This window comes from Vibrio sp. 1CM2L, assembly GCF_023161695.1.
Taxonomy (GTDB): domain Bacteria; phylum Pseudomonadota; class Gammaproteobacteria; order Enterobacterales; family Vibrionaceae; genus Vibrio; species Vibrio coralliirubri.
In genome coordinates this window covers 864,091-921,761 of record NZ_JALNTT010000002.1, presented here as the reverse complement: position 1 = coordinate 921,761, position 57,671 = coordinate 864,091, and the positions used below count along the sequence as shown (strand labels likewise).

The 57,671-nt window shown below is 44.9% G+C and carries 55 protein-coding genes and 1 pseudogene (2 of these 56 only partly in view); 33 read left to right on the top strand and 23 right to left on the bottom strand.

Going from position 1 to position 57,671, the window contains the following annotated elements:
- Positions 1–776 carry the 5' portion of an aminoacyl-histidine dipeptidase gene (locus MSG34_RS09230; RefSeq protein WP_248337116.1) on the bottom strand. Its footprint begins 697 nt before the window's first position, so the window shows 776 of its 1,473 coding nt (coding positions 1–776); the start codon lies at positions 774–776; its stop codon lies beyond the left edge, outside the window.
- Positions 777–1,840: 1,064 nt separating this feature from the next.
- Between MSG34_RS09230 and MSG34_RS09225 the strand changes: the two genes are divergently transcribed.
- The 14 genes and pseudogenes from MSG34_RS09225 to pgpA all read left to right on the top strand — a co-directional run bounded on the left by MSG34_RS09225 (position 1,841) and on the right by pgpA (position 14,632).
- Positions 1,841–3,130, top strand: coding sequence for an NCS2 family permease (locus MSG34_RS09225; protein ID WP_048605536.1), 1,290 nt, complete (start codon positions 1,841–1,843; stop codon positions 3,128–3,130).
- Positions 3,131–3,214: 84 nt separating this feature from the next.
- Positions 3,215–3,679 (top strand): oxytetracycline resistance phosphoribosyltransferase domain-containing protein Tet(34), encoded by a 465-nt coding sequence (gene tet(34), locus MSG34_RS09220; protein WP_009847475.1) that lies wholly within the window; start codon positions 3,215–3,217, stop codon positions 3,677–3,679.
- 89 nt (positions 3,680–3,768) lie between these two features.
- Positions 3,769–5,022: an esterase FrsA gene (frsA, locus tag MSG34_RS09215; protein WP_248337114.1), complete on the top strand. Its 1,254-nt coding sequence runs from the start codon at positions 3,769–3,771 to the stop codon at positions 5,020–5,022.
- Between the two features lie 144 nt (positions 5,023–5,166).
- Complete coding sequence (gene crl / locus MSG34_RS09210) at positions 5,167–5,556, top strand: sigma factor-binding protein Crl (RefSeq protein WP_017060787.1); 390 nt, start codon at positions 5,167–5,169, stop codon at positions 5,554–5,556.
- Between the two features lie 76 nt (positions 5,557–5,632).
- A complete protein-coding gene (gene proB / locus MSG34_RS09205) occupies positions 5,633–6,817 on the top strand; it encodes a glutamate 5-kinase (protein WP_248337113.1) in 1,185 nt (394 codons plus the stop codon).
- Positions 6,818–6,883: 66 nt separating this feature from the next.
- Positions 6,884–8,134, top strand: coding sequence for a glutamate-5-semialdehyde dehydrogenase (locus MSG34_RS09200; RefSeq protein ID WP_248337111.1), 1,251 nt, complete (start codon positions 6,884–6,886; stop codon positions 8,132–8,134).
- A 156-nt stretch (positions 8,135–8,290) separates the two neighbouring features.
- A complete protein-coding gene (gene nrdR / locus MSG34_RS09195) occupies positions 8,291–8,740 on the top strand; it encodes a transcriptional regulator NrdR (protein WP_004734394.1) in 450 nt (149 codons plus the stop codon).
- 40 nt (positions 8,741–8,780) lie between these two features.
- Positions 8,781–9,877, top strand: a pseudogene (gene ribD, locus MSG34_RS09190) (bifunctional diaminohydroxyphosphoribosylaminopyrimidine deaminase/5-amino-6-(5-phosphoribosylamino)uracil reductase RibD).
- Between the two features lie 52 nt (positions 9,878–9,929).
- Positions 9,930–10,586, top strand: a complete 657-nt coding sequence (locus MSG34_RS09185; RefSeq protein ID WP_248337107.1) for a riboflavin synthase — start codon at positions 9,930–9,932, stop codon at positions 10,584–10,586.
- Between the two features lie 108 nt (positions 10,587–10,694).
- Complete coding sequence (gene ribBA / locus MSG34_RS09180) at positions 10,695–11,804, top strand: bifunctional 3,4-dihydroxy-2-butanone-4-phosphate synthase/GTP cyclohydrolase II (RefSeq protein WP_019824919.1); 1,110 nt, start codon at positions 10,695–10,697, stop codon at positions 11,802–11,804.
- A gap of 295 nt (positions 11,805–12,099) precedes the next feature.
- The gene (gene ribE, locus MSG34_RS09175; protein WP_004741508.1) at positions 12,100–12,570 is read left to right on the top strand and encodes a 6,7-dimethyl-8-ribityllumazine synthase; all 471 of its coding nucleotides are present in this window, start codon (positions 12,100–12,102) and stop codon (positions 12,568–12,570) included.
- Positions 12,570–13,037 (top strand): transcription antitermination factor NusB, encoded by a 468-nt coding sequence (gene nusB / locus MSG34_RS09170; RefSeq protein ID WP_004734399.1) that lies wholly within the window; start codon positions 12,570–12,572, stop codon positions 13,035–13,037. The genes ribE and nusB overlap by 1 nt, the downstream gene beginning before the upstream one ends.
- A gap of 114 nt (positions 13,038–13,151) precedes the next feature.
- Positions 13,152–14,126, top strand: coding sequence for a thiamine-phosphate kinase (gene thiL, locus MSG34_RS09165; RefSeq protein ID WP_050633954.1), 975 nt, complete (start codon positions 13,152–13,154; stop codon positions 14,124–14,126).
- Positions 14,126–14,632 (top strand): phosphatidylglycerophosphatase A, encoded by a 507-nt coding sequence (gene pgpA, locus MSG34_RS09160; RefSeq protein WP_017060782.1) that lies wholly within the window; start codon positions 14,126–14,128, stop codon positions 14,630–14,632. The genes thiL and pgpA overlap by 1 nt, the downstream gene beginning before the upstream one ends.
- A 119-nt stretch (positions 14,633–14,751) precedes the next feature.
- Here the strand turns inward: pgpA and dxs are convergent, their stop codons facing one another.
- From dxs to xseB, 3 genes are read right to left on the bottom strand one after another with little or no spacing between them, the layout of a single operon-like run.
- Positions 14,752–16,635, bottom strand: a complete 1,884-nt coding sequence (dxs, locus tag MSG34_RS09155) for a 1-deoxy-D-xylulose-5-phosphate synthase (protein WP_248337105.1) — start codon at positions 16,633–16,635, stop codon at positions 14,752–14,754.
- 21 nt (positions 16,636–16,656) lie between these two features.
- Positions 16,657–17,541, bottom strand: a complete 885-nt coding sequence (gene ispA, locus MSG34_RS09150) for a (2E,6E)-farnesyl diphosphate synthase (RefSeq protein ID WP_048612246.1) — start codon at positions 17,539–17,541, stop codon at positions 16,657–16,659.
- 20 nt (positions 17,542–17,561) lie between these two features.
- On the bottom strand, positions 17,562–17,804 hold the full coding sequence (xseB, locus tag MSG34_RS09145; protein WP_004734405.1) for an exodeoxyribonuclease VII small subunit: 243 nt from the start codon (positions 17,802–17,804) through the stop codon (positions 17,562–17,564).
- A gap of 298 nt (positions 17,805–18,102) precedes the next feature.
- On the opposite strand from xseB, the gene pomA reads away from it, so the two are divergent.
- The 7 genes from pomA to rlmM all read left to right on the top strand — a co-directional run bounded on the left by pomA (position 18,103) and on the right by rlmM (position 25,266).
- Positions 18,103–18,867, top strand: coding sequence for a flagellar motor protein PomA (gene pomA / locus MSG34_RS09140; protein WP_048612245.1), 765 nt, complete (start codon positions 18,103–18,105; stop codon positions 18,865–18,867).
- A gap of 12 nt (positions 18,868–18,879) precedes the next feature.
- Complete coding sequence (locus tag MSG34_RS09135; RefSeq protein ID WP_050619961.1) at positions 18,880–19,827, top strand: flagellar motor protein MotB; 948 nt, start codon at positions 18,880–18,882, stop codon at positions 19,825–19,827.
- Between the two features lie 318 nt (positions 19,828–20,145).
- On the top strand, positions 20,146–21,594 hold the full coding sequence (gene thiI / locus MSG34_RS09130; protein ID WP_248337103.1) for a tRNA uracil 4-sulfurtransferase ThiI: 1,449 nt from the start codon (positions 20,146–20,148) through the stop codon (positions 21,592–21,594).
- A gap of 671 nt (positions 21,595–22,265) precedes the next feature.
- Positions 22,266–23,174, top strand: coding sequence for a transcriptional regulator GcvA (locus MSG34_RS09125; protein ID WP_012604639.1), 909 nt, complete (start codon positions 22,266–22,268; stop codon positions 23,172–23,174).
- On the top strand, positions 23,167–23,790 hold the full coding sequence (locus MSG34_RS09120) for an alpha/beta fold hydrolase (RefSeq protein WP_017060775.1): 624 nt from the start codon (positions 23,167–23,169) through the stop codon (positions 23,788–23,790). Before MSG34_RS09125 ends, MSG34_RS09120 begins: the two co-directional genes overlap by 8 nt.
- Positions 23,780–24,178: a DUF423 domain-containing protein gene (locus MSG34_RS09115; RefSeq protein WP_017060774.1), complete on the top strand. Its 399-nt coding sequence runs from the start codon at positions 23,780–23,782 to the stop codon at positions 24,176–24,178. The genes MSG34_RS09120 and MSG34_RS09115 overlap by 11 nt, the downstream gene beginning before the upstream one ends.
- A complete protein-coding gene (gene rlmM / locus MSG34_RS09110) occupies positions 24,175–25,266 on the top strand; it encodes a 23S rRNA (cytidine(2498)-2'-O)-methyltransferase RlmM (RefSeq protein ID WP_017070491.1) in 1,092 nt (363 codons plus the stop codon). The genes MSG34_RS09115 and rlmM overlap by 4 nt, the downstream gene beginning before the upstream one ends.
- Before the next feature lie 80 nt (positions 25,267–25,346).
- Here rlmM and xni read toward each other — a convergent pair whose 3' ends face one another.
- The 5 genes from xni to queF all read right to left on the bottom strand — a co-directional run bounded on the left by xni (position 25,347) and on the right by queF (position 32,735).
- A complete protein-coding gene (gene xni / locus MSG34_RS09105; protein ID WP_048612242.1) occupies positions 25,347–26,120 on the bottom strand; it encodes a flap endonuclease Xni in 774 nt (257 codons plus the stop codon).
- A 160-nt stretch (positions 26,121–26,280) separates the two neighbouring features.
- On the bottom strand, positions 26,281–27,645 hold the full coding sequence (ppnN, locus tag MSG34_RS09100; protein ID WP_086774719.1) for a nucleotide 5'-monophosphate nucleosidase PpnN: 1,365 nt from the start codon (positions 27,643–27,645) through the stop codon (positions 26,281–26,283).
- A 243-nt stretch (positions 27,646–27,888) separates the two neighbouring features.
- Positions 27,889–29,454, bottom strand: coding sequence for a GGDEF domain-containing protein (locus MSG34_RS09095; RefSeq protein WP_248337101.1), 1,566 nt, complete (start codon positions 29,452–29,454; stop codon positions 27,889–27,891).
- A gap of 118 nt (positions 29,455–29,572) precedes the next feature.
- Positions 29,573–31,831: a tetratricopeptide repeat protein gene (locus MSG34_RS09090; protein WP_048612239.1), complete on the bottom strand. Its 2,259-nt coding sequence runs from the start codon at positions 31,829–31,831 to the stop codon at positions 29,573–29,575.
- A gap of 58 nt (positions 31,832–31,889) precedes the next feature.
- Entirely contained in the window at positions 31,890–32,735 is an 846-nt protein-coding gene (gene queF / locus MSG34_RS09085; RefSeq protein WP_248337099.1) for an NADPH-dependent 7-cyano-7-deazaguanine reductase QueF, read from the bottom strand.
- 131 nt (positions 32,736–32,866) lie between these two features.
- On the opposite strand from queF, the gene syd reads away from it, so the two are divergent.
- From syd to MSG34_RS09070, 3 genes are all read left to right on the top strand, one after another.
- On the top strand, positions 32,867–33,412 hold the full coding sequence (gene syd, locus MSG34_RS09080) for a SecY-interacting protein (protein WP_017089736.1): 546 nt from the start codon (positions 32,867–32,869) through the stop codon (positions 33,410–33,412).
- 4 nt (positions 33,413–33,416) lie between these two features.
- On the top strand, positions 33,417–34,193 hold the full coding sequence (locus MSG34_RS09075) for a Zn-ribbon-containing protein (RefSeq protein ID WP_017060766.1): 777 nt from the start codon (positions 33,417–33,419) through the stop codon (positions 34,191–34,193).
- Positions 34,194–34,595: 402 nt separating this feature from the next.
- Positions 34,596–35,801 (top strand): carbohydrate porin, encoded by a 1,206-nt coding sequence (locus tag MSG34_RS09070; RefSeq protein WP_048612237.1) that lies wholly within the window; start codon positions 34,596–34,598, stop codon positions 35,799–35,801.
- Between the two features lie 91 nt (positions 35,802–35,892).
- Here MSG34_RS09070 and MSG34_RS09065 read toward each other — a convergent pair whose 3' ends face one another.
- From MSG34_RS09065 to metN, 3 genes are all read right to left on the bottom strand, one after another.
- Positions 35,893–36,702, bottom strand: a complete 810-nt coding sequence (locus MSG34_RS09065; RefSeq protein ID WP_019824947.1) for a MetQ/NlpA family lipoprotein — start codon at positions 36,700–36,702, stop codon at positions 35,893–35,895.
- Positions 36,703–36,768: 66 nt separating this feature from the next.
- Complete coding sequence (locus MSG34_RS09060) at positions 36,769–37,452, bottom strand: methionine ABC transporter permease (protein WP_050649641.1); 684 nt, start codon at positions 37,450–37,452, stop codon at positions 36,769–36,771.
- A complete protein-coding gene (metN, locus tag MSG34_RS09055; RefSeq protein ID WP_017060763.1) occupies positions 37,442–38,476 on the bottom strand; it encodes a methionine ABC transporter ATP-binding protein MetN in 1,035 nt (344 codons plus the stop codon). Before metN ends, MSG34_RS09060 begins: the two co-directional genes overlap by 11 nt.
- Before the next feature lie 207 nt (positions 38,477–38,683).
- On the opposite strand from metN, the gene gmhB reads away from it, so the two are divergent.
- The 5 genes from gmhB to treC all read left to right on the top strand — a co-directional run bounded on the left by gmhB (position 38,684) and on the right by treC (position 44,138).
- Complete coding sequence (gene gmhB / locus MSG34_RS09050) at positions 38,684–39,268, top strand: D-glycero-beta-D-manno-heptose 1,7-bisphosphate 7-phosphatase (RefSeq protein ID WP_017060762.1); 585 nt, start codon at positions 38,684–38,686, stop codon at positions 39,266–39,268.
- Positions 39,269–39,331: 63 nt separating this feature from the next.
- Complete coding sequence (locus tag MSG34_RS09045; protein WP_048664565.1) at positions 39,332–39,667, top strand: MliC family protein; 336 nt, start codon at positions 39,332–39,334, stop codon at positions 39,665–39,667.
- A gap of 89 nt (positions 39,668–39,756) precedes the next feature.
- Positions 39,757–40,701: a trehalose operon repressor TreR gene (gene treR, locus MSG34_RS09040; protein ID WP_019824953.1), complete on the top strand. Its 945-nt coding sequence runs from the start codon at positions 39,757–39,759 to the stop codon at positions 40,699–40,701.
- Between the two features lie 204 nt (positions 40,702–40,905).
- Entirely contained in the window at positions 40,906–42,330 is a 1,425-nt protein-coding gene (gene treB, locus MSG34_RS09035) for a PTS trehalose transporter subunit IIBC (protein WP_248337097.1), read from the top strand.
- 122 nt (positions 42,331–42,452) lie between these two features.
- Entirely contained in the window at positions 42,453–44,138 is a 1,686-nt protein-coding gene (treC, locus tag MSG34_RS09030; protein WP_248337095.1) for an alpha,alpha-phosphotrehalase, read from the top strand.
- A gap of 123 nt (positions 44,139–44,261) precedes the next feature.
- Here the strand turns inward: treC and MSG34_RS09025 are convergent, their stop codons facing one another.
- The 3 genes from MSG34_RS09025 to MSG34_RS09015 all read right to left on the bottom strand — a co-directional run bounded on the left by MSG34_RS09025 (position 44,262) and on the right by MSG34_RS09015 (position 47,517).
- Entirely contained in the window at positions 44,262–45,164 is a 903-nt protein-coding gene (locus MSG34_RS09025) for a hypothetical protein (protein ID WP_248337093.1), read from the bottom strand.
- A 102-nt stretch (positions 45,165–45,266) separates the two neighbouring features.
- Entirely contained in the window at positions 45,267–46,832 is a 1,566-nt protein-coding gene (locus tag MSG34_RS09020; protein WP_048606702.1) for a winged helix-turn-helix domain-containing protein, read from the bottom strand.
- A gap of 82 nt (positions 46,833–46,914) precedes the next feature.
- Positions 46,915–47,517: a YitT family protein gene (locus MSG34_RS09015; protein WP_017060757.1), complete on the bottom strand. Its 603-nt coding sequence runs from the start codon at positions 47,515–47,517 to the stop codon at positions 46,915–46,917.
- A gap of 347 nt (positions 47,518–47,864) precedes the next feature.
- On the opposite strand from MSG34_RS09015, the gene glyA reads away from it, so the two are divergent.
- Positions 47,865–49,115 carry a serine hydroxymethyltransferase gene (glyA, locus tag MSG34_RS09010; RefSeq protein WP_048612231.1) on the top strand — a complete coding sequence of 417 codons (1,251 nt, stop codon included), beginning with the start codon at positions 47,865–47,867 and terminating at the stop codon, positions 49,113–49,115.
- Positions 49,116–49,473: 358 nt separating this feature from the next.
- Here glyA and MSG34_RS09005 read toward each other — a convergent pair whose 3' ends face one another.
- The 6 genes from MSG34_RS09005 to tsaA all read right to left on the bottom strand — a co-directional run bounded on the left by MSG34_RS09005 (position 49,474) and on the right by tsaA (position 53,990).
- Positions 49,474–49,800 carry a hypothetical protein gene (locus MSG34_RS09005; protein ID WP_019819867.1) on the bottom strand — a complete coding sequence of 109 codons (327 nt, stop codon included), beginning with the start codon at positions 49,798–49,800 and terminating at the stop codon, positions 49,474–49,476.
- Between the two features lie 232 nt (positions 49,801–50,032).
- The gene (locus MSG34_RS09000) at positions 50,033–50,224 is read right to left on the bottom strand and encodes a DUF4250 domain-containing protein (RefSeq protein ID WP_010436438.1); all 192 of its coding nucleotides are present in this window, start codon (positions 50,222–50,224) and stop codon (positions 50,033–50,035) included.
- A gap of 1 nt (position 50,225) precedes the next feature.
- The gene (locus MSG34_RS08995; RefSeq protein WP_008222923.1) at positions 50,226–50,429 is read right to left on the bottom strand and encodes a YaeP family protein; all 204 of its coding nucleotides are present in this window, start codon (positions 50,427–50,429) and stop codon (positions 50,226–50,228) included.
- A 168-nt stretch (positions 50,430–50,597) separates the two neighbouring features.
- Positions 50,598–51,287: a tellurite resistance TerB family protein gene (locus MSG34_RS08990; protein WP_017086220.1), complete on the bottom strand. Its 690-nt coding sequence runs from the start codon at positions 51,285–51,287 to the stop codon at positions 50,598–50,600.
- 190 nt (positions 51,288–51,477) lie between these two features.
- Positions 51,478–53,193 (bottom strand): proline--tRNA ligase, encoded by a 1,716-nt coding sequence (locus tag MSG34_RS08985; RefSeq protein WP_048606696.1) that lies wholly within the window; start codon positions 53,191–53,193, stop codon positions 51,478–51,480.
- A gap of 101 nt (positions 53,194–53,294) precedes the next feature.
- The gene (tsaA, locus tag MSG34_RS08980) at positions 53,295–53,990 is read right to left on the bottom strand and encodes a tRNA (N6-threonylcarbamoyladenosine(37)-N6)-methyltransferase TrmO (protein ID WP_248337091.1); all 696 of its coding nucleotides are present in this window, start codon (positions 53,988–53,990) and stop codon (positions 53,295–53,297) included.
- Positions 53,991–54,114: 124 nt separating this feature from the next.
- Between tsaA and MSG34_RS08975 the strand changes: the two genes are divergently transcribed.
- The 3 genes from MSG34_RS08975 (at position 54,115) to MSG34_RS08965 (ending at position 56,476) form a co-directional block, all read left to right on the top strand.
- Positions 54,115–54,375 carry a type B 50S ribosomal protein L31 gene (locus MSG34_RS08975; protein ID WP_009847432.1) on the top strand — a complete coding sequence of 87 codons (261 nt, stop codon included), beginning with the start codon at positions 54,115–54,117 and terminating at the stop codon, positions 54,373–54,375.
- Position 54,376: 1 nt separating this feature from the next.
- Positions 54,377–54,502 carry a type B 50S ribosomal protein L36 gene (ykgO, locus tag MSG34_RS08970; RefSeq protein WP_004734365.1) on the top strand — a complete coding sequence of 42 codons (126 nt, stop codon included), beginning with the start codon at positions 54,377–54,379 and terminating at the stop codon, positions 54,500–54,502.
- Positions 54,503–54,889: 387 nt separating this feature from the next.
- Positions 54,890–56,476, top strand: coding sequence for an AbgT family transporter (locus tag MSG34_RS08965; RefSeq protein WP_248337089.1), 1,587 nt, complete (start codon positions 54,890–54,892; stop codon positions 56,474–56,476).
- Between the two features lie 128 nt (positions 56,477–56,604).
- On the opposite strand, the gene MSG34_RS08960 is transcribed toward MSG34_RS08965, so the two are convergent.
- On the bottom strand, positions 56,605–57,534 hold the full coding sequence (locus tag MSG34_RS08960) for a hypothetical protein (RefSeq protein ID WP_248337087.1): 930 nt from the start codon (positions 57,532–57,534) through the stop codon (positions 56,605–56,607).
- A gap of 9 nt (positions 57,535–57,543) precedes the next feature.
- A protein-coding gene (locus MSG34_RS08955; protein ID WP_248337085.1) for a BamA/TamA family outer membrane protein crosses the window boundary here: on the bottom strand, positions 57,544–57,671 show its end. Its footprint extends 1,036 nt past the window's final position; the window shows 128 of its 1,164 coding nt (coding positions 1,037–1,164); its start codon lies beyond the right edge, outside the window; the stop codon is at positions 57,544–57,546.

The window sequence follows — 57,671 nt, the reverse complement described above, 5'->3', positions numbered from 1 at the left end:
CGAAGGCTGCCACCTTTGAATTCGACGATGCGAAGGTCTAGCTCTTTTGCGTGACCCGCTAGGAAGCGAGCAAGCAGTTTGTTTGCGTTTGCGCGACCTGTGTGGATGTCACAACCAGAGTGACCGCCTTTTAGGCCTTTCAGCGTTAGCTTACGTGTTACGAAGTCAGCTGGAATCGCGTTACGAGCAATTTCAAATGTCATTGCGCCGTCGATACCGCCAGCACAACCCATGTACACTTCGCCTTCTTGCTCTGAATCGGTGTTAAGAAGGATATCGCCTTCTAACCAACCCGCTTCAAGACCGAAAGCACCAGTCATGCCTGCTTCTTCATCTACTGTTAGTAGAACTTCGATAGGGCCGTGCTGGATTTCGTTTGAAGCGAGAACCGCTAGGCAAGAAGCCATGCCCATGCCGTTGTCAGCGCCAAGCGTTGTGCCTTTAGCTGTAACCCACTCACCATCAATGTATGGTTGGATTGGATCTTTAGCGAAGTCATGAACTGTGTCTTCGTTCTTTTGTGGAACCATATCGATGTGAGCTTGTAGCACTACACCTTTTTTGTTTTCCATACCCGCCGTTGCTGGCTTTTTGATGAATACGTTGCCCGTTGGGTCACGACGTACATCTAGGCCTTGCTCTGTTGCCCAAGCAATAATGTATTGAGCAAGCTCTTCTTCATGCTTAGAAGGGTGTGGGATTGAGCAAATCTTATCGAAGAACTGCCAGATAGGGGCAGGGGATAATTTACTGATCTCAGAATGGAATTCAGACACGGATGACTCCTTTTTTATTTAATAACCATATATTTAGGTTTTGTATGGGTAAAAATCTAGAACAAAAATCTAAAATATGGGTCTGTTTTGATGGCAACAGCATACCACTTGAGCGTTTTGACGAGTAGCGGTTCTAAACCTCAAATAGCTCAAATTTTGAAAGCGATCTTGTCCACCTGATCACAATTAAGCGCCTTGATGCTTATAAATGGCGCAAGCAAACGTTTGTTTAATTCTATTCTGTAATTTAATTACGAAAATAAGTTTGCAAAATAACCGTAAATGGCAAAAAGTGTGACGTATAGCAAAAAATACTTGTAATCTTTTTTCTTTAGGGTATATTAATAACCAACTTCTGAGATGAAGAGTAAATGCTCAAAGGATGAGTCCGTTTTATCGCCTCCAAGGAACCGAGAAATCAAATTCGTTTTTTATTGATTTATTAAGGTGATAGTTATGAAAGGTTTACCATCTGCAATGTTCTGGATTAACAGCTCTGTTTACACTAGCAACTTTGCATACCCTACAAGCTTTGGTTACTAATACCGTAAGCATGTAACTCGAACAGTTTTGTTCACCCCTATATATTGGAATTCTTTTACAGCCCTTTTGGTTGACAGATTCTACCGCCACTCAGTTTTGAGTGGCGTTTTTTTTGCCTGCTACTTTTCCAAACCGCTTTCGTTTGTCACTTTCCCTGCAGTTCTGCGCGGTTGTTTTTTAAACGCCGAAATATCAATTTGCGCCTTATTACTGATCCTGTTGAAAAATACATAACTATTGTGGGTTTGAATTCAGAATTTACTGGCTAGATTCTCAATGAAAATAACCGATGGTAGAAAAAACAACCAACTGATTTCACTGAATGTAACGTTGTTAATTGTTTGTTTTTAAACACTATTTACCGCTAATGTTTTTATTTTTAATCGCTTTGTTTCATACGGCATTCTGATAAATATCGATTAGAGCCTTAATTCTATCTGGAATTTGTTATTTGATAACTTTATAATCCACAGCCAATCGATTACGCAACCGTTTACTTTTTACCCTTATAGGATTCGATAATGTTCGAAAAGCTATTCAAACTCAGTGAAAATGGCACCAATGTGCGCACTGAAATCATCGCAGGTCTAACAACCTTCCTAACAATGGCTTACATCATTTTTGTAAACCCAATGATTCTAGCTGATGCTGGTATGGACCATGGCGCTGTATTTGTAGCAACCTGTTTAGCGGCTGCTATTGGCTGTTTCATCATGGGCTTTGTTGCTAACTACCCAATTGCTCAAGCTCCAGGCATGGGTTTGAACGCATTCTTTACCTACGCTGTTGTAATGGGTATGGGTTATACGTGGCAAGTTGCTCTGGCAGCGGTTTTCGTATCAGGCGTAATCTTCATCTTCTTAAGTATCTTTAAGATCCGTGAATGGATTATCAACTCGATCCCTATGTCTCTGCGTGTTGGTATCTCTGCAGGTATCGGTCTTTTCCTAGCGTTCATTGCGCTTAGCAATGCAGGCATCGTTGTTTCTAACCCAGCAACTAAAGTTTCACTGGGCGACATTACCGCGATTGCTCCTATCCTAGGCTCACTTGGTTTCTTCCTAACGATTGCTCTTGTTCACCGTGGCGTGAAAGGCGCAGTAATGATTGCAATTCTAGCTATCACAGCTCTTGGCATTGTTATTGGTGACGTTCAATACGGCGGCATCATGTCTACACCACCAAGCCTTGCACCGACATTCATGCAGCTTGATTTCTCTGCTGTATTTGAAATCGGCATGATTTCAGTGGTATTCGCATTCTTGTTCGTCGATTTGTTCGATACAGCGGGTACTCTGGTTGGTGTTGCAACGAAAGCAAACCTAATCAAAGAAGACGGCAAACTACCTCGTTTGAACAAAGCACTGCTTGCTGACTCTACAGCAACATCTATTGGTGCACTGTTAGGTACATCAAACACTACTTCTTATGTTGAGAGTGTTGCGGGTGTTGCTGAAGGCGGCCGTACCGGTCTAACTGCTGTTGTTGTTGGTATCTTATTCCTACTGGCTCTTTTCTTCTCGCCACTTGCAGGTATGATTCCGGCTTACGCAACATCAGGTGCACTTTTCTATGTAGCAATTCTGATGATGTCTGGCCTAGTTGGCATTGATTGGCGTGATCTTACGGAAGCAGCACCAGTCGTGGTAACATGTCTGCTTATGCCGCTGACGTACTCTATCGCTGAGGGTATCTCACTAGGTTTCATCGCTTACGCTGCAATTAAGCTGCTAAGTGGTAAAGGTCGCGACGTTTCACCTGCTGTGTGGGTAATGTCGGTTATCTTTATTCTTAAATACATTTTCGCTTAATCGTCTAGATTTCTGCTTAATCGCTGAAGAGGCTATGTTTGAGATAGCCTCTAATAACATGACAAAATTATTAGGTTTTATACTATGAGCAACAAATTCGTTATCACTTGGGACAACATGCAGACTTACTGCCGTCAACTTGCTGAAAAGCAAATGCCAGCAGAGCAGTGGAAAGGCATCTGGGCTGTAAGCCGTGGTGGTTTAGTTCCTGGTGCAATCTTGGCTCGTGAGCTAGGTATTCGTCACGTAGATACGATTTGTATTTCTAGCTACGACCACGATCACCAACGTGATATGACAGTAGTTAAAGCACCTGAAGGTGACGGCGAAGGCTTCCTAATCGTTGAAGACTTGGTTGATAGTGGTGACACTGCACGTAAGCTTCGCGAAATGTACCCTAAAGCGAAACTGATCGCTGTATGTGCAAAACCATCGGGTGCTGATTTGCTAGACGAGTACATTGTTGATATCGCTCAAGACACATGGATTGAGCAACCTTGGGATACTAGCCTAAGCTACGTTGAGCCAGTAAATCGCAAGTCAAAATAAGCGTAAACTTAGTTTTTTGAGAAATGACCCTTTATAGGGTCATTTTTTTTTATATTATTAGTGACAACCATTTCTTATTAAGTATCCCAATGTCTGAACCAGAAGAAACGAGCTCGAACCTTTCGGAAACGTTGTTTGTAAAGCACAAGCAGGCGAAAGAGACCTCAATGTTGACACAATACATGCCAAGCTCTGAAGCGTTATTGGATGAGAAGCGTGAACAGCAAAACTCATCATGGTATCGAAACCTAAGACGTCTTCAGTGGGTATGGCAAGGCGTTAATCCAATAGAGCAAGAAGCGGTATTGGCTCGCATCGCGTCATCAGATAACTCTCGTACAATCGACGAGTGGCTTGATACGGTCATGGGTTACCGAAGTGGTAACTGGGCATACGAATGGACCAAGCTGGGTATGCAGCATCAAAATCGTTCTAATGAGAAGAGCGGTGAAGAGATGGCTGAAGAGCTGTTTTCAGCATCGCTGTGCTTCAGTATTGCGGGTTACCCACACCTCAAGAACGACAACTTGGCGGCTCAGGCACAAGTGCTGGCCAATGCAGCGTATTCTGAAGCGATCAAGCACACTAAGTTGATCGTCAAGCAGATTGATATTCCATACCAGAACAAGAAGATCAAAGCGAACTTGCATCTAACCAAGACAGATAAACCGCAACCAGTTGTGATTGTCAGCGCGGGTTTAGATAGCTTGCAAACCGATATGTGGCGCTTGTTTAGGGATTACTTAGCTCCAAAGAACATTGCCATGCTAACGGTAGACATGCCATCGATAGGGCACAGTGCACATTGGCCGTTAACAGAAGACTCATCTTGTCTTCACCAAACGGTGCTGAATGAATTGCCTAACATCCCATGGGTCGATCACCACAAAGTCGGCTTGTTTGGTTTTCGCTTCGGTGGCAATGCGATGGTGAGACTATCTTTCCTTGAGCAACATAAGATTAAAGCGTGTATCTCTTTAGGCGCGCCAATTCACGACATCTTTGTTCATGCCGACAAACTGAAACAGATGCCTAAGATGCATCTAGATGTGTTGGCTTCGCGTCTTGGTAAAGGGGCAGTTGATATCAATAGTCTTTCTGGGCAGTTGATGGCGTGGTCACTCAAGGTACAAGGTTTGCTGTCAAACAGTAAAACCAGCGTTCCTATCTTGGCATTGGCTCTGGAAGGTGACCCGGTTTCACCGCCAATGGATAATCAACTGGTTGCTATTTACAGTGATTACGGAAAAGCGAAGAAAATCAAAGCTAAGTCAATTACACAAGGTTATGAGCAATCCCTCGAATTGGCGATAAAGTGGCTTGAGGATGAATTATTTAGATGACATTTCTCCTAAATTAGTTAAGCATGAAAAGTGTACAAACTAAGTACCTGATACTCAGCGATAATTTATAAAATCCAAATGCGTAGTTTCTACGTATAACAGTCTGAGTAACGTCATTCTTAACATTGAAAATGGAGATTCAATATGTCAGAAGTGACACAACAACCTACGCATTACCGCTTGTTGAATGTTTTAAAGGCGATCGGGCCTTACTTAAGGGAACCGCAATCAGAAGAAGGCCACTATATCTTTGATTGCTTGTCTGTATGTGTGAACGATAAAAAATCACCAGAAGAACGCGAGTTCTGGGGCTGGTGGCTGGAATTGGATAAGTCGGAAGAGGGATATTCGGCGAAGTACAATATCGGCAAGTACAACATCGATGGTAACTGGGATTCTTTGCCGCTACCTAAAAAGGCGGTAGCTGAGGTCTCTCGAACTCAAGAAGCTTTCCACAAAAAACTGGTTGATGAACTTCAAAGTAAGTTTGAAATCAGTATCCAATTAGACGAAGAGTCTGTCGAATTCGTCTAATTTTAAAGGTTACTCTTCTATATAAAGCAAAAAGGTGCGATTTCGCACCTTTTCTGCTTGTGAATTCCCCTTTTGATTGCTAAAACATCACCTCTTATTTGTTTTATCCATAAAAGACTTCATGACAACAAATCATCAAAGCGGGACAACAACACAGCGTAAAACTGTCGTTGTTAAACTGGGTACCAGTGTCTTAACTGGTGGAACATTGGCATTAGACCGCGCTCATATGGTTGAGCTGGTTCGTCAATGTGCTGAATTAAAAAAACAAGGCCACTCTGTGGTTATGGTTTCGTCTGGTGCAATTGCAGCAGGACGTGAGCACCTTGGTTACCCCGCACTTCCCAACTCAATGGCGAGCAAACAGTTGCTTGCGGCAGTTGGGCAAAGTCAGTTGATTCAAGTTTGGGAGTCTTTGTTTGCTATCTATGGCCTTAAGATTGGCCAGATGCTACTGACTCGTGCTGATCTCGATGATCGCGAGCGTTTTCTTAATGCACGTGACACGATCAACGCACTGGTTGAACACGATATTATTCCGGTAGTAAACGAAAACGACGCAGTAGCCACCAACGAAATTAAAGTGGGCGACAATGATAACTTGTCGGCCTTAGTGGGTATTTTGTGCGGTGCTGATAAGCTTTTGCTACTAACAGACCAAAAAGGCCTGTTTACGGCTGACCCTCGTAAAGAGCCAAATGCTGAGCTCATCAAAGAAGTGAAAACCATTGATGACACACTGCGTAAGATAGCAGGTGGCAGCGGTACGACGTTAGGTACCGGCGGCATGGCGACAAAACTGCAGGCGGCTGATATTGCTCGTCGCGCTGGCATCGAAGTGATTATTGCAGCGGGCAGTGCCGAAAACGTGGTGTTTGATTCACTGAGTGACAACCCACAAGGCACACGTTTCTTGCCTTTAGCGGAAGCGCTTGAAAACCGTAAACGCTGGATTTTAGCGGGCCCTGCTTCAGCAGGTGACATCGTGGTCGACGACGGCGCAGTAAACGCAGTTAACACCAAAGGCAGTAGCTTGTTGGCGAAAGGGGTTGTTCGAGTTAAAGGCGAATTCTCTCGTGGTGAAGTTACCCAAGTCACAGACAGCAAAGGCAAAGTAATTGCGCGTGGTATCGCCAGTTATTCAAGCCAAGACCTAGCAAAAATTGCAGGCAAGCACAGTAAAGATATTGGCGACATCCTTGGATACGATTATGGGTCAGAAGTCATTCACCGTGACGACCTAGTTGTGATTCAAGAGTAGCTCGTGATGATAAGGCGAATCGCCTTTTTGCATCCAAAGACAGACAGAATTTAGGGAGAGTTAAACGTGGATTTAACTAACATGGGTATCGCAGCAAAAGACGCTGCTTTCCTCCTAGCGACCGCATCTACGGCGCAAAAGAATAAAGCATTGGCGATCATCGCTGATGAGCTAGAAGCAAACGCTGCAACGATTTTAGAAGCGAACGCGAAAGATATCGAATTAGGTCGCGAAGCGGGTCTAACCGACGCACTGCTTGATCGTCTACTTCTTAATGAAGAGCGCTTAACCGGTATCGCTAACGATGTGCGTAACGTGATTAGCCTGAATGACCCAGTTGGCAGCGAGATTGACAGCAAAGTACTGGAAAACGGTATGTCGCTGTCTCGTCGTCGCGTACCACTTGGTGTGGTGGGTGTTATCTATGAAGCGCGTCCAAACGTAACCATCGATATTGCAGCTCTGTGTCTGAAGACAGGTAACGCAAGCATTCTACGTGGTGGTAAAGAGACGTTCTTCTCGAACATGGAACTGGTTAAGGTTATCCAGTCTGCATTAGAGAAAGCGGAGCTTCCAGCTGCTTCTGTTCAGTACATCGAGAAGCCTGATCGTGAACTCGTTTCTCAACTGCTTAAACTGGATGACTACGTGGATATGATCATTCCTCGTGGTGGCGCTGGCTTGCATAAGATGTGTAAAGAGAACAGCACCATCCCAGTTATCATTGGCGGCTTTGGTATCAGCCATATCTTCGTTGATGAAAGCGCTGATCTTGAGAAATCTGTCGATGTGGTTGAAAACTCAAAAGTTCAACGCCCGTCAGCGTGTAACTCGTTAGATACACTGCTAGTGCATGAAGCGGTTGCTGAAGCTTTCCTAACTAAGCTGAAACAGCGTTTAGCCGGCAAGGTAACCTTGGTTGCTGATACCAGTGCAAAATCGCTGCTAGCGGGTTTTGAAGACCAACGTGATGCGGTTGAAGGCGACTTTGACACTGAATGGCTAAGCTACACGCTAGGCGTGAAAGTGGTAGCGGATGTGGCAGAAGCGATTGACCACATGCGTGTACACAACGCGAGTCACTCAGATGCGATCATGACCAATAGCCTAGAGAGCTCAGAGCGTTTCATTAACTCTGTTGGTTCTGCAGCGGTTTATGTGAATGCATCAACACGTTTTACTGATGGCGCACAGTTTGGTTTAGGCGCTGAAGTCGCCGTGTCTACTCAGAAATTGCATGCTCGCGGCCCAATGGGCTTAGAAGAGCTGACAAGCTACAAATGGGTAGGTAAAGCGAACTATTTAGTCCGCGGTTAACGCTGGTCGTTAATTTTACTCCTCAGCTCATTTTTGAAATGGCGATCGAGTAGCAATAATCAATGAATCACCACACAAAAGGGCCTTAATTGGCCCTTTTTCTTTCCTAACGTTTGGCAATTCCGTTACACTGATATTCAATTATTTGGAGGTGATATGCATTGTCCTTTTTGTTCAGAGAACGACACTAAAGTAATCGATTCAAGACTGGTAGCCGATGGCCATCAGGTTCGTCGTCGCCGTCAATGCCTTGCATGTAGTGAACGTTTTACTACGTTCGAATCGGCAGAACTTGTGATGCCTAAAGTCATAAAGTCGAATGGAAACCGCGAACCATTTAATGAAGATAAAATGGTGGGTGGTGTACAGCGCGCCCTAGAAAAACGCCCAGTGAGTGCTGATGCGATTGAACTTGCTATCAGTACGATTAAGTCACAACTCCGTGCAACTGGTGAGCGTGAAGTACCAAGCGAGATGATTGGTAATCTTGTGATGGGCCAATTGAAAGAATTGGATAAAGTGGCGTACATCCGTTTTGCCTCTGTTTACCGTAGCTTTGAAGACATCCGAGAGTTTGGCGAAGAAATCGCTAAATTAGAGGATTAACTCCTCAATCATGTCAAACTTTACTCCCCTAGATTTTCAAATGATGTCGCGTGCTATTCAGTTAGCAAAACGCGGCATTTACACTACTGCACCCAACCCGAATGTGGGTTGTATCATTATACAAACAGATGGTCAGATCGTTGGTGAAGGTTTTCATGCCAAAGCTGGCGAGCCTCATGCTGAAGTACATGCCATGCGAATGGCGGGCGACAAAGCAAAAGGTGCGACGGCTTATGTCACGTTAGAACCTTGTTCTCATTATGGTCGAACGCCACCTTGTGCTGAAGGTTTGATTAAGGCTCAAGTAGCCAAAGTAATTTGCGCCATGCAGGACCCAAACCCAAAAGTCGCAGGTCGTGGTATCAAAATGCTACGCGATGCGGGTATTGAGGTTGAAATCGGTTTGCTAGAGCAAGACGCTCTCGACTTGAACCCTGCATTTATCAAGCGTATGCAAACGGGCATGCCATTCGTTCAGTTAAAGATGGCCGCTAGCCTTGATGGGCAAACGGCATTGAATAATGGTCAAAGCCAGTGGATCACATCGCCAGAAGCGCGTCGTGATGTTCAGAACTACCGAGCAAAATCAGGCGCTGTGCTATCAACTAGCCAGACGGTGATTGAAGACAACGCGTCGTTGAATGTTCGTTGGGCAGAGTTGCCAAGCAGCATCAAAGATCATTACGCTGAAGACGAGCTGCGTCAGCCGATTCGCGTGATTCTTGATCGCCAAAACCAACTGCGTCCTGAACTCAAGTTATTCCAGACTCCAACATCCGTGTTGAGAGTTGCCGAAGCGTCTGCTGATATTGAAGTCGCAACCATAGATGCAGGTCAGCTTGATTTGCACGATCTGATGCGTCAATTACCTGCAAATCATATCGACCATATTTGGGTCGAAGCGGGCGCGACATTGGCAAAAAGCTTGATTGAAGAGCAGCTGGTGGATGAGCTAATCCTCTATTTAGCACCTAAACTTATGGGCAGTGACGGACGAGGTTTGATGGGCGCATTAGGGCTCACTTCAATGTCTGATGTTATTGACCTAGAAATTAAAGATGTTCGACAGGTTGGTGTGGATATTCGCATCGTTGCGAAACCCGTATTTCGAAACTGATAGTAACGAAACCACAGTAGAAATAGTTACTCCAACTGCATACGTGTCGTTGACAACAAAAAGAGTTTTAAAATGTTTACAGGAATTGTAGAAGCCGTAGGTACATTGAGTGCAATCACTCCCCGCGGAGAAGACATCACCGTAACGGTTGACGTTGGTAAGCTTGATATGGCTGACGTTCAGTTAGGCGACAGTATCGCTACCAATGGTGTGTGTTTGACGGTGGTTGAATTTAACGACCACAGCTACAGTGCAGACCTTTCGCTTGAGACCCTGAAAAAAACGGGTTTTGTCGATTACCAAGCGGGCGATAAAGTTAACCTTGAGAAAGCAATGTTACCAACCACGCGTTTCGGTGGACACATCGTGTCTGGTCACGTTGATGGCGTGGGTGAGATTGTTGAACGTAATCAAGTTGGTCGTGCGATTGAGTTCTGGGTAGAAATGCCAGCAGAAATCTCAAAATACGTGGCTCAAAAAGGTTCAGTAACGGTCGATGGCATCAGCCTGACTGTGAACGATTTACGTAAGAACGCATTCAAGCTGACTATCGTTCCTCACACCTCTTCAGAAACCACCATCGACCAATTCAATGTCGGTCGTAAAGTGAATCTAGAAGTCGATGTATTAGCGCGTTACATGGAGCGTTTACTGCAAGGTCAGCAACAAGAGTCTGAGCCTGAATCTCGATTAACGATGGAATTCTTACAGCAGAATGGTTTTGCCTAACCGTTGATACAAAGTGCGTTAAGCGAGACTTTGTAAAGCGAAGCAATATCATCAGGTTTAAATAGTGTCGGTTCTAGGAAGCAGAACCATTTCAAAGGATATAGAACAATGCCAATTAGTACTCCTCAAGAAATTATTGAAGACATTCGCCTAGGAAAAATGGTTATCCTGATGGATGATGAAGATCGCGAGAATGAAGGCGATCTGATCATGGCAGCAGAACATGTGACGCCAGAAGCGATTAACTTCATGGCGATGTATGGCCGCGGCTTAATCTGTCTGACGCTAACCAAAGAGCGTTCAAGCCGTATGGGTCTAGCACCTATGGTTCAAGACAACAATGCACAGTACACCACCAACTTTACGGTTTCGATTGAAGCGGCTGAGGGTGTAACGACGGGTATTTCTGCATCTGACCGCGCAGTGACGGTTCAAGCGGCAGTGGCGAAAGATGCAAAAGCGGCAGACCTTGTTCAACCTGGTCATATTTTCCCACTGACAGCGCAAGATGGCGGTGTTCTGACTCGCGCAGGACACACAGAAGCAGGGTGTGATTTAGCACGTCTTGCAGGCTGTGAGCCAGCATCTGTTATCGTTGAGATCCTAAACGACGACGGCACTATGGCTCGTCGCCCAGATCTTGAAGTGTTTGCAGAAAAGCACGATATCAAGCTAGGTACCATTGCTGACTTGATCGAATACCGCAACAACACAGAAACAACGATTGAACGTGTAGCACAATGCCATTTGCCAACTGAATTCGGTGATTTCGAGCTTGTGACTTACCGCGATACAATTGATAACCAGATCCACTACGCGATGCAAAAAGGCGACCTATCTGAAGGTGCTCCTTTGGTACGTGTTCATCTGCATGACACGTTCACCGATCTGCTTCATTCAGACCGTGGTACTGAACGCAGCTGGTCGCTAGATAAAGCGATGAAGCGCATTGGCGACGAAGGCGGTGTGTTGGTTATTCTTGGCAACGAAGAGTCGTCTGATTCTTTGATTCACAAAGTGAAGACATTCGAAGCGCAAGACAAGAACGAGCAGCCAACTATGGCGAAAAAGCAGGGTACCTCGCGTCGTGTTGGTGTCGGTTCTCAGATTCTTCAAGACCTAGGCGTGCACGATATGCGTCTGCTTTCTTCAAGCTCTAAGCGTTACCACGCATTGGGTGGTTTTGGTCTTAACGTTGTTGAGTACGTTTGCGAATAAATCATGCGTCAGCGAGCAGACGTTTCTCCGTTTGTAGCGACATAATTTACCGATGATTTCAGTGACTCTTTTGGTGATAGATCTTGCCAAAAGAGCAAAGTAGCCGAGTTCGACTCAAAACGTGTTCAATACACAAACTTGGCTCCTCGCTGTTCCTATATGCTTGGGATCAGCGCTGCATTATCATCTTTACATTGCCGGTGTCTGTTCTTCTAAATTACCATTAGATATTGCTCACAGTTTTGTGCTAGAATCCGGCGATTCTCACTTGATGAAAATAGTTAAAGGAAGGCTTATGAAAGTGATCGAGGGTGGCTTCCCAGCGCCAAATGCAAAAATTGCTATCGTTATTGCTCGTTTCAACAGTTTTATTAACGAAAGTTTACTTTCTGGTGCAATCGATACTTTAAAGCGTCATGGACAAGTAAGCGAAGACAACATCACTGTTGTTCGTTGCCCTGGTGCAGTAGAACTTCCACTTGTAGCGCAGCGCGTTGCAAAAACAGGTAAGTTCGATGCGATTGTATCTCTTGGTACAGTAATTCGTGGCGGTACACCTCACTTTGACTATGTTTGTAGTGAATGTAATAAAGGTTTGGCACAAGTGTCTCTGGAATATTCTCTTCCAGTAGCGTTTGGTGTTCTTACTGTTGATACGATCGATCAAGCTATTGAACGCGCAGGAACCAAGGCTGGTAATAAGGGTGCAGAAGCAGCACTTAGCGCACTTGAGATGATCAACGTTCTTTCTGAAATCGATTCCTAATGGGGGCCAGTGTGAAACCAGCCGCACGTCGTAACGCACGTCAATTTGCTCTACAAGCAATTTATTCTTGGCAAATTACTAAAGAAAATATTGCTACCGTTGAAGAACAGTTCTTATCTGGTGGTAAGTATGATGAAGAAGAGCATCATGCTGCAGAGCCTGCTCTTGCTATGCCAGAAACAGACGTTGCATACTTCCGCGACCTACTAACTGGTGTTGCTCTTAGCCACATGGAACTTGATAGCAAGCTTCGTCCATTCGTATCTCGCCCTATGCAAGATCTGGATCTGATGGAACTAGCGCTTCTACGTTTAGCTATGTACGAGATGACTCGTCGCGAAGATGTACCATACAAAGTGGTTATCAACGAAGCTATCGAGCTTGCAAAAGTATTTGCAGCAGAAGACAGCCATAAGTTTGTTAACGGTGTGCTTGATAAAGCTGCACCGCACGTTCGTAAGAAATAAGACGTTCGTATATTGAATCTAAAGGTCAGCTTTCATGCTGGCCTTTTTTGTAACTAAATTTCTGTAATATCCATGATTACGGCGATTTTTATGAGACTAAAGATAGGGCATGTGATGTCTGGCGAATTTAACCTGATTGAAAAATATTTTGTAAATCGACAACCACAACGTAAAGACGTTCTTCTAGCTGCTGGCGATGATTGTGCTTTGGTCAAAGCGCCGGGCAATGTTGAGATAGCGATCAGCACGGACACCTTAGTGGCTGGTACCCATTTCTTAGCTGAGGCGAATCCGGCTTGGGTGGCACACAAGGCGTTGGCTTCCAATATCAGTGACCTTGCTGCAATGGGCGCAACGCCGGCTTGGGTGTCATTTGCTTTAACCATGCCTGAAGTGGATGAAGCGTGGCTTGCCCCTTTCTGTGACTCCTTTTTTAAACTCGCAGACTACTTTGGTATTCAGTTAATTGGTGGTGACACCACCAAAGGCCCACTAAGCCTGACACTGACGGTACAGGGCTTTGTGCCAGAAGGGCGAGCGCTGCGCAGAGATGGCGCGAAAGTGGGCGACTGGATTTACGTAACAGGTAATCTAGGTGACAGCAAAGCTGGCTTAGAAGTGTTACTTAACCCTGAGCAGAACAGAGCGAAGCCCTATGCTGCTGAGCTTGAAGAGAGACATTATGTGAGCGCTCCACGAGTGTTAGCGGGTCAGGCGTTGGTGAACCTTGCTTCATCGGCGATTGATATCTCTGATGGCGTTATTGCTGATTTAAAACATATCCTTAAGCGTTCTCAAGTTGGTGCGAGTATTGATGTAAGCACGCTGCCTATCTCTGCGGAATTACGTCAGTTCGCTCCTGATATCACTTCAGCTCAGCAATATGCGCTGACCAGTGGTGAAGAGTACGAACTGTGCTTTACTGTACCAGAAGAGAATAAAGGGTCGTTGGAAAGTGCTTTGTCACATACTGGTACAAAAGTCACCTGCATTGGCCAGATAAGACCTGTAGAATATTTTGAATTACACAATAATGGTGAACCACTAAGCTGGAACTTAACTGGTTACGATCACTTTAAGGTTAATTGATGACAAACCCACTTTCTCTTATTTCTCTTAAAAACCCTTGGCATTTCTTGGCTACGGGTTTTGGCAGTGGCCTATCGCCTATTATTCCCGGCACAATGGGCACGCTCGCGTCTATTCCGTTGTACCTGTTGTTGGTTCAGTTACCGTTTCCTGCTTACGTAGCTGTGGTGGTGGTAAGCTGCATTATTGGTATTAAGATCTGCCAAGTAACGTCTGATGATATGGGCGTGCATGACCACGGTTCTATCGTTTGGGATGAGTTTGCGGGCTTTTGGATCACCATGAGCTTAGTGCCTATGTTGAATATCCCTGCTGATGACTGGAAATGGCTTCTGACTGGTTTTGTGCTTTTCCGCTTTTTTGACATGGTAAAACCATGGCCGATTGGTTGGCTAGATGCGCGAATTCACGGCGGCTTGGGTATCATGATTGACGATATTGTAGCGGGTATTATGGCGGCTATTTCGTTGTATGCCGTAGCACACTTCGCAGGTTGGTTAGTGTGAGCTAACTGAAGGATTAAGGTTTAGTTAGCGATACACCAAACTAACTAATGGATACAAAAAAGGTTGACCCTAGGGCCAACCTTTTTTGTTTGCAGAGCTTACTAGCTTACGTATTAAGACTACTTAGCAAGGTAGTCAGAGACAGACTTCTCAATGCCTTTCGCATCTAAGCCAAGCTCTTCGTGCAGTTCGCCTTGAGTACCTTGAGCAATGAACTTGTCTGGTAGACCAAGGTTCAATACTGGCATCAGCAGTTTCTCTTGCATTAAGAATTCAATCACACCTGCGCCCGCACCACCTGCAATCGCATTCTCTTCGATAGTCACCAGAACATCGTGGTCAGCAGCAAGTTGTTTGATCAAAGCTTCATCGAGCGGTTTCACAAAGCGCATATCTGCCACTGTAGCATCGATGGCGTCAGCGGCTTGAAGTGCACTCTCAAGGAAAGTACCGAAGCTTAGGATAGCGACTTTCGAGCCATCTTTTGCTTTTTCGCTTTCGTGAACGATACGACCTTTACCAATCTCAAGCGCGGTAAATTCATTTTGAATCTCAGTGCCCATACCATTACCGCGAGGGTAACGAACGGCACTTGGACCTGTGTGCTGGTGGCCGGTGTAAAGCATTTGGCGACATTCGTTTTCGTCGCTTGGCGCCATGATCACCATGTTTGGAATACAACGCATGAAGCTTAAGTCGAACGCACCTTGGTGTGTTTGACCATCGGCGCCGACAAGGCCTGCACGGTCGATAGCGAACATGACCGGTAAGTCCATGATAGCCACATCGTGGATCAGTTGATCGTAACCACGTTGTAGGAACGTCGAGTAGATAGCGACTATCGGCTTATCACCCGCAATCGCCATACCGGTTGCTAGCGTCACAGCATGCTGCTCAGCAATCGCTACGTCGAAGTATTGTTCTGGGTACTCTTTCGAGAAACGCACCATGCCAGAGCCTTCACGCATTGCAGGCGTGATCGCCATCAGCTTAGGATCTTGCGCGGCCATATCACACAGGAAGTCGCCAAAAATCTTAGAGAAAGTTGGTTTAGAGCTGGTGCTCTTAGGCAGACTGGAGTGTGCTGGATCGAATTTCGGTACGCCGTGGTAACCGATTGGATCTTTCTCAGCTGGCTCGTAGCCTTTGCCTTTCTTAGTCATGATATGCAGGAACTGAGGGCCTTTAAGGTCTCTCATGTTCTTAAGCGTTTTAATCAGCTCATTGACATCGTGACCATCAATTGGGCCAATGTAGTTAAAGCCTAACTCTTCGAACATGGTGCCAGGGACAACCATGCCTTTTAGGTGTTCTTCTGTACGACGAACCAGCTCTTTAATCGGCGGAACGCCTGATAGCACTTTCTTGCCGCCCTCACGAATTGACGTGTAAAGACTGCCAGAAAGAACTTGAGCTAGGTGGTTGTTTAGCGCACCTACGTTTTCAGAGATCGACATCTCGTTATCGTTCAGAATAACCAGCATGTCATTGTGAATATCGCCCGCGTGGTTCATGGCTTCAAATGCCATACCCGCAGTAATCGCGCCATCACCAATCACACTCACGACTTTACGGTTCTTGCCTTCTTTCTTCGCACTGATAGCCATGCCAAGTGCAGCACTGATCGACGTTGAAGAGTGACCAACAGAAAGGGTGTCGTATTCGCTCTCTTGACGCCATGGGAATGGGTGCAGTCCATCTTTTTGACGGATAGTCGACAAGCGGTCGCGACGACCTGTAAGAATTTTGTGCGGGTATGCTTGGTGGCCAACATCCCAAACCAACTGGTCAAAAGGCGTGTTGTACACATAGTGCAGAGCAACTGTCAGCTCTACTGTACCTAAGCCTGACGCTAAGTGACCACTTGACTGGCTCACTGAGTTAAGAAGATAGGTACGTAATTCATCACAAAGCTGTGTAAGCGTCTCTTTTGGAAGTAGACGCAAATCCTCTGGCTTATCAGCCAAAGCAAGAGTTGGGTACTTTGATATATCAAGAGTCATAGGTAATGCGCGCTTATTGTCTTAGTTCTTGCGCTCGATGACGTATCGGGCGAACTCTTCGAGTAACTGGGTATTGTATGGGATTGCAGCCAAAGCTTGAAGCGCTTCCTGTAGCAGAGTTTGCGCTTTTTCTTGAGCGCCCTCTAAACCTAGCAAAGAAGGGTAGGTGCTTTTGTTCAATTCTTGGTCAGAACCCTGTGGCTTACCCAAAGTTTCAGTATCGCCAGTGATATCTAAAATATCATCTTGAACCTGGAATGCTAATCCAATGGCATCGGCGTACTTGTCTAATTGAGGCATCACTTCAAACGCTTTTTCACCAGCAGCAAGCGCACCTAAACGAATCGCACATTTCATTAGCGCGCCCGTTTTATTGCGGTGAACTTCTTCTAACTCTTCTAGCGTGACAGAGCGGTTTTCAGCTTCAATATCAAGTGCTTGTCCAATGCACATACCTTGTGCACCAGAGGCTTCAGCTAGGCGTTGAATCATTCGAACGCGATTGCTTTCACCGTCAGCACTTAATGTACCTTCCGCAAGTATAGTAAACGCGAGAGTTTGTAGTGCATCGCCAGTTAAAATTGCCGTTGCTTCATCGTATTTGATGTGACAAGTCTGATGGCCACGACGCAGTTCATCGTCGTCCATTGCTGGAAGGTCGTCGTGAATCAGAGAATAGGCATGAATACATTCGATTGCAGATGCTGGAGTGTCGAGTTCTTCAGCGGTGCAGCCGAGCATTTCCCCTGTAATGTAGACAAGAAATGGACGTGCGCGTTTACCGCCTAAAAGTAACCCATAACGCATCGCGTTGATCAGGTTCTGATTTTGGTGTGGCAGGCGATCAAGCCAAAGGTTCAGTTGCTCGTTATTACGTGCTTGATAAGACAATAAAGTCTCGATCATAGGGGATCTCATACAGTTCGTTATTCTGGTTGTGGGTTAAAGTCACTAAGTTCTGCGTTTTCATCATTTTGCAGTAGGATGCTAACACGCTGTTCAGCATCGTTTAGTTTGCTTTGACCGGCACGAGCGAGGGAGATGCCTCGTTCGAACTTTTTCAGCGCATCATCTAAAGCTAGATCACCATTTTCTAGTTGATCAACCAAGCCATCAAGCTCTTCGATTGCCGCTTCAAAGCTCATATTTTCAGGTTTCTTAGTAGCCATAATAAATCTGCGTTTGGAAAGATGAACGAACGTTACCCTAGGCCGCTGAGATGGTCAAATGTAACCAAGAAATTTTGCTAGAAAGTTCGTTTTTAAGGGGCTTGAACGCACTTTGCTTGAATAACCTTAGCTTTATCGAGTTTATGCGCTACGTATAAGAGCAAAGTAAGCCAATAGTTGGGATTCAAAAACGAAAAGTGTGATACTTAGGCCAAGAATTTACTAAAAGATCTTATAGTCTTGCCGATACAAAGATTATCGTCGACATAGAGCTACAAAAAAGCATGAGGAGTGCTCAGTGGATTTAGCTACCCTAATAGGTTTGATTGGTGGATTTGCCTTTGTAATTATGGCAATGATCCTAGGTGGAAGCCTCGGGATGTTCTATGACACGACATCCATTTTGATCGTAGTTGGTGGCTCAACCTTTGTTGTTCTAATGAAGTTCACCATGGGACAGTTCTTTGGTGCGACTAAAATCGCAGGTAAAGCTTTTATGTTTAAAGCGGACGAGCCTGAAGATCTTATCGCTAAGATTGTAGAAATGGCTGATGCAGCTCGTAAAGGTGGTTTCTTAGCACTAGAAGAGATGGAAATCAGTAACAGCTTCATGCAAAAGGGCATTGACCTATTGGTGGATGGACATGATGGCGATGTAGTTCGTGCGGCATTGCAAAAAGACATCGCATTAACCACAGAGCGTCACGAGCAGGGCGCGAAAGTGTTCTCTGCATTTGGTGATGTTTCTCCTGCGATGGGCATGATTGGTACCTTGGTTGGTCTGGTTGCCATGCTTTCGAACATGGATGATCCAAAAGCGATCGGTCCTGCGATGGCGGTAGCACTTTTGACCACCCTGTACGGTGCGATTCTTTCGAACATGGTGTTCTTCCCTATTGCTGACAAACTTGCGCTACGTCGTGACCAAGAGACACTTAACCGTCGTCTGGTTATGGATGGTGTACTCGCGATTCAAGATGGTCAGAACCCACGAGTTATTGATGGTTACCTGAAGAGCTACCTAAATGAAGGTAAGCGTATGATTGATGGTGAACCTGCGTAAGAGGAGTTGAAGATGGATGAAGAAAATCCATGTAAATGTCCTCCTCCGGGGTTGCCTCAATGGATGGGGACATTTGCTGACTTGATGTCACTGCTGATGTGTTTCTTCGTACTGCTGCTCTCATTCTCTGAGATGGACGTACTGAAGTTCAAACAGATCGCTGGCTCGATGAAATTTGCGTTTGGTGTACAAAACCGCTTGGAAGTCAAAGACATTCCTAAAGGCACCAGCATCATTGCACAAGAGTTCCGTCCTGGTCGCCCAGAGCCGACACCGATTGATGTGATCATGCAGCAGACGATTGATATTACGCAGCAAACGCTTGAGTTTCATGAAGGTGAATCTGAGCGTGCTGGCGGTACCATGCGTGACCAAGGCAAGATGACCGGAGGCAAGTCGCCAGAGGTTTCGACTCACGACAATCAAAACTCTGAGTCAGACCAACAGCAACAACAAGCTGAAGCTCAATCGCAAGAGATGGAAACCTTGATGGAAAGCATCAAGAAGGCGTTGGAACGAGAGATCGACCAAGGCGCGATTGAGGTGGAAAATCTTGGCCAGCAGATTGTGATTCGAATTCGTGAGAAGGGTGCATTCCCATCGGGTTCTGCTTTCCTGCAGCCTAAGTTCCGACCTTTGGTGAGACAGGTGGCTGAACTGGTTAAAGATGTTCCGGGTATTGTCCGAATCTCAGGGCATACCGATAATCAACGTCTTGATTCCGAGCTTTATCGCTCTAATTGGGACTTGTCATCACAGCGAGCGGTGTCTGTTGCTCAAGAGATGGAAAAGGTGCGTGGTTTCTCTCATCAACGCTTGAGAGTACGCGGCATGGCGGATACCGAGCCAGTCGAGCCGAACGATACTGAATGGCAACGTAGCCTCAACCGCCGCGTTGAAATCAGCATCATGCAGGGCGAGCCGCTTTACAGTGATGAAGTGCCTGTTATTAATCAATAGCCGATACGTGCACACGCGATAGCATCCAGTTAACATCGAAAGCCCAACCTTATAATGAGGTTGGGCTTTTTGTTTGTTGGTCTTTCACCATGCTCTCTGCTGAATTTATGTTGTTTCGAAACCTGCTACTGTTAATAACAAGCGGTTTAATGATGGTGTTACAGCAAGCACTCTTTTCCTTGCTTCACTTTCTCATGTATAATTCGCGCCCTTAGATTTAGATATGATCTATTCTTGCTTCAAGTGCTGTGTAAATTCTCTAATTTACTTGGCGATGAGCGTTTTCAAAATTTTGAACATTAATGTTGTGAAAGTACTATGAAATTTATTGTTAAGCCCCATCCGGAAATTTTTGTAAAAAGTGAATCGGTGCGTAAGCGCTTCACAAGGATTCTAGAGTGCAACATTCGTAACGTTATTCAACGTCGCTGTGAAAGTGTTGCGGTATTCAACCGTCGCGATCATATCGAAGTGACGTCTGAGAGTGACCAGTACTACGCAGAAGTGTTAGAGGCTCTGACTCACACTCCAGGTATTCACCACTCTCTTGAAGTACAACAGTCTGAGTTCAAAGACTTGCACGATATTTACGAGCAAGTACTAGAACGCAGCCGTGCTGACATTGAAGGCAAAACTTTCTCTGTTCGTGCTAAGCGTCGTGGTAAGCATGACTTTACCTCTATTGAACTTGAACGCTACGTAGGCGGCGGTCTAAACCAAGCAGTTGAGTCAGCTAAAGTTCGACTTAAGAACCCTGATGTAACCGTTAAGGTTGAAGTGGCTAACGATAAGTTAAACCAAGTTCTAGCTCGTCACAAAGGCCTAGGTGGTTTCCCTCTTGGTACTCAAGAAGATCTACTGAGCTTGATCTCTGGCGGCTTTGATTCTGGTGTTTCAAGCTACCTGCACATCAAACGTGGCTCTAAGGTTCACTACTGTTTCTTCAACCTTGGTGGCCCAGCACACGAGATTGGCGTTAAGCAAGTAGCTCACTACCTATGGAATAAATACGGCTCATCTGCAAAGGTGAAGTTCATTTCTGTAGACTTCGAACCTGTGGTTGCTGAAATCCTTGAGAACGTAGAAGACGGCCAAATGGGCGTTGTTCTTAAGCGTATGTTCATGCGTGCTGGTGGTATGGTTGCAGAGCGCTTCGGTATTGAAGCTCTAGTCACGGGTGAAGCACTTGGCCAGGTTTCTAGCCAAACGCTAACTAACCTTCGCCACATTGACAACGTGACAGACACTTTGATTCTTCGTCCGCTTATCAACTGGGACAAAGAAGACATCATCGACCTTTCTCGTATCATCGGTACTGAAGACTTCGCTAAGGTAATGCCTGAGTACTGTGGTGTTATCTCTAAGAAGCCAACAGTGAAAGCGAAGAAAGGCAAACTGGAAGCAGAAGAAGCTAAGTTTAACTTTGAAGTGCTGGATCAAGTGATCGAGAACGCTCGTGTTATGGATATCCGTGACATCGAGAAAGAGAGCCAAGAGCAAGCGCTTGAAGTTGAACAAGTTCAAGCTGTTGCTGAGCACGCTATCGTTCTTGATATCCGTAGCCCAGAAGAAGAAGACGAAAGCCCATTAGAGATCGAGGGTGTTGAAATTAAACACATCCCATTCTTTAAGCTTTCGACTCAATTTGGCGACCTAGACCAAGCGAAAGAGTACTTGCTGTACTGTGACCGTGGTGTAATGAGCCGTCTACAGGCGCTTTACCTACAAGAGCAAGGCTTCCATAACGTTAAGGTTTACCGCCCATAGTGGTGTATTGACCAACCGTTAATCATTTTGCAAAGCCGCTTACTGAAAAGTAAGCGGCTTTTTTATTTTCTATTGTGAATGATTTACAGTAGTCAGACAGAGGCGTGAGTTTGGGCGTGCTATCGTCATGCTCAGCTTTGAAATTTTTGATTGATAGCAAGAGTGAGCTCTAAACGGGCTTATAAGTACCGAAGAAGTGTGAGTATCTTGAAGTATTCTGTTACTTTTTAGTGCAACTCAATGGTGCTATTTGTATGTGTTCAGTTGATTATTTGAGTGGGTGTCTGATTCTGTGATTGGCGATGAAAAATAATAAAGATTAATTAGCACAGCTATTGATAAACTTGTAGTTACATTTCTTTGCTCATAAAAAAACACCGCCCATAAGGCGGTGTAAACAAATTTGACAGACAGGTCAAAATAAATACAGGAAGTACATGCCTCGTTTCAGTATAAACTGCAACAAAACATTTGGTAGAACTCTACCCAACTCGAAAAGAACGAGTTTGCAAACACAACATCGCAGGAGCTAAGCCAATTGATTCTAGAGAGAATCAAGCCGTTCAGGCTAGCTGCTGCGGGATGAAATATAGAATTTCTCTGGCCGCTAGGCAATGGACAAATTATAATGTTTCAGATAAAAAAAACTAATGCTTATTTAGAGAGTAACTATGTCTCGTCGATTACCCCCATTAAACTCGCTAAGAGTGTTTGAAGCAGCAGCTCGACACTTGAGTTTTACGCGTGCCGCAGAAGAGTTGTTTGTTACTCAAGCGGCGGTCAGCCATCAGATCAAAGCGCTTGAAGAATTCTTATCTTTGAAGCTGTTTCGCCGAAGAAACCGCTCTTTGCTGCTGACTGAAGAAGGTCAAAGCTACTTCTTGGATATCAAGGATATTTTCACATCACTGGCAGAAGCGACGGATAAAGTGCTTGAGCGAAGTGAGAAGGGCGCATTGACCATCAGTTTACCGCCGAGTTTTGCGATTCAATGGTTGGTACCAAGGCTCGCTGACTTTAATCAGCAAGAACCTGATATTGATGTAAGAATCAAAGCCGTTGATATGGATGAAGGCTCGCTGACCGATGATGTAGACGTGGCTATTTACTATGGCCGAGGTAATTGGTCGGGGCTCAGAGCCGACAAGCTTTATCAAGAATACTTGATCCCTCTTTGCTCACCTTCCGTGCTGCTAGGAGTAAAACCATTAGAATCTCTCAGTGATTTAGCATGTCATACGCTATTGCATGATACTTCTCGAAAGGATTGGAAACAGTTCGCTAAGCAAAATGGTATCGACGGGGTAAACGTTAATCACGGTCCTATCTTCAGTCACTCAACCATGGTGTTGCAGGCAGCGGCTCACGGTCAGGGCATTGCTCTAGGTAACAACGTGTTGGCGCAGCCTGAAATCGAAGCGGGTCGCTTGATTGCACCTTTTGATGAAGTGTTGGTGAGTAAGAACGCCTTCTATGTGGTTTGTCATGAGAAACAAGCCGACATGGGCCGTATCGCCACTTTCCGCGACTGGATGCTAGCGAAAGCGCAAAGTGAACAAGAGGACTTACTCGATGAATAACGTCATCATTGATGGTGAAGACAATCCGATCACCTTTATCTTTGCCCATGGTGCAGGCGCAGGCATGGATCATGAGTTCATGCAGTCGGTAGCCAAAGGGTTAGCTTTTAAAGGGATACGAGTGATTCGTTTCAACTTCCCTTACATGATTAAACGTGCTGAAGATGGTAAGCGTCGTCCACCTGACAGAGCGCCTAAGCTACTTGAAGCCTACCAAGAGATTATTGAGCAGGTTGATGCCGATAAGCTTGTGATTGGGGGTAAGTCGATGGGAGGGCGTATGGCGAGCCATTTGTCTGAAGTTGATAAAGTGGCAGCCATGGCGTGTCTAGGCTTTCCTTTCCATCCTCCAGGTAAACCTGAGAAGTACAAAGGTGAGCATCTGGCTGAGTTAGCAAAGCCGTGTCTCATTTTACAAGGTGAGCGCGATACCTTTGGCAAGCGTGAAGAGTTTGCTGACTTTGATCTGTCTGATTCTATTCGTGTTGAATTTATTCCTGATGGCGACCACAGCTTTAAGCCGCGTAAGAGTTCTGGCTACACAGAGCAACAGAACATTGCGTTAACCGTTGAGAAGTTATCAGCGTTTATCAAAGAGGTGCTCAATGAGAAGTAAGTATTTACTCACGTTTGCTGGCATCTCTGGTGCGGTTGCTGTGATGCTTGGCGCCTTTGCAGCTCACGGTTTGAAAGCTATCTTGCCTGAATATCTGCTAGGCGTGTTTGAGACCGGTGTTCAGTACCAGTTTATCCATACTCTGGCTATATTGGCGTGTGGTGCTCTGCTGCAGATGAAACTTGGCGCTAAATCACAAAAATATTTTTTCATTGCGGCAATTTGCTTTATCATCGGCATCCTTTGTTTTAGTGGCAGCCTTTATGGCTTGGCGCTGACAGGAATAAAATGGTTTGGCCCTATCACTCCGTTTGGTGGTCTACTATTTATCATTGGTTGGGGAGTCTTCTCCTTCGCTGCTTTGAATATAAAAGAGGTAACTCAGTGAAACACGTACTACTTTATTGTCGCTCTGGTTTTGAAAAAGAATGTGCTGGCGAAATTCAAGACAAGGCAACACAACTGGAAGTGTTTGGTTTTCCTCGCCTAAAGAACAATACAGGTTTTGTATTGTTTGAATGTTACCAAGCAGGTGAAGCGGACAAGCTGATCAAAGAGATCGATTTCCAATCACTGATCTTTGCTCGTCAAATGCTGGCAGTGGCTGTTGAAATTAAAGATCTGCCAACCGATGACCGTATTTCTCCAATTCTTGAGGCGCTTTCTGAAAAAGAAGGTTTCCCTCGTTGTGGTGATATCCGTATTGAAACGCCAGACACTAACGAAGCAAAAGAGCTTTTGAAGTTCTGCCGTAAGTTTACTGTGCCGATGCGTCAAGCGATGCGTGGTAAAGGCCTGATGACAGCGAAAGATAACGCTAAGAAGCCTGTGCTTCATTTATGCTTCATCGCTCCGGGTCACTGTTTTGTTGGTTACTCTTACCCAACGAACAACTCACAGTTCTTTATGGGTATCCCTCGTCTGAAATTCCCATCAGATGCGCCAAGCCGTTCTACATTGAAGCTAGAAGAAGCATTCCACGTATTCATCCCTCGTGATGAGTGGGACGAGCGTCTGGCTCCAGGTATGTGGGGTGTTGATTTAGGTGCGTGTCCAGGTGGTTGGACTTACCAATTGGTTAAGCGCTCGATGTTCGTTCACTGTGTTGATAACGGCATGATGGCAGACAGCTTAATGGAAACGGGTCAAATTAAGCACCACATGGTGGATGGCTTTAAGTTTGAACCAGACCGTAAGAACGTAACTTGGATTATCTGTGACATGGTTGAGAAGCCAGCTCGTGTTGCACACCTGATGGGTGAGTGGATCATCAAAGGCTGGGCGAAAGAAGCACTGTTCAACCTTAAACTGCCTATGAAAGGTCGTTACGATGAAGTACTGCAAGATATCGAGAACCTAAAAGTGTTCCTTATTGAGAACAAAGTGAAGTTCAAGATGCAGGCTAAGCACCTTTACCACGATCGCGAAGAGATCACGGTTCATATTCAGGCGCTTTCAAACATCTCACCGCACTAATATTTACGTTAGTGTGCCAGTGATAAAAAATGCTCCTTTAAGGGGCATTTTTTGTATCAATATTATCGAGTCACAGCGACTTAAGAGTTTGCTTCGTAACGAATATCTTGCAGATTGAACCCTAAATCAATGTCTGTTTTGAGTGCCGATACTTGCTTACATACACGAGCGGATTCGATGTGTTCGTCGAACTTCTTACGATATTTTTTCGGTAGGTCTTCTGCTTGGTAGGCCGCTTCGATATCTGGGTATGTGGTTAATATCTCTTTGGCTGCTTTTGGTCCGACACCTGGAATCCCCGGTACTTGGCTTGAGCTTACGCCCGTTAATCCCCAGTAATCCGCCAGTTGTTCAGGTTTAACGCCAAACTCAGCTTCGATAAAGGGTTTGTCTAACCAGCGGTGCTGGAAGTAATCTCGGATCTGCAGAGTGGGTGATAGCAGCTGGCAATACCCTTTGTCTGTCGAGATGATGGTGACGGTTTCTCCGTGGTCAGCCACTTTCTTTGCCAGTGTTGCGACGAGATCATCCGCTTCATCGCCATCAGACAGCAGTGAATCAATGCCTAACTCCCACCAAGCTTGTTGAATAGCATCAAGGCCTTTCATTAATGGTTCTGGCATCGGTTTACGGTTCTGCTTATAAGCAGGGAGCACATCTGCGCGCCAGCCTCGATCTTGTAAATGGTGATCAAATACCGCGATGATGTGGGTGGGCTTTGATTCATTCAGAATCTTATTGAGAGTTCGAGTAGTGGTGGTGATGGTTCTTGCTATATCGGTTGGATCCGGCTGAACAGAGTGCACGCGTCGGATGAGGTTTAAGGCATCGATAATAACAAGATGGATAGACATAAGTTTCCACTAAATAGGCAATAAAAAAGGGGCTGCTAGCCCCTTATAGTAACGTATCACTTGGTGAGTTGAAACGTTAGCGACGTAAACGTCATAACCTGATTAACTTTATGCCTACCAATTGGTTATCACTCACTTAGTTACTCGTTAATGAGTGTGCCTATTCGCTCGGTGCAATTTTATAGCAAGGCACGTAGTCCGTACCGCCCGGTAGCTTCATTCGATGTTGCTCAACAAAGTCGTTTAGCAGTTGGTCCATCTTGGTCATTAGCTCTTTGTCGCCATCAATCAGGAATGGGCCGTGTTTCTCTATCTCTAGAATACCTTCGGCTTTGACGTTACCTGCGACAATGCCCGAGAACGCTTTACGTAAATTAGCGGCTAGGCTCTCTGTTTTTTGGTCCATATGAAGATCAAGCGCCGCCATAGATTCGTGTGTTGGATCGAATGGCAGTTGGAACTCAGGCTCAATATGCAGCGACCAGTTGTAGCTGTAGGCATCACCGGTCTCTTTACGGTGAGAGCGCACATCTGGCATCGCTTGTTTCATGATTTTCGCAGCGCGTGCTGGATCATCAATCACGATCTCATAATGTTTCTGCGCATCAGGCCCTAGAGTTTCACCAATGAACTTATCGATTGAGCGGAAGTAAGCTTCGCTCTCTTTCGAACCAGTTAGGACAATCGGCATTGGCTGCTCGGCGTTATTCGGGTGCATCATGATCCCTAATATGTACAGCAGCTCTTCGGCCGTGCCGGGGCCGCCTGGGAAAATGATGATGCCATGCGCCATACGAACAAACGCCTCAAGACGCTTCTCAATATCTGGCATGATCACCAGTTCGTTCACGATTGGGTTTGGTGGCTCAGCCGCAATGATCGAAGGCTCGGTAAGCCCCAGATAACGATGATCGGTGTAACGTTGTTTCGCGTGACCAATGGCAGCCCCTTTCATTGGGCCTTCCATTGCTCCCGGTCCACAACCGGTACAGATGTTCAGTTCACGTAGGCCGAGTTCATTACCGACTTCACGAGTGTATTGATACTCGCTGGCATTAATAGAGTGACCACCCCAACATACAATCAGGTTAGGCTCGATGCCCGGCGTCAGCGCACCTGCATTTCTCAAGATACCAAACACAAGGTTAGTAATGTGAGTGGCATTAGTCAGGTTGAGCCTTTGGTTGTCGGCTAAGTGCATGTTGACGTAAACAATGTCACGCAGTACTGAGAATAGGTGTTCTTGAATACCCTTGATGATTTCACCATCGACAAAGGCATGCTCAGGTGGGTTGCTCAGTTCGAGCTTAATACCACGCTCACGGCGAACGACTTCGACATCGAACGACAGATATTTGTCGAGCAACTCTTTGGAGTTGTCGGTATGGCTACCCGAGTTCAGAACCGCTAACGTACAGTTACGATACAGTTGGTACAGATCACTAGACGCGGTTTTCTTAAGACGCTCAACCTCAAGTTGAGAGAGTAAATCCATGCTACCGGCAGGGCTGATATGAGTGATCATAGTGCCTCCTTGTTGAAAAGAGCAGGGGACGTTGAAGTGACCCTCTGGCTCGAGAGTGAGAAGCAAACGTTGAAAGTGTTTGGTTAAAGGTAGGAGAGAGTTAACCAGACGAAACGGATACGACAGCGTTGCTTGCCAAGAATGCTTGTTAAGCGAATGTTAATCATTAGCTTAGCAAACATTGAGGGAAATGGTATGTGATAAGTATTTGAAAAAATGAAATAAATTAAATCTAGGGCTGGCCTAGTGCCAAACAAGTTGGTTGTTACCGCGTTGTTTTGCTTTATTTAGCGTTGTATTGAGCCGCTCTAACACTTCTTCCGGTGTATCTGACTCTTTAAACTGAGTACTTGCCGCGCATAAAGTGATCGTGATTTGTTGGTCACGGAACTTAAAGGGTAAGCGGCTTACTTGAGTTTGAATATTTTGAATCACCTGATGGCAATATTCATCGGTTTGCTCTGGCAGCAATAAGACAAACTCTTCACCTGAAAAACGAGCCACAGTATCGGTGGTGCCTGCTTCTTTGGTGATGGTTCTTGCGATGATCTTGAGTGCTTTGTCGCCCGCGGTATAACCAAAGCTATCGTTAATTGCTTTGAAGTTGTCGATGTCGAGCAGTACTACGCGTAGCGAATGTTGCGCGCGGATCCAGCGGCGATACTCAAGCTCTAAGCGATCAGTAAAGGCTGTGCGATTGTAAACCTTGGTTAGAGGATCAAGCAGCATACGCTGAGCCTGATCTTCCAAACGCTTACGGTAATCTTGGGTCACTTCATAGAGTGAATCTAACTGAGTCTTTCCGTAACTCATTCTCTCTATCAGAGCTTGTTCTTTCTGCTCTGCGTGGTTCAGCCTTTCCGAAAGAGAGGCGATTTCACTGAGTAGCGGATTAATCGACAGCTTTAAACTATCAATATCCTTCGCTTTATCTACCGAGCTTTGGCTTCTTGTGACAAGTTCATTTAACTCAGAGTTCAGACCTTGGCGGTGCTCAAAGTAGCTCTGGCTTTGGTCGGCATTTTGATCTGCCGTTTTGATGCTGGACGCTAGAGAAGCATTAAGCTGATCGATGAATTGTTCAGACTTCTTGCGTTCTAGGTTAGTGCCTTCAATAACCAGTTTGAGGATCTGAAGTGTTAGCTCAAGTAGGTTTTGTGTGGAAACACCAAGCAGCAGCTTCGCTCGAATATCGGTAAGCAGATCACCCGATTCACCCTCGAAGTCGAGTTCAGTGATCAGATGTTGTAATTCGTTTGATAGGTCGGAAAGGAGCTCTTGTTCCGGAGAGTGCGCAGCGTCGGAAAAGTGGGTGCGTGAGTTATTCGCCATAATCTTTATGGCACGCTCATAAATACCGAGAAGTTTCATGGCATGGTCGACTTTCTGACTGCCATTGCATTCGGAGAAGCTAAGTAAGTTTCGTAGGTCGCGTTTTAGCTGTGCTGGAAGGCCAGTTATGCGCTGCAGCGTTTCCCCACTGTGCTTAATGCTATCGTCCAGATATCCGTTCTGTTTATCCATAGCCAACGTTTTCTGCTTAAGCATCCTTTCTAATACTGCCAGCTTGGGGATCATCGAGCTAATGTCTTTTTGCTTTTCTAGCTCTTCCCTAAGGGCAATGAGGTTTTCATCTAAATGGCTGTTACTGCCAACACATGCGTCACTTAAAGATGTGACGATACGCTTTAGAACTTTCTGTTCTCTAATAAACTTGAACGAGGTGTCTCTTTGCGTCAAACGGACCTGCTCCAACTGAGATTTCAGCTGGTGGAGTTGCGCCTGAATGTCTTTTTCAAGAATGCCCATAGATGTATTTATTAGCGCCGCGTAGACCGATCTCGATCATTTTGATGAAATTCCGTTACATCGATAATAACAAAACTAAAAATAAGGTCACGACTTGCTGCTCTTAACCGCTCGCAAATCAGTCATCTTTTAGCATTTTTTTGATGTTGTCCTCATTCTGGTACGAGGATTGTATTTTTATTAACCCTTGATTAATCGCATGTTTACACGCTTCTCTTATGTTACCAGTTGCAAGGCTCGCTGCTGGTGCATTATCGATAGCTTTTAGATAGACCCATTGGCTACTGCGCTCTTTGAGACTGATCTCACGAGCTAGATTGGTCGACATCAACAATACGTCGAGCAGTTCTTGATCGTTAATTGCGGTGTATGCGCGTGGTAAAAACGGGTAGTCAGCGATGCCCATACGGACCGTTCGGTTGATGTTTCGCTCTGTTTCGAAGTCATTCACCCAAGATTGAATCTTTCTGAACATGGCTTCCGGCGACAAATCACGGTCCGCGTTTGGTTCAATATAAAGCAGGTTCGCATCCGAGAAGTGGTAGACACGCGCTGGGCCTTCAAGCTTAGATTTTAGGAACTCACCGAAAGCGTCTTCCAGTTCTAAACCGGCTTTGTAACCGTTCTGCGTATACATATTTCGTAGGAACGGCAAGTCAATCATCACGAAGCGTAGACGGTCGTTTAGTGGTTCATGAATGAGCTCGCCAAGTTGCCATTGTTCAAAGGTTTGGCTGGTTTGTTCCAGCGAGTTCGATAGTTTTGCATTGAGCATTCTTAAGTTCGGAAGCTTTGAACGTGAGTGCGTAAATAGGTCAGTGCGCAGTGAGTCCACTTCTTTGGCTAAGGTTTGAATGATGTAGCCTCGGCGCAGCACAAAGAAGAACAAGACAATGCTGAACAAGAATAGGGCGAACGATATCTTTTGGAACTTACGATGCTCCAGTTTGTATTTTTCTAGCTCTTGAGCTTGGCCTGCGTAGTGCAGGGTTTGTTCAGCAAACTCTTTCTGTTGACGGAACGCATCTTCGCCAACACGGTTAAGCTTTTGTTGCTCTAGAGAGACAAGGCTGTTGTACTGCTTAAGGTTTGCCAACGCTTGCTGTGGGCGACCAGCCTGCTCATAACCTAAAGAGAGTAAGTAGTATGAGCGTTGTGAAAGACGCATGTTCTCTATCTGACGAGAGATCTCAAGTGCACGTGTCGCATGCTTTATCACGTCTTCGCTTTCTTGTAGGTGATACGCCAACCCTGCTGATAACAGTGCAGCACGACCTTCCAGCTTTGGAATGTCGGTATATTCGAGCAGCTCAAGGGCACGGGTTAGGTACTGTTCTGCTAGAGGGTAGTTATACAGACGTAGGTAAGTCGCTGATAGACTTAGGCGAATATCAATGACTTGGTGGATATCTCGGTCTGTGCTTTCGTGATCAAGAACGTTGAAGAAGTGCACCAAGGCAAGGTTATATTTTCCTTGATAGAAGTACACATCACCCATTTTCTTAAGCACTTGCGCTAAGACAGGAGAATTTTCAAAGTTGTCATAGAAATCAGCAGCTTGAGATAGGTGTTCTAACGCTTTATCTAACACTTGGCGCTCAAAGAAAAGCTGCGCAAGTAGGCGGTTGACCTTGGCCAAACGTGAACTCAGATTACCTTCTACCGATTTCCAGTAGCCATACAACAACTCAGATAATGCGTGGTTGTACTCTTTATGGGTCAGATAAAACTCGCCGACTGAGATGTGGTAGTCGATGGTGACTTTTTCAGAGTACCGCTGATCGAGATAGGTTTTGGCTTCTTGATAGAACTTCTCGGCTTCATCGACCTTGTTGTCATAAGAGGCGATATCGGCTTTCAACATGATCAAGCGATAGGTGATGCCTTCCGTCAAGCGTAAGGTTTTATTCACCGACTCTAGATTTGCTTCAATACCCGCTAGCTCTGTTTTTGCTTTGGCTGATTTTCTATCACTCAGCCACAGTAAGCGAACTTTTAGGATCTGAAGATCCAGTTTTAGGTAATCAAGCTTATAGGTTTTCGCTAGCTCAGAGGCTTTGTCGATGTGCTGAATCGCAATACGCATATTGCCAAGGTTGTATTCCGCCTTGGCTAAGATCTTATACGCATCGATGCTGCTGTTTGGTGTTCGAATCGAAGAGTCTGTCTCTTCGCGAGAAATCGCTGAAGGGCTTTTCTCGCGTTGATCAGAAAGGACACGCAACGTTAGGTAGCTGTTGGCCATTTGTTTTGCTTGGCTCGGCTCGATCTCAACCAAGTTATTGGCTTCATTGAGTAGCGCCGACGAATAAACCGACGCATTGACCGATGTGCTTAAGCTTAAAATAAATAGACTAACAACGTATAACCAACGCATTTCAATGTCCCTTTAAAGATTTGGTAGGTTCAAATAAGTGTGGGTGGTTCTCGCCTGATTATTGGCGAGCCATACGCTTATTGTGGCTTGGTCTATCTTGCTCTGTTGAACGGTATGGGTTGATATCCAGACCACCACGACGTGTGTAACGTGCGAACACAGTTAGCTTCGAAGGTGCACAGTATTTCATGATGTCAGTGAAGATACGCTCAACACATTGTTCGTGGAATTCATTGTGCTCACGGAAAGAAACTAAATAACGTAGCAGAGCTTCACGGTCAATTTGCTTACCAGAATATGCGATCTCAACGCTGCCCCAATCCGGTTGATTGGTGATCAAACAGTTCGACTTCAATAGGTGGCTATGCAGTGTCTCTTCAACGTCTTGTTCGCCAGCTGCGCCTTCAAGCAGTGACGCTTCAAAGTCATAGCTAGTGATTTGGATGTCTTGGTTGTCGATACAGTCACCTTCCATCGTCACGATAGGTTGGTTTGTGTAGTCGGTTACTGAGTTTACATTCACAATCACCGTTTCGCCTGCACATGCTGACAAATCTTGGGTCAGGCGCTCAGTGACTTGATCCCAGTTTTCAAATTGAGTCTGGTTGTAGCTGTTCAGGTACAGCTTGAAGGATTTTGATTCAATTAAATTTGGGCTGGTTGCTGGGATGAAAACTTCACCGACCGCCACTTGTGGTAGGCCATTGGTGTTTAGCCACGAAAGCTCGTACATCGTCCAAATATCATGACCAACAAAAGGCAGCTCGCCGTTTAGCGCAAGATCATCGCGATTAAGGCTACGAGGCACTGGTTGCAATAAACTTGCATCGTATTGGTTAGAGTACTCAGTTTTTTGGCCAAGGGTTAAACCCACTAGCTCTTTTGCGTCAGAATATTTGCTCATACTTTCGTTTCAAATTCGATTAGAATGGGGTCGATTTTACTGAATCCCCCTTACCCTGTCATTAAGTCATCGCTTAATCGGCGCGGAAAGGGCTCGGATTCTATTTATTATTTTGTGTTTAGGAGATTTTCATGACTCAACGTGCTCAAGACGCACTACTTTCTTTTAGTCAGCGATACGTTGACGCGTGGCAGCAGCAACACCAAAGCTTACCTCGTAATGAGGAGTTGGTGGACATCGTATCGCCATGCGTAGAAGAAAAGAGTGGCGATGCCGTGTTGTGGAAGCACTATCCACGTGAGCAATTCGCGGATTTCACCAACGTTGAAACCGGTATTGAGTTGACTCTGCATGAAGACATCAAGACTTTCTACGGCGCACAATTCAGCGCAGATATGAACGCGACTTTTGATGGTAACGAGCTGACTCTGTTACAGATTTGGAGTGATGAAGACTTCGAATGCCTACAAGAAAACATTTTGGGTCACCTAGTGACTCAGCGTCGCTTGAAGCTAAAACCAACGGTTTTCATTGCCGCGACCGATGCAGAGCTAGACGTTATCTCTATCTGTAACCTAACGGGTAACGTGATTTTGGAGCGCTTAGGCACCAAAAATCGTGATGTACTCGCCGAGACATTGGCAGAATTTTTAGAAAAGCTACAACCAGCGGTATAAATAGATGTACGTACTAGAACTTCAATTTGAGTGTTTTGATAACACAACGGTAAGCGCTGTCGACAAGGCTGTTAATGGCTTAATGGATGCACTTCGTTATAACGGACAAGTGTTAGGTCGTGAATTCCCAATCGTGATGGGCGATGGTGAATTCTATGTTCGCGTTGTGTGCCCGGAGCAAGACAGTTTACACCCGCGTAATCACTCAGACTTTGTGAAAGTGTGTTTTGATCGCTTGTCTAACGCGAGCCTACTAGCGCCTAAAATGCGTTTGCTAGGTCGAGATCTGAACTCAGAAGAAGTTGCAGAAGATGAAACGCCAAGCTGGCAGGTGTTATACACGACATTCGTGCACACCTGTTCACCGCTGCGCAGTGGCGATAGCTTGCTACCAATCCCTTTGTATCGCAATCCACCTACCTTCAATGGCGACCATAAAGCCGTATTGAAATGGCAGACAGAATGGCAAGCCTGTGATGAAGTACAAATGGGTGGTGGTTGTCGCGCTGAACATGCAACGCTAACCGAGATCAGTGACACTAAGAGTGTGCTGTTTAAACGCGGTTGGGGTCTAAGAGGGCGTATTGAATATCTGACTAAGGTTCCAACCTACTACTACTTATACCGTGTCGGTGGGATCAGCCTGAAAGATGAAAAAGAGCGCAAATGTCCGCAATGTGGTGGTGAATGGCTGCTAGATGCGCCTATCCACGATATTTTCTATTTCAAGTGTGATGACTGCCGATTGGTGTCAAACATCTCTTGGGATCACCTGAAGTAGTCTTCTTGTGGTTATTTAAGCGTCATGCTTTAGATATCGGAGCGCTATTTAGTGCTCCGATATTTTTTTCTTTTTATATTAAATGTTTAGCACCTTGTATCATCCCCGATGCCGTTACTTCGTTACCTGTCTTAGCTCGATCTTTATTACTCTCTTATCGTTACCCTTTTCCCCTTTAAATACGTACAGAACGTGATATTCAGCTCTTTCCGTAGTGCCAATGTATTCATTGAAATAATCCAACACCCATCAGCTTTTAGTTATCTCAATAGTTATCCTGATCACAATAATCAATCAGTTCTCTTTCAATTTATATTCTGCTTAATATAAATGGGATCGATCCCATGGGAATGTTCCCATTTATAAATAATAACCTGATTCTAGATCTGAAAGGAATGGACGATGAAACTGTTACCTATTGCTGCTGCACTCTCTACTGCTTTACTTGCCCCTAATTTATACGCTGATGAAACCACGCCATTGGAGTTCAATGGCTACATGCGCGGAGGCGTTGGCCTGAGTAATGAAGGCGGCTCAAACAGCAAGTGGGAGGTGAGTAAAGTTGGCCGACTCGGCAACGAAAATGACCTGTATGGTGAGTTTGGCTTTAAGAAAGAGGTGTATGCTGAGGACGACGTTTCATTTTTAGTTGATTCCATGTTGTCGTACTGGCAAGGCCAAGATGAGAATGCCGCGGATAAAAGCGTGGATGTGGTGCAATTGAATGTTCAGGCGGTGGGGCTTTTTGAAGATAAGGACATTGGGATTTGGGCGGGTGAGCGCTACTACCAACGTCATGATGTGCACATCGTTGATAATTACTACTGGGATGTAAGTGGTATTGGTGCCGGCGTTGAACACATCAACCTAGGCCCTGGTAAATTATCGGTGGCGTTGATTCAAGACACGGTGACTGGCGATGTGTTTGATGGCAAAGAAACGACGGCCATGATTGCTGATATACGTTATGCAGGCATTCCATTGTGGAACAATGCGGATCTTGAGGTCGGTATTGATATGAACTTCGCCAATGAAAAGCAAGGTCAAACGGTGGATGCGGATGACAGCGTAATGCTAACGGCGAGCTTGAATCAAAACCTATCAGGCGGTTTCAACAAAACCATTCTGCAGGTTGCTAACTCTGGTTATGCCGAGCAGATGACGACTTTTGGCACGGGTAAAGGCATTGTTCGAGATGCAAACAACAATGACGCCGATGGCTTCCGTTTGATTAACTGGGGCGTGCTTGCGATTGGCGAGAATATTGAGTTTGGCCACACTGTGCGTTATGCCGCGTCAACCGGTGTGGGTGCTAATAACAGTGATGATGACTCTTTCAGTGCAGTTATTCGTCCGCTTTATAAGTGGGACAAGCGCATGCGTACCATCCTTGAAATTGGTGGTTTTGTAGAAACGATTGATAACCAAGATGGGGCAGGTGGTAAATTCACCATCGCTCAGGCTTGGGTTCCACAAGTGGGTTTCTGGTCTCGTCCTGAATTCCGTATCTTCGCTACTTATTTAAATGATGCTGAAAACGACAATGCCTTCGGTGAAGGTAAAAACAGTGAAATGAGCGTTGGTATGCAAGTGGAAGCTTGGTGGTAAGTCGAACTTTCTGGTAAATCCTAACCAATAAAAAGGGGCTGACGTTATGTCAGCCCCTTCGGGTATCTATACAGTGCTGTCGTTTAGTTGATTACCAACCTTTAACGACGCCACCTTGGAAGATGTCAGAAGCTGCGTTGTACACTTCTTCAGTTTGGTAAGCTTTAACGAAGTTTTGTACGTTTTCAGCGTTTAGGTTGTCTTCACGAGAAACGATTAGGTTTACGTAAGGAGAATCTTTGTCTTCAACGAATACGCCATCTTTTTGTGGAGTTAGGTTGATAGAGCTCGCGTAAGTTGTGTTGATGATAGATAGAGCAACATCATCAAGAGAACGTGGCAGTTGAGCTGCGTCTAGTTCAACAATCGTTAGGTTCTTAGGGTTACCCACGATGTCGCGAACTGTAGCTAGAAGACCTGCGCCTTCACGAAGTTCAAGAAGACCTTGTTGCTCAAGAAGAAGTAGAGAGCGACCTAGGTTTGTAGGGTCGTTTGGTACAGCAATACGCGCACCGTCTTGGATTTCGTCTACTGATTTCACTTCTTTAGAGTAACCCGCAATTGGGTAAACAAACGTGTTACCAGCGATAGTTAGCTTGTAGCCACGGTCAGCCACTTGCTGATCTAGGTACGGTGCGTGTTGGAATGCGTTGATGTCGATAGAACCATCATCTAGAGCTGCGTTTGGTGTTACGTAATCTGTGAACGTTACTAGCTCAACATCTAGGCCGTATTTCTCTTTTGCTACTTTAGCTGCCACTTCAGCAACTTGAGCTTCTGCACCTGCCATTACGCCAACTTTTACTTTAGAAGTATCCACTTCTTTATCACCACAACCTGCTAGAACTAGCGCTGAAGCTGCTGCTGCGATAGTTAGTAAACCTTTAAGGCTAAATTTCATAATAATCTCCTTTTAATAAATCTATTTAATTAGGTTCAGACGACTCTAATCTTTATTCGTGAGTCTTTATCTGTGGTCAACGCGGCGAACTAATGAATCACCGATTGATTGAATAATTTGTACTAGCACAATCAACATCACTACTGTCACAGCCATGATGGTCACATCGTAGCGGTGGAATCCGTAACGAATCGCGACATCACCTAGGCCACCACCGCCAACAGTACCGGCCATTGCTGAGTAGCTCACCAGAGTCACTAGCGTAATCGTTACTGAGTTGATGATAGTTGGTAGTGCTTCTGGAAGCAGAACCTTATTGATGATTTGTGTTGGTGTTGCGCCCATTGATTGAGCCGCTTCTACTAGACCTGTTGGTACTTCAAGTAGCGCACTCTCGATAAGTCGAGCCACGAATGGGATAGCGCCAATCGTCAGTGGAACAATCGCTGCTGTTGTGCCGATGAAGGTACCAATCAGCATCTTAGTCAGTGGGATAATCGCCACCATCAGCACTAAGAAAGGCACTGAACGGCCGACGTTTACAACCGCACCGAGAATTTTATTTACCTTGGTGTTCTCTAGCAGCCCACCTCGTTTAGTCGTGTGTAGAATCACGCCTAACGGGATACCGACCGCGAAGCCAACGATGCCAGCGACAGCAACCATGTAAAGCGTTTCGCCTGTTGCGCCTAATAGAAGGTTACCGTTAAGGCTGATCCAGTCAGCAATCTCGTTGAAACTAAAGGACATAACCAAGCACCTCTACTTTTACATTGTTGTCGCGTAGGAATTGGATAGCAGCATTATCATCTGCTTCATTACCGAACAGTTCTGCGACCATCATGCCGAACTTCACACCGCCGGCGTAATCAAGGTCAGAGCTTAGGATGCTGACATCGATATTGAATTTACGTGCGATTTGCGTCATCAGCGGAGCATCAACCGTTGCACCAGTAAACTCAAGACGTACCAGCGGGTAGCTGCTGTTTACGCGAGTCTCTTGCAAGCGTGCTTGGTAATCTTCAGGAATCGTTAGATCCAACGTTGAACGAATGAATTGATGCGCAAGTTCAGTCTTAGGGTGAGCAAAGATGTCACCAACTGTGCCTTTCTCTACCAATTCACCACCGCCAATGATCGCGACTTCATGACAAATGCTTTTCACTACATCCATCTCGTGCGTAATAAGCAGGATAGTGATGTTCAGCTTGCGGTTGATTTCACGCAGCAGCTCAAGAATTGATTGAGTTGTTGCTGGATCCAGTGCGCTGGTCGCTTCATCACACAGCAGTACTTTCGGGTCAGAGGCCAGTGCACGAGCAATCGCAACACGCTGCTTTTGACCGCCACTTAGGTTTGCAGGGTAAGTGTCACGCTTATCCGCCAAGCCAACGAGTTCAAGCAACTCACTCACTTTCGCTTCAATAATTGCTTTATCTTTACCAGCAAGCTCTAAAGGCAGTGCTACATTGTTAAATACAGTACGAGAAGACAGCAAGTTGAAGTGTTGGAATATCATGCCGATGTTACGGCGCGCTTCGCTAAGTTCTGATTTGCTGAGTTTTGTCAGGTCGATACCGTCAACAATCACTTCACCTGAAGTCGGGGCTTCCAACATATTTACACAGCGGATTAGGGTACTTTTGCCTGCACCTGAAGAGCCGATGACTCCAAAGATTTGACCTTGAGGAATGTGGAGGTTGATATCAATTAAGGCATTGATTTCTTTAGTGCCTTGATAAAAAACCTTGTTGACTTGATTCACTTTAATCATAGAGAAACCCGTGCAGGTAGAACAGAATAATATGTCGATAGCTCGCTCGATTTACAGACGATGCTATGGTGTTCTATGATCTAAGTCAATAGATATTTTTACGTCTAGACGGCTAAACGTCGATTGTATGGTTAAGCTTGAAACAAATCGTTAACGAACGCAAAACTAAATAGATAGTGATGAAGCAAATAAAGCGTGTAATAATTAATGATTAATAGAGAGTTGATAGAGAACAAAATTTTGTCTAAACCTGCTGTTTTTTTAGATCGTGATGGTGTGATTAACGTCGACCACGGCTACGTACATGATGAGCATGACTTTGAATACATCGATGGTGTGTTTGAAGCGGCGAAAGCGTTTAAAGATATGGGTTATTTATTGGTGCTAGTGACCAACCAATCTGGTATTGCTCGCGGCATGTTTAGTGAAGACCGTTTTCTTTCTTTGACGCAGTGGATGGATTGGAACTTTGTCGATAACGGCGTTGAGCTTGATGGCATCTATTACTGCCCGCATCACGCTGAACACGGTATTGGTGACTACAAGCAAGATTGTGAATGTCGTAAGCCAAAGCCAGGCATGTTCATTTCTGCTCGTGACTTTCTGAAGATTGATATGGCTAACTCGGTCATGATCGGCGATAAAGCGGAAGACATGATGGCTGCAGAAGCGGCAGGTGTTGGCACAAAAGTACTGGTAAGAACCGGTAAGCCAATAACTGAAAAGGGTGAGGCACTTGCAAGTGTTGTGCTTGACAGTATTAAAGATGTACCAGCATTCTTAAAAGGTTAAGGCACTAAGTCTCTTTCACTTAGATATAAGTGTTGTTCACTATATAAAGATGAGGAACGCAGTATGAAAGCATTGTTGATAGCATCTCTATGTACGGTAGCGTTATTCGGGTGTTCTAAATCCGCAGCGCCTGATGGTGCAGTATCGGACGATCAATTCGTGACTTATCAATGTGAGTCTGACGCTTCATTTAAGGTCGCTTACCTTGGTAATGAAAAAGCGGTATTACGTTTGCCAGAGAATGAATATCGCCTCACTCAAATAGCGGCAGGTTCAGGAACGAAGTATATCTTAGATGATGGTACCTCTGAGCTGATCAATAGCGTCACTTTGCGCACTAAAGGTGACAACGCACGTCTAGAACTTGGTCGTGTCGTCTATAAAAATTGTCGAAAGTAAGTCATAGTTAACTTCTAAGATTTACAAACAGTTAAGTGAGGGAATCTGCCCTCACTTTTTATTCTCTTCCCTTTAACGTTAGACTTTTTATGAGCAAAAAACTCACTATTCTTGATATTGCAAAACTGTCCGGTGTTGGTAAGTCAACCGTATCACGCGTTCTGACCAATGATCCAAAAGTGAAACCTGAAACCCGTGAAAGGGTGGAAAGAGTAATTCAAGAATCTGGGTATACGCCTTCAAAGTCAGCGCAATCGATGCGCGGTGGCAGCCAAAAAGTCATCGGCGTGATTATCTCTCGTTTGGACTCTCCCTCAGAAAATAAAGCCGTTAGCACTATGCTGGCCGAGTTGTATCGAGCGGATTACGATGTCGTGATCATGGAAAGCCAACTTGATAGAGATAAAGCCAATGAGCACCTGCAAGTTCTAAAGCGTCGTAACGTTGATGGCATTATTGTATTTGGCTTTACTGACTGCGATATTCCTGCGATCGAAGCGTGGGAACACAAAGCGGTGGTGATTGCTTTGGATACCGAGAACGTGACGTCGATTAACTATGATAACCAGCAGGTGATCAATAGTGCGTTGGCGCATTTATCGGATCAGGGGATCTCTGACGTTGGCTTTATCGGGGTTGATCCTAGTGATAAATCAACCGGTGAACTGCGTCTCAAGGCTTATCTCGATTGGTGTGAAAGCACTGGAGTGATTGCGAACTATCGTACTGGTCAACTTCATCACGAAAGTGCTTATCAGCTGGTGGATGAGGTACTGACTCCTACAACTCAAGCTCTTGTCTGTGCCAGTGACACATTGGCTCTTGGCGTGATCAAGCGTCTACAAGAACTACAACGTGAAGATGTGGTTGTAACAGGCGTTGGTGGCAATGATCTTCTCTCTTTCTTGTTCCCGCGAGTATTTAGCATTGATCCTGGTTACCAATCTGCAGGTAAGTTGGCTGCTAATCTATTGATCTCTCAGCTTTTAGGTAATTCAGAGATCTCTCATCACACCCAATCTCCTATTCTATAATCCACTCAATTAAGCGAAATTGAACTGCTTAGATTAAAATTAGAGTGTGATCTCTTTCAATTAATGGGACTGTTCCCATTTTAATTTATCATTCATACGGGCATTATAATAACCGTGATTGGGAATGTTCCCATTAATCTAAATCTGAGTGGTTATAGCTGCATGGTTTAGATGAGTAATTGAATGAAACCAGGGTGGGGTAGTATGAGTAAGATAGCGAAGCAAGACGTTGCGCGTCTTATCGAGTTAGTCGGTGGTAAAGAAAACATTGCGAGTGTCAGCCACTGTCTGACTCGACTGCGTTTTGTATTGAACGATACAGAGCAGGCCAACAAAGCTGAACTCGAAAAACTGAAGCTAGTAAAAGGCTGTTTTACTAACGCAGGCCAATTCCAAGTTGTGATTGGCACTGAAGTTGATGAAGTGTACGCACTTCTGATTGAACAGACAGGTAAAGAGGCATCATCAAAAGATGAGGCGAAGCTGGCTGCTCGTCAAAATATGAACTTCCTTGAGCGTGGTATCTCCCATTTAGCCGAAATTTTCGTACCACTGCTGCCTGCCATCATTACTGGTGGTTTGATTCTTGGTTTCCGTAATGTGATTGGCGACATTCGCATGTTCGACGGCAAAACCCTCGTTGAAATCAGTCAATTCTGGGCAACGGTTCACTCTTTCTTATGGTTGATCGGCGAAGCTATTTTCTTCTTCCTACCGGTTGGCGTGTGTTGGGCAACGGTTAAGAAGCTTGGCGGAACCCCTATTTTGGGTATCACGCTCGGTGTGACCTTGGTTTCACCACAACTCATGAACGCATACATGATAGGTAAATCGGTACCTGAGGTATGGGATTTTGGACTGTTCGTGATTGAGAAGGTCGGTTATCAGGCTCAGGTGATCCCTGCGATGTTAGCGGGTGTGGCTTTGGCGTTCATTGAGACCAATCTTAAGCGCATCGTCCCTGCTTACTTGTACCTAGTGGTTGTGCCATTTGTATCGATTGTTTTGTCTGTGATTCTAGCGCACGCTTTCATTGGCCCATTCGGTCGTATGTTAGGCGATGGTGTGGCATTCGCAGCTAAAGCGGCAATGACAGGTGACTTTGCGATTCTTGGTTCAGTGGTATTTGGTTTCCTTTACGCACCTTTGGTTATCACGGGTATTCACCACACAACCAACGCCGTGGATTTGCAATTGATGCAAGACTTAGGCGGCACACCAATCTGGCCTTTGATTGCACTATCAAACATTGCACAAGCATCGGCAGTAGTCGGCATCATTATCTTGAGCAAGCGTGAAGGTGAACGAGACATCTCGGTTCCTGCGGCAATCTCAGCCTACTTAGGTGTAACAGAGCCTGCGATGTACGGTATTAACCTTAAATACAAATTCCCAATGCTCAGCGCAATGATTGGTAGTGCTGTTGCAGCCGCAATCTGTGGTAGCGCGGGTGTGATGGCGAATGGTATCGGTGTCGGCGGCTTGCCGGGCATCCTATCGATTCAACCTCAATATTGGTCGATTTACCTAGTCGCGATGCTGGTGGCGATAGTACTGCCTATCACGTTAACCCTGTTCTTTTACAAGCGAGCCCAATCCAAGGGTGAGTTAGAAACCGCGAACGCGTAATGCATTTAATAAGCGATGACTCCAATGTGAGTTATCGCTTTTTCTCTTAGGAATGACTCCTATTCGACCATGATTCACATGGTGATTTTTATTTTATATTTTCTGGTAAGTGAGTGTTAGAGATGGCGATGACTGAACATGATGAAAGCTGGTGGAAAACCGCGACCATCTATCAAATCTACCCAAAGAGCTTCTGCGACAGTGGCAGTAAGGGCACTGGCGATATCAAAGGGATCATTTCGAAATTGGATTACCTCAAACATTTGAGTGTCGATGCGATTTGGCTAACCCCGGTTTACGCATCACCAATGATCGATAATGGTTACGATATCTCAGACTACTACGCGATTAATCCTCAATTCGGCACCATGGAAGACTTCGACTTATTGCTGTCTGAAGCGCACCAACGTGGTATCCGTATCGTGATGGATATCGTGGTAAACCACACTTCGACAGAGCATGCATGGTTTCAATCTGCTTTGGGCGACAAAAACAGTCCGTACCGCGATTATTATATCTGGAAAGATCCAGTAGGTGGCCAAGTACCAACGAACTGGCAGTCTAAGTTCGGTGGTAATGCATGGGAATTAGATGAGGCGACAGGGCAATACTTCCTACACTTATTCGCCAAAGAACAGGCTGATTTGAACTGGGAGAACCCGGTTGTACGTGAAGAAGTGAAAGACGTTATCAGCTTCTGGGCTGAAAAGGGCGTTGACGGTTTCCGCTTGGACGTGATCAACCTGATTTCAAAGCAGCAAGATTTCTCTAATGATGATATTGGTGATGGTCGTCGTTTCTATACCGATGGCCCACGTGTGCACGAATATCTGAAAGAGATCAGCGAAGCAGTGTTTCAGAAGTACGGTAGCGTGACCGTCGGCGAGATGTCTTCAACCACGTTGGAACACTGCCAGCAATACTCAAACATTGATAACAGCGAGCTATCAATGGTATTTAACTTTCACCACCTTAAGGTTGATTACACCAATGGTGAGAAGTGGACTAATGCTCCGTTTGACTTCTTGCAGCTCAAATCGATCTTCAATCACTGGCAAACAGGATTGAACGGCAAAGGTTGGGGCGCACTATTCTGGTGTAACCACGACCAACCAAGAGTGGTGAGTCGCTTAGGCAACGATCAGCAATATCGCGTTGAATCAGCCAAGATGCTAGCCGCTTCTGTGCATATGATGCAAGGCACACCTTATATCTATCAAGGTGAAGAGATTGGCATGACTAACCCTGGCTATACTGAAATTAGCCAGTATCGTGATGTTGAGAGTACCAATATGTACGACATCATGGTGAACCGTGATGGTGTGGCTCATCAAGATATGATGGCGATTTTGGCGCAGAAGTCTCGAGATAACTCTCGTACACCAATGCAATGGAACAGTGAGCCTTACGCAGGATTCTCACAAGCTCAGCCATGGCTTGATGTAGCGAATAATTACTCTGAGATTAACGCCGAGCAAGCGCTTGAAGATAAAGACTCTGTTTTTTACTTCTATAAGAGTTTGATTGAGTTACGTAAACAAGTGCCAGTGATTACGGATGGCAGTTATCAAGACCTACTGCCTGAGCACTCATCAATTTTTGCGTATGCACGTCAGAACGAAGGGCAGACTTTGCTGTGTATTAACAACTATTATGGTGAAGAGGCAGAATGCGTTTTACCGGAACGTTTTGATATGACTAAGGCGAAGAGTTTGTTGTCTAACTATCAACAAGCGAACACTTCAGTTGCATTACATCATCAAGTGTTACGTCCTTACGAGACTCGTATTCTCTTGATTGAAGGTTAACCTTGTTTCATTTTAAGAAGCCTGATTCTTTTCCCCTTAAAGGATTGGGCTTCTACAAAGGCTTTGGAGAGCTCCCCAAAGCCTTTTTTATTGTTTGTAGCTAGTCAGTAGTTATGCTTGGGTTTAGCTAATAGAAGTCAGTACCGCTGCTGATTCTTCGATCGTAGATTGCTCTACAGACATCAATTCAATCTGTTCAATTAAGCCGATGCTAGGGTTGAACCAGCGCTCTGATGATGTGCCAAATTCTGCCGAATCCATACCTTCACAGCCAATGTAGTAAGTGTTTTTCTCTGTTAGGTTCGCCGCTTCGATTGATTTATCAGAGATCTTGAAACTCTTACGTATGCCTGTTTCTTTAATCTGTTGTTGCCATGTGACTAGGCATGAGGCATTAGTTGGCAGTCTTGATACCCACGAGCTATCTTCAAAGTCATTCAGCAAGTTAGCGACTGCTTTGCCATGTAACGTCACTTGCAATGACACGGTTTCTTCACTGATATCAATGATTGGGTCACTCTCTTTTACGTCAGTTCCTTTCAAACGGAAAAGAGGGCTGCTGCGCATTACGGTTGTGATGTATTGGCTACCAATAAAGTAGGCATTGGTGATTTCATGTAGACCGCGGTCAGGGCCTGCAAAATAAATGCTGCCGTCTTCTTGTGTACCTTCAACATTCGTCATGATGTCTTCAGAAACATAAAATTCGGTGATGCCGTAATTGATCAGATCATTGATAACTTGAACGACCGCTTCATTGCCGGCCTCTTCTTGTAACCCTGCAATAATGAGTTCACCGCTTAAAGGAGTGAAGTTCATTGTCATTACGCCTTCAGTCTCACCATCTTTGGTAAATGAGTAGCCTAATGTTGTTTCTGTTTTAGGGGAAAATGCAGAGCTCGCAATAGGGTAATCAACCTGACTGCTTGGACCTTTATTACCATCTGTAGAACCAGAAGAAGAGCCGCCTCCACAACCATAGAGAGCAAAGAGAGAGGTCGCTAGCAGCGTCATTGTTTTTTTCATGTTGAACATTCCTAAAGTTGGAAGCCCTTGGTGGGCCCGATGTTTTTAGGAATGCTATTGTTTGAGGAGTAAATAGGGCAAAAAACGAAGTCACATAAGATCTTAATTTATATTTAAGTTGTTTATTTTAAAGGGTTTTTCTTTGTTATTTGAGAGTTGTTGCCCGACAGCGCTGCAGTAGTTAAGCATTAACTTTTCCCATTGCTTTATGATCAAAGGCTCTTTAACGCTTAGCTTTAAGCTCTTCCAAGGTTGTAGGCAGGTCGATTTAGATTCAGGTTTAGATAGTCGAGCGAATAGATCTTCGGATGGAACCACTCTCAATAACGCAACCAGCGACTCCATGTAGTTGAGGCGGAACTTCTCCATGTTGCCTTGCTTATAAGCAATGTGAGAAACCATCATATAAACCAACGCATTTTCGATCGTAGAGTTTCCTGAGGTATTGGTTAGGAGCTCTTTTGCGGTTTGCAGGTCTCTCAGTTTGAAATGAATGATACCAACCCACAGTTTGAGTTCGTCCGGTAGTAACTTAAATCGAGTTTGAACAAGATTGGTGAACGCAATGAGCTTCTTCTGATCCGTTTCAAATAGAGCAAGTTGTCGTGCAATCAGAGTAGACGTCATGGTGTTGAGCTTGATGCCATCAAACGTGATGGTTTTTCCACTCAGCAATTCACTGACTTCGGTATTGTCGACAGACCACTCTGGCGACAATGGTGCGGGCAGAGCAAAGTAGTTAGCCAACTCTCGGTTGATCTCCATAACGCTGCTGCTGATGTTATTAACATCAATAGAGTAAACCCCACCAAACGCCAACTTCCCTGAGTTCGGGTAAATCAGGCTTATTTTAGCGACGAGGCGTTTATCTACTTCTTGATCCTTCAGCTGAATGTTAAGCAGGTAATCACTGGTACGCATGTTCTTTGCGCCCGGAAAGAAGGGAGAGCTGTCTATAGGGTCAAGGAAGTAGCTTGGCGCATCTTGGTTAGCAAGATCGGTGTAGGCGTATTCAATCTGCTGTTGAAGTATTAATGCTTTTACGACTTTTCGGTATTTTCTGGAATTATCGCCAATGGCATCCAATCGATTCAGAAGAAGTTCGACCTTAGGAATCAATCGTTGGTCGCGTTCGACTTCGGAAGCACGAGTCGAAGATTGCCAAAGCATATAACCCATTACCGCTGTGCTGATCAGCAAAACCAAAGACACCACAACAAGCCAAGGATTAACGGGATTGGAGCCCAATCCTTTTTGACTGGTTGGAGATTCTATGACGGCATCATCCGCTTCGGTATCAGGGGAAGCCGCAGCAAAGCTAACCGAACTTGGGTTAAGGAAGTAACCCTTGCGTGGGTAAGTCACCAGTATTTTGGTCGCGTCTCTATCTGGTAGGTGTTTTTGAAGTACTGAACGTAAGGTACTGATTCGGTTTGTCAGAACATTTTTGGAAATGAAGTTACTTTGCCACACAGATTCAATGATGTGCTCAGCAGCGAGCGGTTCACCCACGCTAGTCAGAAACAGTTCGAGTAATTCAATAGAACGAGGTTCTAAATCGATGACCTGCTCGTCGCAACTTAAGACTCGTGTGTTGGGGTTGAATTCCAAGCCTTCAATATAAATAGAGGCTTGTTGGTCTTTGGCGCTAGAGAGGTAATCTTGCATAGAAAAGGCGACGGTTTATAAAACCTAAATTCTAGCTGTTTTTGTTATTAAAAACAGCTAGTAATTCACAGGGTGATTGGTATTAAGACGCGTAATTCACCGAGTAGCGAGTTGGTTTGTGGTTCATTGCCAATACGATGTTCAATACTGCGGTACCTAATACAGATACGGCAATGACCCAAGGTGACACGAAGAAGAACGATGCAAACAGAATACACGCATCAATACCCATTTGTGTTTTACCTACCGAGATACCGTAGCGGTCTTGGATAAACAAGCACAGTACGTTGAAGCCACCCAGACTTGAGCGATGACGGAATAGGATTAGCATACCTAAGCCCATTAATAAGCCGCCGGCAACAGCACAATAGATCTCGTTATGAACTTCTAGCGAGATAACTAAGTATAAATGATCGGCAAACACAGATACTAAAGCACCAGAAATCGCACTGCTAATAGCAAAGCTGCGGCCGAATCGTTTCCATGCTAATAAATAGAATGGACAATTGGCAACAAAGTACAAAATACCAAAGGTTACAGGCAAGAATTGACTCAAAAGCAGAGCCAAGCCAGTAGTACCACCGGTAAGCAGGTTCGCTGACTGTAAAAAGAAGACGCCTAACGCCACTAAAAACGTGCCAGTGAGAATCGCTACCCAATCTTCTTTACGTGAGTGTTTTTCCATCGTTTTTATAATTACCTAACCAATAAAGGCGTGCATAGTAGAGAAAAACCTTAGCTTTCGGTAGCTTGAGGTGCAAAATTAAGGTAAACCTATGTAATCTGCGTTTTACAGGGTGTAAAGCGTAAAATTGACAGTAAGCGTCATCTTTGGTTGGATAAGCCAAATAACCATGATGAATCTTATATGTGATTATGAAAAAACTGCATGATAAAATTGCAATTAGCTCTTTATGACCTAGATCAAATTATGTAGAATGCGTCACATCAAAACGGTGACGGAAACGTTTGCTTTCGGTCGTTGTGTGGTTTTTTTGAAACTTTCAGTACAATCTGAGTCAGGAGATACAGATGCTTAAGCGTGACATGAACATTGCTGATTACGATGCGGATCTATTCGCAGCTATCCAAGAAGAAACTCTTCGTCAGGAAGAGCACATCGAACTTATCGCTTCAGAAAACTACACAAGCCCACGTGTAATGGAAGCTCAAGGTTCTCAACTTACAAACAAATACGCTGAAGGCTACCCAGGTAAGCGTTACTACGGTGGTTGTGAGTACGTAGATAAAGTTGAAACTCTAGCAATCGAACGTGCATGTGAACTGTTTGGCGCTCAATACGCAAACGTACAACCTCACTCAGGTTCTCAAGCAAACAACGCTGTATACATGGCACTACTGAATGCTGGCGATACTGTTTTAGGCATGAGCCTTGCGCACGGTGGTCACCTAACTCACGGCTCTCCAGTAAACTTCTCTGGTAAGCTATACAACATCATCCCTTACGGTATCGATGAAGCAGGTCAAATCGATTACGAAGAGATGGAAGCGTTAGCTATCGAGCACAAACCTAAGATGATCATCGGTGGTTTCTCAGCTTACTCTCAAGTTTGTGATTGGAAGCGCATGCGTGAAATCGCTGACAAAGTAGGTGCTTACTTCTTTGTAGATATGGCTCACGTTGCTGGTCTAATCGCTGCAGGTGTTTACCCGAACCCAGTTCCACATGCTCACGTTGTAACAACGACAACGCACAAAACGCTAGCGGGTCCTCGTGGCGGTCTTATCCTTTCAAACGAAGGCGAAGATCTTTACAAGAAACTAAACTCAGCAGTATTCCCAGGCGGCCAAGGTGGTCCTCTAATGCACGTTATCGCTGGTAAAGCAGTAGCGTTCAAAGAAGCTCTAGAGCCAGAGTTCAAAGAGTACCAAGCTCGCGTAGTTGCTAACGCAAAAGCAATGGTTGCTGAATTCCTAGCACGCGGTTACAACATCGTTTCAGGTTCTACAGAGAACCACCTGTTCCTAGTTGACCTAATCGACAAAGACATCACAGGTAAAGAAGCAGATGCAGCACTAGGTGCAGCGAACATCACTGTGAACAAGAACTCAGTACCAAACGACCCACGTAGCCCGTTCGTTACTTCAGGTATCCGTATTGGTTCTCCTTCTATCACTCGTCGCGGTTTCTCAGAAGCAGACGCGAAAGAGCTAGCAGGTTGGATCTGTGACATCCTAGATAACATGGGCGATGAGTCTGTTATCGAAGCAACGAAAGCAAAAGTATTAGAAATTTGTAAGCGTCTACCGGTTTACGCTTAATTTTTCTTCGTAGTAATTTGAACTTCGTTGTCGAGCATGCTCACTTACATCCGTAAGCTCCGCGTGCTCTCCTAGAATTTCAAACGACTACTTTGAAAAACGATGAATTTGAAGGCTCCTGTTGGGAGCCTTTTTTATTGTCTGGTAACTCTCAGAGAGTGAACGAATTTCTGTGTCGCACTTACTCATTTGCTAGCGCAAACTTCGTGTGAGCTCCTTGAACTTCGCTCATCTACTTTGAACAAAGAGTTTAAAGGTTCCTTTTGGGGCCTTTTTTGTTTTTGAAGATTGGTTATTGCGGGTGCTAAAAAGGGCTGATGTTTGCACATCAACCCTTTGTGGTTTTCTTATGTTGGTTCTACTTTCTGATGCTAAGCAGGGTGCCAGACTTACACTTGAATGAGTAATAATGGCGGCTCTCGTTGAATTTGCCTAAGCCTTCGCCGTCACAGTAGTCGATGTTGATATCACGCATCACTTCTAGCGTGTCTTCGTTATTTAAAGCGAATTTAGAGCCATCAGAGCAGACAATGCGTACTCTTTCATCATGGCTTACTGAGTAAATATCGACTTCGGTGTTACACAGCTCAAAAGAGGCTTCACGAAAATTGTCTTGCTGTGTATTTGAAGCGCAACCTGCAGTCAGTGTTGCAGCGAAAACTGCCAAAAGTCCGAGTCTTTTCATTGTTAATCCTTCGATATCATCAGATTGGGTGATGAGTTTTATAGGCTATTTTAGGTAGCCTATACAACAATACGCTTTGGTTCAAGGAGCGTTCGTTGACTCTAAGATATAAAAGTATAGATGTAGACAGATAATTTATAACTGGCTAACTACATGTTTATCCAATATGTATCACCAATAAAAAAGACCAACACTGAGGTTGGCCTTTCAAAATCAAGCGTGTTCTAAATGACTATCGAAACTGTTTGGCTTCTGGAAGGAATTCAAAACCAGCAGACGCAAGTTTAGCGATCAATGCTGCTTTGTCGATCTCGTAGAAGTTGACCACTCGATCCAAATCACCACCGAAGTCGTCACGTAGCTTCATGTTGACGATACTCATCAACATCACAGGATCCATTTTTTCAAAATTAGCGAGGTTCATATTAGTCCTCGAAATCTGAGATCAGTAGGTTTGCAGCGGCAAATGCTGCACGCTCACGCGCTTCTTTAGGAAGAGATTCATCTGCAGCAAGGTCGTTCAATGTTTTTACCGCGCAGGTGATCGCTTTAGGGATATAGCCTTGGTCGCCACTGCCAATTTGAGAATACAGTTCACGCACCAAATCACAACAATCGTATACTTTCATTTTTATACCTAACCAAATGATAACTGATCTCAATATACACATAGAGATAAGCAAAAACAAAGTGGATCTGATTAAGTTCAGAGTTAGTTTGTTCTTGCTCAATATCTCATTCTGTTGATGCTCAACGTATCACTTTGCTAGCTTGCCGATTAGCCGGATATTGACTGCTTAACCAGAGATTTGCTGTTCAAGTTGATAAGTAACTTCATCAGCAAGGTTGAGTTGCTTGGCTAACTCTTTGAGGTAGGCCTTCTCCATGAAGTTTTGTTCATCCGCTACAATCAAAGACGCTAAATAGATCTCACTCGCTTGTTGAGGTGAGGTTGCGAGCTGAGCGATTTCGCTTGGATCGAGCGGTTTGTGCAGCTCTTCAGAGACCAATTTGGTCAGTTGATAATCGGCACCCATGTTTTCGACGGCTTGTTCGATCTTAGCCATCTCTTCTTCATCAACATGACCATCCGCTTTGGACGCTGCAATCATCGATCTGAGAATCAGCACGCTATGGTTTGAGTCGTTCTCATCAAACTGAGCTTGTTCGGCATTCGGTGTTTGGCCTTGTTTAGACTGATAGTCGTTGTAGACCTTATAAGCGAGAGCGCCAAGTGCTGCTGCGCCACCAATGCCAGCGGCTTTCTTACCCATTTTCTTGGTTTTCTTCGAGCCCATTAACGCACCTAACAGTCCGCCGCCAACTGCGCCAGCACCGAAGGCTCCGAGTGTACTTTTACTGCTACTCTTGCCATTGCTGCCTTGAGAAAGGCCACTTAAACTTGAAGACCCTTGTGAAAGTTTCTGAGTGCCTTGTTTTACGAGATCTGATTTAAGTGCTTGGTTCAGTAAGCTTTTGATATCCATCGATACCTCCAATGGTGAGCATGTCCAAAAAGTTGATGACACCAATATACGGATTTGAAGATGAACAGGGGATTAACTTACGTTATTTACTCTAGGGATAAATAGAATGGAGTTTGAAGGGAAACGACAGACATAAAAAAGGCCACCTAATGGCAGCCTTTCAATGTTTATCTAGTCAGTAATCGGATTACTAAGCTAGTTGAGCTTTAAGGTGCTCGATAACCGTGTCCATTGCGATAGCTTCTTTATCACCAGTACGACGGTTTTTGTATTCGAAGTTACCTTCGTCCATGCTGCGATCGCCGATAACGATAGTGTGAGGGATACCCACTAGCTCGATATCTTTAAACATAACACCTGGGCGCTCTTTACGGTCATCGAATAGTACTTCGATACCCATAGCGGTTAATTCAGCGTATAGCTTCTCAGCTGCTTCTTTAACGCGCTCAGATTTGTGCATGTTCATTGGTACGATAGCAACTTGGAATGGTGCTAGTGCGTCTGGCCAAGTGATACCAAATTTATCGTGGTTTTGCTCGATAGCAGATGCAACAACACGTGAAACACCGATACCGTAACAACCCATTTCTAGGATTACGCTCTTACCATCAGGACCAAGCACGTTACAGTTCATTGCTTTAGAGTAAGTATTACCTAGTTGGAAGATGTGACCAACTTCGATACCACGCTTAAGCTGAATAGTACCTTGACCACATGGGCTAAGGTCGCCTTCAACAACGTTGCGTAGATCTTCAACTTGAGCAAGCTCAACGTCACGACTCCAGTTGATGCCGAAGTAGTGCTTACCGTCTACGTTTGCGCCAGCGCCGAAGTCACTCATTACAGCAACAGAACGGTCAACGATGAATGGTAGCTCTAGACCAACAGGGCCAAGTGAACCAGGACCAGCACCAACAAGTGCACGGATTTCTTCTTCAGAAGCCATCTCTAGTGGAGAAGCAACCTGTGGAAGGTTCTCTGCTTTCACTTCGTTCAGTTCGTGGTCGCCACGGATGATTAGCGCGATGATATCAGCGTCTACTTCATCAGAAGCTTTAACGAATAGAGTCTTAACAGTCTTCTCGATTGCTAGACCGTGTTGCTCTACCAATTCTGCGATTGTTTTTGCGTTTGGCGTATCAACCAGTTCCATCTCTTGAGTTGGCGCTGCCGCTTCAGTCGTTGGAGCTAGTGCTTCTGCTTTCTCGATGTTCGCTGCATAATCAGATTCTGAAGAGAATGCGATTAGGTCTTCGCCGCTTTCAGCAAGAACGTGGAATTCTTGAGAGCCGCTGCCGCCGATTGCGCCAGAGTCTGCCAATACTGGACGGTACTCAAGGCCCATGCGGTCGAATGCTTTACAGTAAGCATCGTGCATCGCTTGGTAAGACTTTTCTAAGCCTTCTTTATCGATATCAAAGCTGTACGCATCCATCATAGAGAATTCACGTGCACGCATTACGCCAAAACGAGGGCGGCGCTCATCACGGAATTTAGTCTGGATTTGGTACAGGTTTAGAGGTAGCTGTTTGTAAGAGCTGATCTCGTTACGTACTAGGCTCGTTACCACTTCTTCAGCTGTTGGGCTAAGAACAAACGGGCGAGAGTGACGGTCTGTGAAACGAAGTAGCTCAGGACCCATCTTTTCAGAACGGCCAGTCTCTTCCCAAAGCTCAAACGGTTGAACTACGGGCATCAAGATTTCAACGGCACCTGCATTATCGATCTCTTGGCGAACGATATTTTCGACTTTACGCAGTACACGTAGACCAGTAGGTAGCCAAGTATATAAACCTGAAGCTAGCTTACGGATCATACCTGCACGTAGCATCAGCTGGTGGCTGATAACTTCTGCGTCGTTTGGAGTCTCTTTCAGAGTAGAAAGAAGGTAGTTACTGGTACGCATTCTATGGTATCCGTTTCATCATTGATAAAAGAAAACTTGCTGTCGTTCGTGACCACAGCAAATCTGATATAGCCGCATATAATATCAGCCTATTTGGGATCTCAAAAGCGTTCAATGTCAGTTACATTGATGAAAAGCGTTTCAACCACGAATTTCACGTTAAGATCGAACAAATTTACCGCATATTCTTTGTTGTCAGGCTTACCTTTCTTATAGGCAGGGCGAGGGTCTTGGCCTAATACTTCTTTGATCACCTGAATGATATGGCGCGCTTGTGGATGGCTTGCGAGCTTACTTTGCGCTTGCTGCGAAAAGTTAACGTCGAGCACCTCTGGTTCGTCGGCGGCGAACCCTCCCAATGCATCCGGAATCGAATCTGAGTAGGGGATATAAGGCTTGATGTCGATGATCGGTGTACCGTCTACTAAGTCGACGCTGCCGAGATCCAACCAAGTTTGTCCTTTTTCTTGAGACACACCTTTTAGTTCAACCGCAGACATGCCAATTCCATTCGGTCTGAATGTGGCACGAGACGCGAATACACCAATACGTTCATTCCCGCCAAGGCGAGGTGGCCTCACAGTTGGTTTCCAGCCTGCTTCAAGGTTCTTGTCGAACAGAAATAGTAACCAAACATGGCTAAATTGCTCGATATCACGAACAGACTCAAGGTAGTTTGCTGCATCAACCAACCTGACTCTTGAGGTGGATGTGGGTACCAACCTAGGCTGTCTTGGCACAGCGAACTTCTCTTTATAAGGAGACTCAATAAAGCCAACAGGTTCAATGGTGTACATAGTTGGGTGTTCTCTGATTACGATTAAGACGGAAAAATATCATAAAATCGCTTGTTTTTCTTTTGATAATAATTATCATTTGCAATGTTATAACATATCAAATTAGTTATTTAAGGGAAATACAATGAAACCGAATATCCATCCAGATTACCGTCCCGTGGTTTTTCATGACACCAGTGTCGATGAGTACTTCTTAATCGGCTCAACGCTAAAAACAGACCGTACTATCGAATGGGAAGACGGCAATACTTATCCTTACTTCACGATTGAGGTGTCGTCAAAGTCGCATCCTTTCTATACGGGTAAACAACGAGTGCTACATAAAGAAGGACGTGTTGCGAACTTCACTCGTCGTTTTGGTCAATTAGGTAAGGGAGCGAAATAGAATGAAAGTTGTGAAATCACTTAAAAGTGCGAAAAGTCGCCATCCTGATTGCCAGATAGTAAAGCGCAGAGGTCGTCATTATGTTATCTGCAAAACCAATCCGAGATTCAAAGCGGTTCAGAAATAGTCAGTCAAATTGATGTGACGCGAGTGTAAAAACGAGGGGAAAGTCAAACTTCATTCATTTGTCTGTTTTTCTTTTCCCTCGAGAAGAACCTGACAGAATATTGCGTATTAACTTAGAGTATGGCGTGTTTTATTTTCAAGTGAATCAATGGGTTATATTATCAGTTATATTTGTAGTGAATGTGTATTTGTGAATTATAAATCTAGATTTTGTATTTAATGTAGATTTATTTGCTAATTAATTGTTCAAATAGAGTTAAAAATCGTCGTTTGTTACACATTTTGTAACATTTTGAATTTCTAATTGATAATTTTGTCGCGTACCCTTCGCTGGCAATTTGAACATTTTTGTCACAATTGCATAGGAATCACTACAAGGAGGGAACTGATGAGTTCATCAGCTTCAATAAAAAACAACTCGCCAAAGAAACCTATTTTTACCCGTTTTCTCGATGGTGTTGAATATTTGGGGAACCTATTACCCCACCCGATCACTCTTTTCGCAATCTTCTGTGTCGCTATTCTAGTTACTTCAGGTATCGCAGGATATTTTGATGTGTCTGTTATGGACCCTCGTCCAGAAGGTGCTCCAGGTCGTGCTGCTGACGGCATGATCTACGTTGTAAGCTTACTTAATGCTGAAGGCTTACAGCTCATTGTTACTAATCTAGTGACAAACTTTGTTGGCTTTGCGCCATTAGGTACCGTGCTTGTTGCAATGCTAGGTGTAGCGATTGCTGAGCACTCAGGTCTATTATCTGCGGCGATGCGTGGCATGGTAATGGGCGCATCTAAGCGCATGGTTACGGTAACCGTAGTTTTTGCCGGTATTATCTCTAACACGGCTTCAGAGCTTGGTTATGTAGTACTTATCCCGCTTGCAGCAATGCTTTTCCACTCTTTGGGTCGTCACCCATTAGCAGGTCTAGCGGCAGCATTTGCTGGTGTATCTGGTGGTTACTCTGCAAACCTTCTAATCGGTACGGTTGACCCACTGCTTTCTGGTATCACAGAAACAGCAGCACAAATGATCGACCCGACTTACAGCGTTGGTCCTGAATCAAACTGGTACTTCATGTTTGTTTCTACTTTCTTCATCGCGATTACAGGTGCATTTGTAACTGAGAAGATTGTTGAACCAAAACTGGGTAAATACAATGACGAAGAAGCGTCTGAAGATTTATCAAATGATTCAATGGGCAAACTAACAGACGTTGAGAAGAAAGGCCTTAAGCTTGCGGGTATCGCAGTGCTAGCGGTTTCAGCGCTTCTTGCTTGGACGATTGTTCCAGCTGATGGTGTTCTACGTTCAGCAGCAGGTACGGTTTCAGGTTCTCCATTCCTGAAAAGTATCGTAGCGTTCATCTTCGTATTCTTCGCAGTTCCTGGTTTTGTTTACGGTAAAGTTACCGGCACAATGAAAACAGACCGTGATGTAATCAATGCAATGTCTAAGTCTATGTCTTCAATGGGCATGTACATCGTACTTGTGTTCTTCGCTGCTCAGTTTGTTGCTTTCTTCAAGTGGACTAACTTCGGTCAAGTATTCGCAGTTGCAGGTGCTACTTTCCTACAAGATATCGGCCTAACAGGTCCAATGTTGTTCTTCGCATTCATCCTAATGTGTGGCTTCATTAACCTGATGATCGGTTCAGCTTCTGCTCAGTGGGCAGTAACAGCGCCAATCTTCGTTCCAATGCTAATGCTAGTTGGTTACGCGCCTGAAACGATTCAAGCGGCTTACCGTATCGGTGATTCAACAACCAACATCATTACGCCAATGATGAGCTACTTTGGTCTTATCCTTGCTGTAGCGACGCGTTACATGAAGAACCTAGGTATCGGTACTCTGATTGCAACTATGCTTCCATACTCAATCGTATTCTTGGTTGGTTGGAGCTTAATGTTCTACATTTGGGTATTCGTATTTGGTCTACCAGTAGGCCCAGGTGCGGCAACGTACTACACGCCTTAGTCTTAAGGTTCAGATTTGTCTATCAATGGCTCGTTCCTAAAGACAACTCTTGCTTACAGATAGCTCTCTTATAGAGAACAAAAAAACCTGCGTTTATCGCAGGTTTTTTTTCGTTATGTCGCCGGGAACTAGTAGGAGTAAGTCATGATGACATTGACGATTTTTCTGCCCGGACCACCAATGAATTCGAGGTTTGCTCCGTAAGTTTTTGTGATATTCCAATTTGCTCCGATTATCGCAGAATAGTCTTCTGCGCTTTGCTGAGATAATTGATACGACAGCCCATCTACACCTAACGCGTTGTTTTCTTGCGTTAACCCTTCACTGTGCATGTAAGCGGCCCCCACATAGGGGAAAATGTTACCCCAGTTTTCAGTTTGAATAAGTTGGCCAACTCGAGGGCTGAACAACATGGTTTTGGTATTTGTACGCTCATCGTCTGTGCGAGAGTGCGTCATACTGGCCGGAAGTACATAAGTGAAATCTCCAACCTGACCGACAATATTCATCGAGAACCCCCAGTTAGTGCCTTCCACATCCGGGTAAAACTCTGGGGTACTGACGGATTCTTTAGCGCAAGTGGGCAACCTTGGGTGATTATCGCAAGCTTTAAAGAGTGAGGTCGGTATTTCTGCTGTTAATTGTGTACCACCCGAGAAACGCCCAACATGTACGCCCATTTGTAGGAAGGGAAACACCCAAGCCGCAGCGCGCAGCTGCATGCTTTTGCTCTCGATTTCAGGATCGCCAAATGACACCTGCGAAAGATCGTATCTGTCTCCTAAATTTACGTCGCCGACTTGCACGCCCAAATCATACATTTCAATATTTTGTGCAGAAGCGTTACCGATGAATGAAAGAGATAACGGTAGAGGCAGGGCATAACCGAGATCAATGGCCTTTTGGGCATGAAAAGGTAAAGCGTGTTCCCACTTCTTATTGAGCTTCTGTTGTGTTTCAGCATCAGGAAAATCGACTCGTGCACTTTCCTCTGCCCAACTTGATGTTGCGCCGATAGCCAATGCGACAACCGCACTTAACGTTATTAACTTTGTCATGGTGACCTCTTAAAACGCTTCGTTGATCGACAGATAAAGGCCTTGTGCATCATTGGAGCCAAAGCCGAGGTCGACACGAACGTTCATACGAGGTTGGAGTTCATAACGATAGCCAACGCCATAGCTGTAAATTTTAT

Excerpts from the sequence above, each read along its gene's own strand:
- MSG34_RS09225 (WP_048605536.1), top strand. The coding sequence starts at position 1,841 with ATGTTCGAAAAGCTATTCAAACTCAGTGAAAATGGCACCAATGTGCGC.
- frsA (WP_248337114.1), top strand. The coding sequence starts at position 3,769 with ATGTCTGAACCAGAAGAAACGAGCTCGAACCTTTCGGAAACGTTGTTT.
- crl (WP_017060787.1), top strand. The coding sequence starts at position 5,167 with ATGTCAGAAGTGACACAACAACCTACGCATTACCGCTTGTTGAATGTT.
- nrdR (WP_004734394.1), top strand. The coding sequence starts at position 8,291 with ATGCATTGTCCTTTTTGTTCAGAGAACGACACTAAAGTAATCGATTCA.
- MSG34_RS09185 (WP_248337107.1), top strand. The coding sequence starts at position 9,930 with ATGTTTACAGGAATTGTAGAAGCCGTAGGTACATTGAGTGCAATCACT.
- ribBA (WP_019824919.1), top strand. The coding sequence starts at position 10,695 with ATGCCAATTAGTACTCCTCAAGAAATTATTGAAGACATTCGCCTAGGA.
- ribE (WP_004741508.1), top strand. The coding sequence starts at position 12,100 with ATGAAAGTGATCGAGGGTGGCTTCCCAGCGCCAAATGCAAAAATTGCT.
- nusB (WP_004734399.1), top strand. The coding sequence starts at position 12,570 with ATGGGGGCCAGTGTGAAACCAGCCGCACGTCGTAACGCACGTCAATTT.
- thiL (WP_050633954.1), top strand. The coding sequence starts at position 13,152 with ATGTCTGGCGAATTTAACCTGATTGAAAAATATTTTGTAAATCGACAA.
- pgpA (WP_017060782.1), top strand. The coding sequence starts at position 14,126 with ATGACAAACCCACTTTCTCTTATTTCTCTTAAAAACCCTTGGCATTTC.
- dxs (WP_248337105.1), bottom strand. The coding sequence starts at position 16,635 with ATGACTCTTGATATATCAAAGTACCCAACTCTTGCTTTGGCTGATAAG.
- ispA (WP_048612246.1), bottom strand. The coding sequence starts at position 17,541 with ATGATCGAGACTTTATTGTCTTATCAAGCACGTAATAACGAGCAACTG.
- xseB (WP_004734405.1), bottom strand. The coding sequence starts at position 17,804 with ATGGCTACTAAGAAACCTGAAAATATGAGCTTTGAAGCGGCAATCGAA.
- MSG34_RS09135 (WP_050619961.1), top strand. The coding sequence starts at position 18,880 with ATGGATGAAGAAAATCCATGTAAATGTCCTCCTCCGGGGTTGCCTCAA.
- thiI (WP_248337103.1), top strand. The coding sequence starts at position 20,146 with ATGAAATTTATTGTTAAGCCCCATCCGGAAATTTTTGTAAAAAGTGAA.
- MSG34_RS09125 (WP_012604639.1), top strand. The coding sequence starts at position 22,266 with ATGTCTCGTCGATTACCCCCATTAAACTCGCTAAGAGTGTTTGAAGCA.
- MSG34_RS09120 (WP_017060775.1), top strand. The coding sequence starts at position 23,167 with ATGAATAACGTCATCATTGATGGTGAAGACAATCCGATCACCTTTATC.
- MSG34_RS09115 (WP_017060774.1), top strand. The coding sequence starts at position 23,780 with ATGAGAAGTAAGTATTTACTCACGTTTGCTGGCATCTCTGGTGCGGTT.
- xni (WP_048612242.1), bottom strand. The coding sequence starts at position 26,120 with ATGTCTATCCATCTTGTTATTATCGATGCCTTAAACCTCATCCGACGC.
- ppnN (WP_086774719.1), bottom strand. The coding sequence starts at position 27,645 with ATGATCACTCATATCAGCCCTGCCGGTAGCATGGATTTACTCTCTCAA.
- MSG34_RS09095 (WP_248337101.1), bottom strand. The coding sequence starts at position 29,454 with ATGGGCATTCTTGAAAAAGACATTCAGGCGCAACTCCACCAGCTGAAA.
- MSG34_RS09090 (WP_048612239.1), bottom strand. The coding sequence starts at position 31,831 with ATGCGTTGGTTATACGTTGTTAGTCTATTTATTTTAAGCTTAAGCACA.
- queF (WP_248337099.1), bottom strand. The coding sequence starts at position 32,735 with ATGAGCAAATATTCTGACGCAAAAGAGCTAGTGGGTTTAACCCTTGGC.
- syd (WP_017089736.1), top strand. The coding sequence starts at position 32,867 with ATGACTCAACGTGCTCAAGACGCACTACTTTCTTTTAGTCAGCGATAC.
- MSG34_RS09075 (WP_017060766.1), top strand. The coding sequence starts at position 33,417 with ATGTACGTACTAGAACTTCAATTTGAGTGTTTTGATAACACAACGGTA.
- MSG34_RS09070 (WP_048612237.1), top strand. The coding sequence starts at position 34,596 with ATGAAACTGTTACCTATTGCTGCTGCACTCTCTACTGCTTTACTTGCC.
- MSG34_RS09065 (WP_019824947.1), bottom strand. The coding sequence starts at position 36,702 with ATGAAATTTAGCCTTAAAGGTTTACTAACTATCGCAGCAGCAGCTTCA.
- MSG34_RS09060 (WP_050649641.1), bottom strand. The coding sequence starts at position 37,452 with ATGTCCTTTAGTTTCAACGAGATTGCTGACTGGATCAGCCTTAACGGT.
- metN (WP_017060763.1), bottom strand. The coding sequence starts at position 38,476 with ATGATTAAAGTGAATCAAGTCAACAAGGTTTTTTATCAAGGCACTAAA.
- gmhB (WP_017060762.1), top strand. The coding sequence starts at position 38,684 with ATGATTAATAGAGAGTTGATAGAGAACAAAATTTTGTCTAAACCTGCT.
- MSG34_RS09045 (WP_048664565.1), top strand. The coding sequence starts at position 39,332 with ATGAAAGCATTGTTGATAGCATCTCTATGTACGGTAGCGTTATTCGGG.
- treR (WP_019824953.1), top strand. The coding sequence starts at position 39,757 with ATGAGCAAAAAACTCACTATTCTTGATATTGCAAAACTGTCCGGTGTT.
- treB (WP_248337097.1), top strand. The coding sequence starts at position 40,906 with ATGAGTAAGATAGCGAAGCAAGACGTTGCGCGTCTTATCGAGTTAGTC.
- treC (WP_248337095.1), top strand. The coding sequence starts at position 42,453 with ATGGCGATGACTGAACATGATGAAAGCTGGTGGAAAACCGCGACCATC.
- MSG34_RS09025 (WP_248337093.1), bottom strand. The coding sequence starts at position 45,164 with ATGAAAAAAACAATGACGCTGCTAGCGACCTCTCTCTTTGCTCTCTAT.
- MSG34_RS09020 (WP_048606702.1), bottom strand. The coding sequence starts at position 46,832 with ATGCAAGATTACCTCTCTAGCGCCAAAGACCAACAAGCCTCTATTTAT.
- MSG34_RS09015 (WP_017060757.1), bottom strand. The coding sequence starts at position 47,517 with ATGGAAAAACACTCACGTAAAGAAGATTGGGTAGCGATTCTCACTGGC.
- glyA (WP_048612231.1), top strand. The coding sequence starts at position 47,865 with ATGCTTAAGCGTGACATGAACATTGCTGATTACGATGCGGATCTATTC.
- MSG34_RS09005 (WP_019819867.1), bottom strand. The coding sequence starts at position 49,800 with ATGAAAAGACTCGGACTTTTGGCAGTTTTCGCTGCAACACTGACTGCA.
- MSG34_RS09000 (WP_010436438.1), bottom strand. The coding sequence starts at position 50,224 with ATGAACCTCGCTAATTTTGAAAAAATGGATCCTGTGATGTTGATGAGT.
- MSG34_RS08995 (WP_008222923.1), bottom strand. The coding sequence starts at position 50,429 with ATGAAAGTATACGATTGTTGTGATTTGGTGCGTGAACTGTATTCTCAA.
- MSG34_RS08990 (WP_017086220.1), bottom strand. The coding sequence starts at position 51,287 with ATGGATATCAAAAGCTTACTGAACCAAGCACTTAAATCAGATCTCGTA.
- MSG34_RS08985 (WP_048606696.1), bottom strand. The coding sequence starts at position 53,193 with ATGCGTACCAGTAACTACCTTCTTTCTACTCTGAAAGAGACTCCAAAC.
- tsaA (WP_248337091.1), bottom strand. The coding sequence starts at position 53,990 with ATGTACACCATTGAACCTGTTGGCTTTATTGAGTCTCCTTATAAAGAG.
- MSG34_RS08975 (WP_009847432.1), top strand. The coding sequence starts at position 54,115 with ATGAAACCGAATATCCATCCAGATTACCGTCCCGTGGTTTTTCATGAC.
- ykgO (WP_004734365.1), top strand. The coding sequence starts at position 54,377 with ATGAAAGTTGTGAAATCACTTAAAAGTGCGAAAAGTCGCCATCCTGAT.
- MSG34_RS08965 (WP_248337089.1), top strand. The coding sequence starts at position 54,890 with ATGAGTTCATCAGCTTCAATAAAAAACAACTCGCCAAAGAAACCTATT.
- MSG34_RS08960 (WP_248337087.1), bottom strand. The coding sequence starts at position 57,534 with ATGACAAAGTTAATAACGTTAAGTGCGGTTGTCGCATTGGCTATCGGC.